Origin of the sequence: Paenibacillus sp. YPG26 (assembly GCF_023704175.1) — a bacterium.
Classification (GTDB): domain Bacteria; phylum Bacillota; class Bacilli; order Paenibacillales; family Paenibacillaceae; genus Fontibacillus.
Map to the genome: position 1 here is coordinate 3,870,676 of NZ_CP084530.1, position 57,424 is coordinate 3,928,099.

At 48.8% G+C, this 57,424-nt stretch carries 54 protein-coding genes (1 of these 54 cut by a window edge); 17 read left to right on the plus strand and 37 right to left on the minus strand.

Going from position 1 to position 57,424, the window contains the following annotated elements; genetic code table 11:
• The 5 genes from LDO05_RS18365 to LDO05_RS18385 all read right to left on the minus strand — a co-directional run.
• Positions 1-527, minus strand: partial view of a DUF4386 domain-containing protein gene (locus LDO05_RS18365; protein WP_251376747.1) — the 5' portion only. Its footprint begins 160 nt before the window's first position; 527 of the gene's 687 nt are visible here — the first part of the coding sequence; it begins with the start codon at positions 525-527; its stop codon lies off the left edge, out of view.
• A gap of 2 nt (positions 528-529) precedes the next feature.
• Positions 530-760, minus strand: coding sequence for a helix-turn-helix transcriptional regulator (locus LDO05_RS18370; RefSeq protein ID WP_251376748.1), 231 nt, complete (start codon positions 758-760; stop codon positions 530-532).
• Between the two features lies 1 nt (position 761).
• Positions 762-1,208, minus strand: a complete 447-nt coding sequence (locus LDO05_RS18375; RefSeq protein WP_251376749.1) for a hypothetical protein — start codon at positions 1,206-1,208, stop codon at positions 762-764.
• Positions 1,209-1,378: 170 nt separating this feature from the next.
• On the minus strand, positions 1,379-1,774 hold the full coding sequence (locus LDO05_RS18380) for a VOC family protein (protein ID WP_251376750.1): 396 nt from the start codon (positions 1,772-1,774) through the stop codon (positions 1,379-1,381).
• A 124-nt stretch (positions 1,775-1,898) separates the two neighbouring features.
• Positions 1,899-3,119 (minus strand): hypothetical protein, encoded by a 1,221-nt coding sequence (locus LDO05_RS18385; RefSeq protein ID WP_481857068.1) that lies wholly within the window; start codon positions 3,117-3,119, stop codon positions 1,899-1,901.
• A gap of 173 nt (positions 3,120-3,292) precedes the next feature.
• On the opposite strand from LDO05_RS18385, the gene LDO05_RS18390 reads away from it, so the two are divergent.
• Together LDO05_RS18390 and LDO05_RS18395 are read left to right on the plus strand one after the other, a co-directional pair.
• Positions 3,293-3,832, plus strand: a complete 540-nt coding sequence (locus tag LDO05_RS18390) for a PadR family transcriptional regulator (protein WP_251376752.1) — start codon at positions 3,293-3,295, stop codon at positions 3,830-3,832.
• 81 nt (positions 3,833-3,913) lie between these two features.
• Positions 3,914-4,738: an SDR family oxidoreductase gene (locus LDO05_RS18395; RefSeq protein ID WP_251376753.1), complete on the plus strand. Its 825-nt coding sequence runs from the start codon at positions 3,914-3,916 to the stop codon at positions 4,736-4,738.
• A 153-nt stretch (positions 4,739-4,891) separates the two neighbouring features.
• Here LDO05_RS18395 and LDO05_RS18400 read toward each other — a convergent pair whose 3' ends face one another.
• From LDO05_RS18400 to LDO05_RS18410, 3 genes are all read right to left on the minus strand, one after another.
• Complete coding sequence (locus LDO05_RS18400; protein ID WP_251376754.1) at positions 4,892-5,335, minus strand: cell wall hydrolase; 444 nt, start codon at positions 5,333-5,335, stop codon at positions 4,892-4,894.
• A gap of 75 nt (positions 5,336-5,410) precedes the next feature.
• Positions 5,411-6,412, minus strand: a complete 1,002-nt coding sequence (locus LDO05_RS18405) for an NADP-dependent oxidoreductase (protein WP_251376755.1) — start codon at positions 6,410-6,412, stop codon at positions 5,411-5,413.
• Positions 6,413-6,504: 92 nt separating this feature from the next.
• Positions 6,505-6,828, minus strand: a complete 324-nt coding sequence (locus LDO05_RS18410) for an ArsR/SmtB family transcription factor (protein ID WP_251376756.1) — start codon at positions 6,826-6,828, stop codon at positions 6,505-6,507.
• Positions 6,829-7,230: 402 nt separating this feature from the next.
• Here LDO05_RS18410 and LDO05_RS18415 point away from each other — a divergent pair, with 402 nt between their 5' ends.
• Genes LDO05_RS18415 through LDO05_RS18425 form a run of 3 tightly spaced genes read left to right on the plus strand, consistent with a single transcriptional unit; the run spans position 7,231 to position 11,493 of the window.
• Positions 7,231-9,471 (plus strand): EAL domain-containing protein, encoded by a 2,241-nt coding sequence (locus LDO05_RS18415; RefSeq protein ID WP_251376757.1) that lies wholly within the window; start codon positions 7,231-7,233, stop codon positions 9,469-9,471.
• Positions 9,455-11,098 carry a thiamine pyrophosphate-binding protein gene (locus tag LDO05_RS18420; protein WP_251376758.1) on the plus strand — a complete coding sequence of 548 codons (1,644 nt, stop codon included), beginning with the start codon at positions 9,455-9,457 and terminating at the stop codon, positions 11,096-11,098. The genes LDO05_RS18415 and LDO05_RS18420 overlap by 17 nt, the downstream gene beginning before the upstream one ends.
• 2 nt (positions 11,099-11,100) lie before the next feature.
• Positions 11,101-11,493 carry a carboxymuconolactone decarboxylase family protein gene (locus LDO05_RS18425; RefSeq protein WP_251376759.1) on the plus strand — a complete coding sequence of 131 codons (393 nt, stop codon included), beginning with the start codon at positions 11,101-11,103 and terminating at the stop codon, positions 11,491-11,493.
• Between the two features lie 91 nt (positions 11,494-11,584).
• On the opposite strand, the gene LDO05_RS18430 is transcribed toward LDO05_RS18425, so the two are convergent.
• Positions 11,585-12,538, minus strand: a complete 954-nt coding sequence (locus LDO05_RS18430) for a helix-turn-helix transcriptional regulator (RefSeq protein ID WP_251376760.1) — start codon at positions 12,536-12,538, stop codon at positions 11,585-11,587.
• Between the two features lie 115 nt (positions 12,539-12,653).
• On the opposite strand from LDO05_RS18430, the gene LDO05_RS18435 reads away from it, so the two are divergent.
• Positions 12,654-13,076: a VOC family protein gene (locus LDO05_RS18435; protein WP_251376761.1), complete on the plus strand. Its 423-nt coding sequence runs from the start codon at positions 12,654-12,656 to the stop codon at positions 13,074-13,076.
• Positions 13,077-13,183: 107 nt separating this feature from the next.
• Here LDO05_RS18435 and LDO05_RS18440 read toward each other — a convergent pair whose 3' ends face one another.
• The 7 genes from LDO05_RS18440 to LDO05_RS18470 form a co-directional block, all read right to left on the minus strand.
• Positions 13,184-14,068: an IS3 family transposase gene (locus LDO05_RS18440; RefSeq protein WP_251375967.1), complete on the minus strand. Its 885-nt coding sequence runs from the start codon at positions 14,066-14,068 to the stop codon at positions 13,184-13,186.
• Complete coding sequence (locus LDO05_RS18445) at positions 13,999-14,334, minus strand: transposase (RefSeq protein ID WP_251375966.1); 336 nt, start codon at positions 14,332-14,334, stop codon at positions 13,999-14,001. The genes LDO05_RS18440 and LDO05_RS18445 overlap by 70 nt, the downstream gene beginning before the upstream one ends.
• Before the next feature lie 128 nt (positions 14,335-14,462).
• Entirely contained in the window at positions 14,463-15,302 is an 840-nt protein-coding gene (mle, locus tag LDO05_RS18450; protein ID WP_251376762.1) for an alpha/beta fold macrolide esterase, read from the minus strand.
• A gap of 435 nt (positions 15,303-15,737) precedes the next feature.
• Entirely contained in the window at positions 15,738-16,934 is a 1,197-nt protein-coding gene (locus tag LDO05_RS18455) for a winged helix-turn-helix domain-containing protein (protein WP_481857069.1), read from the minus strand.
• A gap of 264 nt (positions 16,935-17,198) precedes the next feature.
• Positions 17,199-20,966, minus strand: coding sequence for an AAA domain-containing protein (locus tag LDO05_RS18460; protein WP_251376764.1), 3,768 nt, complete (start codon positions 20,964-20,966; stop codon positions 17,199-17,201).
• 69 nt (positions 20,967-21,035) lie between these two features.
• Positions 21,036-21,308: an excalibur calcium-binding domain-containing protein gene (locus LDO05_RS18465; protein WP_251376765.1), complete on the minus strand. Its 273-nt coding sequence runs from the start codon at positions 21,306-21,308 to the stop codon at positions 21,036-21,038.
• A 154-nt stretch (positions 21,309-21,462) separates the two neighbouring features.
• Positions 21,463-22,062, minus strand: coding sequence for a TetR/AcrR family transcriptional regulator (locus LDO05_RS18470; RefSeq protein ID WP_251376766.1), 600 nt, complete (start codon positions 22,060-22,062; stop codon positions 21,463-21,465).
• Positions 22,063-22,182: 120 nt separating this feature from the next.
• Between LDO05_RS18470 and LDO05_RS18475 the strand changes: the two genes are divergently transcribed.
• From LDO05_RS18475 to LDO05_RS18500, 6 genes are all read left to right on the plus strand, one after another.
• Positions 22,183-22,782: an HD domain-containing protein gene (locus tag LDO05_RS18475; RefSeq protein ID WP_251376767.1), complete on the plus strand. Its 600-nt coding sequence runs from the start codon at positions 22,183-22,185 to the stop codon at positions 22,780-22,782.
• Positions 22,783-22,912: 130 nt separating this feature from the next.
• Positions 22,913-23,656, plus strand: a complete 744-nt coding sequence (locus tag LDO05_RS18480) for a hypothetical protein (RefSeq protein ID WP_251376768.1) — start codon at positions 22,913-22,915, stop codon at positions 23,654-23,656.
• A 170-nt stretch (positions 23,657-23,826) separates the two neighbouring features.
• Complete coding sequence (locus LDO05_RS18485) at positions 23,827-24,984, plus strand: sensor histidine kinase (RefSeq protein ID WP_251376769.1); 1,158 nt, start codon at positions 23,827-23,829, stop codon at positions 24,982-24,984.
• Complete coding sequence (locus tag LDO05_RS18490; protein ID WP_251376770.1) at positions 24,971-25,618, plus strand: response regulator; 648 nt, start codon at positions 24,971-24,973, stop codon at positions 25,616-25,618. Before LDO05_RS18485 ends, LDO05_RS18490 begins: the two co-directional genes overlap by 14 nt.
• Positions 25,619-25,769: 151 nt before the next feature.
• Positions 25,770-26,669, plus strand: a complete 900-nt coding sequence (locus LDO05_RS18495; RefSeq protein WP_251376771.1) for a CPBP family intramembrane glutamic endopeptidase — start codon at positions 25,770-25,772, stop codon at positions 26,667-26,669.
• A gap of 232 nt (positions 26,670-26,901) precedes the next feature.
• Positions 26,902-28,452 (plus strand): IS1182 family transposase, encoded by a 1,551-nt coding sequence (locus tag LDO05_RS18500; RefSeq protein ID WP_251378786.1) that lies wholly within the window; start codon positions 26,902-26,904, stop codon positions 28,450-28,452.
• Here LDO05_RS18500 and LDO05_RS18505 read toward each other — a convergent pair.
• On the minus strand, positions 28,412-30,178 hold the full coding sequence (locus LDO05_RS18505; RefSeq protein ID WP_251376772.1) for an ABC-F family ATP-binding cassette domain-containing protein: 1,767 nt from the start codon (positions 30,176-30,178) through the stop codon (positions 28,412-28,414). The genes LDO05_RS18500 and LDO05_RS18505 overlap by 41 nt on opposite strands.
• 323 nt (positions 30,179-30,501) lie before the next feature.
• On the minus strand, positions 30,502-30,972 hold the full coding sequence (locus tag LDO05_RS18510) for a VOC family protein (RefSeq protein WP_251376773.1): 471 nt from the start codon (positions 30,970-30,972) through the stop codon (positions 30,502-30,504).
• A 98-nt stretch (positions 30,973-31,070) separates the two neighbouring features.
• Between LDO05_RS18510 and LDO05_RS18515 the strand changes: the two genes are divergently transcribed.
• On the plus strand, positions 31,071-31,988 hold the full coding sequence (locus LDO05_RS18515) for a helix-turn-helix transcriptional regulator (protein ID WP_251376774.1): 918 nt from the start codon (positions 31,071-31,073) through the stop codon (positions 31,986-31,988).
• An 86-nt stretch (positions 31,989-32,074) separates the two neighbouring features.
• On the opposite strand, the gene LDO05_RS18520 is transcribed toward LDO05_RS18515, so the two are convergent.
• Positions 32,075-32,653: a Crp/Fnr family transcriptional regulator gene (locus tag LDO05_RS18520; protein ID WP_251376775.1), complete on the minus strand. Its 579-nt coding sequence runs from the start codon at positions 32,651-32,653 to the stop codon at positions 32,075-32,077.
• Positions 32,654-32,807: 154 nt separating this feature from the next.
• On the opposite strand from LDO05_RS18520, the gene LDO05_RS18525 reads away from it, so the two are divergent.
• Entirely contained in the window at positions 32,808-33,770 is a 963-nt protein-coding gene (locus LDO05_RS18525) for an NAD(P)-dependent alcohol dehydrogenase (protein WP_251376776.1), read from the plus strand.
• A 228-nt stretch (positions 33,771-33,998) separates the two neighbouring features.
• Here the strand turns inward: LDO05_RS18525 and LDO05_RS18530 are convergent, their stop codons facing one another.
• Positions 33,999-35,471, minus strand: a complete 1,473-nt coding sequence (locus LDO05_RS18530) for an MFS transporter (RefSeq protein WP_251376777.1) — start codon at positions 35,469-35,471, stop codon at positions 33,999-34,001.
• Positions 35,472-35,498: 27 nt separating this feature from the next.
• On the minus strand, positions 35,499-36,077 hold the full coding sequence (locus tag LDO05_RS18535) for a hydrolase (protein WP_251376778.1): 579 nt from the start codon (positions 36,075-36,077) through the stop codon (positions 35,499-35,501).
• A gap of 125 nt (positions 36,078-36,202) precedes the next feature.
• Between LDO05_RS18535 and LDO05_RS18540 the strand changes: the two genes are divergently transcribed.
• Positions 36,203-37,090 carry a TetR/AcrR family transcriptional regulator gene (locus LDO05_RS18540; protein WP_251376779.1) on the plus strand — a complete coding sequence of 296 codons (888 nt, stop codon included), beginning with the start codon at positions 36,203-36,205 and terminating at the stop codon, positions 37,088-37,090.
• 114 nt (positions 37,091-37,204) lie between these two features.
• On the opposite strand, the gene LDO05_RS18545 is transcribed toward LDO05_RS18540, so the two are convergent.
• From LDO05_RS18545 to LDO05_RS18555, 3 genes are all read right to left on the minus strand, one after another.
• Positions 37,205-37,558 carry a DUF4260 domain-containing protein gene (locus LDO05_RS18545; RefSeq protein WP_251376780.1) on the minus strand — a complete coding sequence of 118 codons (354 nt, stop codon included), beginning with the start codon at positions 37,556-37,558 and terminating at the stop codon, positions 37,205-37,207.
• Positions 37,559-37,569: 11 nt separating this feature from the next.
• Entirely contained in the window at positions 37,570-37,983 is a 414-nt protein-coding gene (locus LDO05_RS18550; protein WP_251376781.1) for a MerR family transcriptional regulator, read from the minus strand.
• A 350-nt stretch (positions 37,984-38,333) separates the two neighbouring features.
• Entirely contained in the window at positions 38,334-39,002 is a 669-nt protein-coding gene (locus tag LDO05_RS18555) for a TetR/AcrR family transcriptional regulator (protein ID WP_251376782.1), read from the minus strand.
• A gap of 115 nt (positions 39,003-39,117) precedes the next feature.
• Here LDO05_RS18555 and LDO05_RS18560 point away from each other — a divergent pair, with 115 nt between their 5' ends.
• Positions 39,118-39,945 carry an SDR family NAD(P)-dependent oxidoreductase gene (locus LDO05_RS18560; RefSeq protein ID WP_251376783.1) on the plus strand — a complete coding sequence of 276 codons (828 nt, stop codon included), beginning with the start codon at positions 39,118-39,120 and terminating at the stop codon, positions 39,943-39,945.
• 318 nt (positions 39,946-40,263) lie between these two features.
• On the opposite strand, the gene rlmH is transcribed toward LDO05_RS18560, so the two are convergent.
• The 7 genes from rlmH to LDO05_RS18595 all read right to left on the minus strand — a co-directional run bounded on the left by rlmH (position 40,264) and on the right by LDO05_RS18595 (position 49,470).
• On the minus strand, positions 40,264-40,743 hold the full coding sequence (gene rlmH / locus LDO05_RS18565) for a 23S rRNA (pseudouridine(1915)-N(3))-methyltransferase RlmH (protein WP_251376784.1): 480 nt from the start codon (positions 40,741-40,743) through the stop codon (positions 40,264-40,266).
• Positions 40,744-41,256: 513 nt separating this feature from the next.
• Positions 41,257-41,499, minus strand: coding sequence for a hypothetical protein (locus tag LDO05_RS18570; protein ID WP_251376785.1), 243 nt, complete (start codon positions 41,497-41,499; stop codon positions 41,257-41,259).
• A gap of 201 nt (positions 41,500-41,700) precedes the next feature.
• Entirely contained in the window at positions 41,701-43,584 is a 1,884-nt protein-coding gene (locus LDO05_RS18575) for a sensor domain-containing diguanylate cyclase (RefSeq protein ID WP_251376786.1), read from the minus strand.
• 285 nt (positions 43,585-43,869) lie between these two features.
• Positions 43,870-44,037, minus strand: coding sequence for a CxxH/CxxC protein (locus LDO05_RS18580; RefSeq protein ID WP_068621573.1), 168 nt, complete (start codon positions 44,035-44,037; stop codon positions 43,870-43,872).
• A 322-nt stretch (positions 44,038-44,359) separates the two neighbouring features.
• Positions 44,360-46,066: a glycerol-3-phosphate dehydrogenase/oxidase gene (locus tag LDO05_RS18585; protein WP_251376787.1), complete on the minus strand. Its 1,707-nt coding sequence runs from the start codon at positions 46,064-46,066 to the stop codon at positions 44,360-44,362.
• A gap of 197 nt (positions 46,067-46,263) precedes the next feature.
• Positions 46,264-47,754 (minus strand): glycerol kinase GlpK, encoded by a 1,491-nt coding sequence (gene glpK / locus LDO05_RS18590; protein ID WP_251376788.1) that lies wholly within the window; start codon positions 47,752-47,754, stop codon positions 46,264-46,266.
• A gap of 459 nt (positions 47,755-48,213) precedes the next feature.
• Positions 48,214-49,470: a S1C family serine protease gene (locus LDO05_RS18595; protein ID WP_251376789.1), complete on the minus strand. Its 1,257-nt coding sequence runs from the start codon at positions 49,468-49,470 to the stop codon at positions 48,214-48,216.
• A 578-nt stretch (positions 49,471-50,048) separates the two neighbouring features.
• On the opposite strand from LDO05_RS18595, the gene LDO05_RS18600 reads away from it, so the two are divergent.
• On the plus strand, positions 50,049-50,255 hold the full coding sequence (locus tag LDO05_RS18600; protein WP_251376790.1) for a hypothetical protein: 207 nt from the start codon (positions 50,049-50,051) through the stop codon (positions 50,253-50,255).
• On the opposite strand, the gene LDO05_RS18605 is transcribed toward LDO05_RS18600, so the two are convergent.
• The 6 genes from LDO05_RS18605 to LDO05_RS18630 form a co-directional block, all read right to left on the minus strand.
• Positions 50,224-51,030, minus strand: coding sequence for an MBL fold metallo-hydrolase (locus tag LDO05_RS18605; RefSeq protein ID WP_251376791.1), 807 nt, complete (start codon positions 51,028-51,030; stop codon positions 50,224-50,226). The genes LDO05_RS18600 and LDO05_RS18605 overlap by 32 nt on opposite strands.
• 8 nt (positions 51,031-51,038) lie before the next feature.
• Complete coding sequence (gene yycI / locus LDO05_RS18610) at positions 51,039-51,779, minus strand: two-component system regulatory protein YycI (RefSeq protein ID WP_251376792.1); 741 nt, start codon at positions 51,777-51,779, stop codon at positions 51,039-51,041.
• A gap of 28 nt (positions 51,780-51,807) precedes the next feature.
• Positions 51,808-53,124: a YycH family regulatory protein gene (locus tag LDO05_RS18615; RefSeq protein WP_251376793.1), complete on the minus strand. Its 1,317-nt coding sequence runs from the start codon at positions 53,122-53,124 to the stop codon at positions 51,808-51,810.
• Positions 53,121-54,965: a cell wall metabolism sensor histidine kinase WalK gene (gene walK / locus LDO05_RS18620; RefSeq protein ID WP_481857004.1), complete on the minus strand. Its 1,845-nt coding sequence runs from the start codon at positions 54,963-54,965 to the stop codon at positions 53,121-53,123. The genes LDO05_RS18615 and walK overlap by 4 nt, the downstream gene beginning before the upstream one ends.
• A gap of 1 nt (position 54,966) precedes the next feature.
• A complete protein-coding gene (gene yycF / locus LDO05_RS18625; RefSeq protein WP_251376794.1) occupies positions 54,967-55,686 on the minus strand; it encodes a response regulator YycF in 720 nt (239 codons plus the stop codon).
• Between the two features lie 266 nt (positions 55,687-55,952).
• Entirely contained in the window at positions 55,953-57,392 is a 1,440-nt protein-coding gene (locus tag LDO05_RS18630) for a peptidoglycan DD-metalloendopeptidase family protein (RefSeq protein ID WP_251376795.1), read from the minus strand.
• Positions 57,393-57,424 lie beyond the last annotated feature (32 nt).

Genomic DNA, 57,424 nt, shown 5'->3' on the forward strand with positions numbered 1-57,424 from the left:
CCCGTTATACCCAGCAGAGGGATGAACTTAGGCACAAGTCCAGACTTATAAAAGATATAGCTGTACATCATCGTATTAATACCGAGGAAAAAGTTAGGCCCCAGCAGGAATGTCCACTCATGGATTGCATGCAGCAAGCTGCCCGATACGTGATAGAAGTCGGTATCCGGCGCGCCCGCGGCGACATACTCCTGGCTCAAGGTGAGCAGAGACAATACGCTGATGACACCGATCGTGATTACGACGGCCTCCATGAACCGGAAGCACACGTGCCATACCGCAATTGTGCGGTGATATCTTGCCAGGAAGGGGTACATCACCGTTGCGGTCCCCACCGCTGACACGACAAGAAGCAGCTCCATAATCGCCCCCAGGACCACCTGATTCGCATGCGCGGCGCCTTGAACCAGGTAATCCGAGCCGTTCAGAATCGGCCGATACAGAATAACACCGATGATAGCCGTGACGGCAGCAATTATAAACAGAACGCCTGCGATCCTTGATGCTGATTTGGCCTGAAAATCCATGGTTATCCACTCTCCTCTGAATTTTGTCCGTAAAAGAATACCTCTTCGAGCGGTAAGTTAAAGGCGTGAGCAATCCGAAAGGCCAGCTCCAGTGACGGCGAGTAGTTCCCCTTCTCGAGAGCCACGATCGTCTGTCTGGTTACCCCTACCTTGTCGGCCAGCTGCTGTTGAGTCATTTCATCATGATTGAATCGCAATCTGCGGATGTGATTGCCAACAAGAACTTTACCCATCTTATACTCCTCTTCTATAGTGATACATTCTTGACACTGAACCGGTTACGTCTGACAGAAACCCGGAGGCGATGAGGATGATGAACATAACCTCCAAGGGCCGGTCGATGACCAGGGCTCCCATAGCCAGAAGAAAACCGCCGACAAAGACAACAAATGAATTCCGGAAGGCCAGCAGATCAATCCGCTTATCCAGCTCATCCGCGAAGGCGGGCTCCTTCTCCCCTGTCGTCATCCGGAAGACGATGTTGAACATGATGCTGATCGCAATGTGCGCAGCGATGGAGATCAGCGTCAAGACCAGGACGAATGAGCCCCAATAGTGAAGCACTTCCTGTGAGCCCGGTGCCCCTTCCGGATACAGCGGGTATCTGTATAAGCAGTACACCACAAAGATAAGAACTGAACTGATTAACGACAAAATGCTTTTCTTTTCCTGATAGGTCATGAACAAAACCACCTTTGCAAAGTAAAGTATGCTAAACACAATGTATACTAAACTATACATTAAGTCAACTTTATTATACAAAAAAAGGCCGATCCCCGGTTATACCCTCTCAAGTGACAGGGGTATGACCAGCGGATCGGCTAAGGTAAAAACCGGGCGCATTATATTATTTAGACAAAATTTATTTGCCACGAGACTCCAAAGCGGTCATTGAGCCAACCGAACTTTTTGCTGAACCCATAATTACCCAACGGCATTAGAACTTGTCCACCTTCTGCAAGTTTCTCATACAGCTCATCGATTTCTTCCTCAGTATTACAAACAACATAGATGGAGAACGATGGTGTAAAGGAAAATGCATGTTTGACATTACTGTCAATACACATGAACTCCTGCCCTTTTAATGTGAACGTAGCCTGAAAAACGGTTCCTTCTTCCCCAGCTTCATTAGGACCATACCGAACAAGGCTTGTTATTTCAGAATCCTTAACGAGTGAGGTATACATGTTCATCGCTTCTTCTGCCTTGCCGTCTTGAAACATTAAGAAAGGTAATACCTTCTCCATTACACGCCCCTCCTTTAATCCTTCACTTTATAATATCCTCTGTCTTCAATTTAACTCCAGTACTTATACGAAAAGAGTAGGCTCGGCTGCTCCCTTTCATCAAATGTTCTAAGGAACATCTCAATCAGTACTCTCGCGTCGCATTGAACCAGCGTTCAGCCATCTCCTCCGGTATAGGCTGGCCAATCAGATTAGCAGACTGACTGAGCTGCCAGACTGCTTCACCCAGGTCTTCCCGTTCGGTAGTCTCGATGCCTTTGAGCACATTGAAACGTACAGTGAAAGCGGTAATCACCGCCTCTGCCTCGGCCATGCTGCGGGCCTGTGCCAAGCTTGCCAGTGCAGCATCATAAGCTTCATTAGCCAGCTTGGCCCGGCGTTTGGGCCAGGACGAGAACGGGCGTCCGAACTCGGTGGACCACCATTCGGGCTTACGCAGTTGGCTGACGGAAGCATGCCCGGTCCAAGGGCGGGCTTTGGCGCGTGCCTTCAGCTGCTGCTTCAGACGCTTGCCCGTAATCTCCTCCACATTGTATGCAATGAAGCTGTCCAGCAGCGGCCATGCGTCCAAGGACGGGAGGCTCTCCAGATCAGGCATGAACCGAAGCTCCAGATTCGTTAACCGGGTATGACGGCCTAACTGATCCAGGCCGCAGAAATTCCCCCACAGGCTCAGTGAGACCAGGTTCGGGAACCGGTCCAGGCCATCTAGCGAGATCGGCTGTCCGAGCGGCGCATTCCGCAGCGTCAGGCTTGTTACCTGGTGCAGCTCACCGAGGTCCGGCATGAAGTAAGGGGCATCTCCTCTGCGCCTCCCGGTTCGCGGCGCAAGCAGGAGTGAAGCTGGCATATCGCCAGCCGCCGAGAGACGGTTCAGGTCGCCGGATACACCCAGAAGGTAACATCCCTTCGGAAGCTTCACACCCAGCCGCCCGCCATCCGGGCCCAGTTGGATATGGAAGCTGTGCAGGTTAGCCCGGCTGGCATCCACCACTTTATCTTCGGATAGGATGGGTGTCCATATCATCTCTTCAATAGGGCGCTTCTGCGCCCAGTCCAGGAAGCCCGCGTCACTTCCTGTGTAATGCAGAAATCGCGGCCACGGCGAGCCCGCCGGTGTGGCAAAAGCATCAAATACAGTCCAGTCTATGCGCGCATCCGGCGCGACATGAAGGTCTGCCGTTGTCCCAGGCTCGGGCGGCCCGATCGAGAGACTGCCCACACCACTTCGCAGGACCAGTGTATGGCTGTCCGGACCCGTCAAGTCGATGGGATAACGGCCCTCCTCCGTATAAGAACCCTCAGAAGGACGAGTTCGGTGATCATCATTTGGCATAGCGGGCATCTCCTTTTCCACATCATATAAGACCCTAGACAATAGTACTCACCTAAATAGATTTGGTTTCGGTTGCCTTCGAATATAGAAGCCACATTATATATTGACACGTTATATATCAGTCTGATATATTAAATGCGAGGCGAGTGATACATATTTTCCCAAACCCTTTAGGAGGTCAGATGTTGAACAGTCAGGATGTTATTTTAGGCATGCTTATGAAAGAGGCCTTGACCGGCTACCAAATAAAACAGCTGCTGGAAACGGTGTTCTCTAACTTTTACAGCTCCAGCTATGGAACGATCTATCCTACCCTTGCCCGAATGGAGAAGGAAGGACTGATTACGAAGGAGAACGTGCCCCAGGACGGCAAGCCTAACAAGAATCTCATAAATATAACGCCTAAAGGGAGAGAGCGTTTTAACGCTTATTTACTAGGCCCGCTGGAAGAAGACAGCATCCGCAAGTCCGATTTCATGATGCGTCTATATTTTGGTGAATTTGTTGGCTATGACAAGGTAATTGCCTGGCTCAGGCAGGCCGAGGAGGAGTCACGCAGGAAGCTGGATCAATTGCTTGAACAGCATTCGCTCCACAAGAATGAGATGCACCCCGCACAGGTTATCTGCATCCAGATCGGGATTGAAGAGTATAAGGCTAAGCTTGCGACTATTGCCGAGGGGGTGGTGAGGCTGGAGAAGCTGATACAGGAGCAGGGCTGAACGCAGAACCGCTGAACGGCTGCGAATTACACTTTTACAGCACGATCTTACGGATAACGCATATAAAATCTGAGGAGGAAAATGATGATGAAAACGATCTTTATCACGGGGGCTTCAACGGGGATTGGCAGAGCTACAGTAAAGTATTTTGCCGAAAGAGGATGGAACGTAGCCGCGACGATGCGCTCTCCCGAGCAGGAGACGGAGTTCACTGCCATGGATAATGTGTTAGTGCTAAGGCTTGATGTGGAGCAAAAAGATACCATTGAATCCGCGGTCACGGAAGCGGTTCAGCGGTTCGGGAGAATTGATGTGCTTCTCAACAATGCCGGATATGGAACTATGGGCCTCATTGAAGCTGCTTCGGAAGAGCAGATTAGACGGCAGTTTGAAGTGAATGTGTTTGGTCTGATTAGAATGACGAAAGCTATGCTGCCGCATTTCCGGTCCAATCAAGAAGGGCTGTTGATCAACATCTCTTCTATGGGCGGGATAGTGACTTTTCCTACGATGTCCTTGTACCATGCATCCAAGTTCGCCGTGGAAGGGTTCTCCGAGTCGGTCTCCTATGAATTAGCGTCCCAGAACATCAAGGTGAAATTGATCGAACCTGGTGCGATCCAGACCGACTTTGGCAAGAGGTCAATGGAGTTCTTTTTTGACGATGGATTAATAGATTATAAGTCATTCACCACCGCATTCCGGAGCAAGTTAGGAGAAATGGAGCAGCTGTCGTCCTACGCCTCCCCTGCAGAACTGGTTGCCGAGACCATATACCAGGCGGCTACAGACGGTACCCCTAAGTTCCGGTATGTAGTTGGTGAAGATGCCAAGATGCTCATTCAGATGAAGGAAATTACCCCTGATGAGGAGTACTTGGCTAATATAAGACAGCACTTCGCTTGATCCGAAGGATACAAGGAGCCACTCCTTAGAGGATGGCTCCTTGTTATTGTTAAAATATCCCACCTGGCTGTATGATGGTGCTGTAGTTAGCATCACAAGCCTCACGCCTATGCCAGCAGCCCCCATATGTCGCCAATCCGCCTCTTCAAATAGCTAAAACGTATTGTATACATTCTCACATTCTTCCGCCGTAGGCTCATAAAAGCAATGCTTCTTCCATCGTCCCGCGAACGGCTGATTGTACCACGTTGGCGGGCAGGGTCCGGGATTCTCGAACGATCCTGGCCGGAAATACCATAGCGAGAATTTGGCTGGCCAGTTCCGTTCCCCGTTCACAGCCCGCCGTGCCAGACGGCGCTCCCTATCTCTCGCTTTTTGATAGTACAGACCATGCTGCAGTGCCTCGAACGCATGCGCCTGGTTGATCATTTGAGGAATGGTCCGTATTCCCTTGAAATCGGAGCAATTCGCTCTAATTCGGTTAATACCCACATTACCAACATGGAGCATGCCCATTTCACCCTCGGCTTCAGCCTCAGCTCTGAGCAACCTTGCCAACATATCAATATCCTGCTTCCTGGATTTCACGACTGCCATGTGCTCACCTCTTTAGGTTTCTAGACTCATCATATTGTAGGCGAAGTGGTTATGTTACATTGGCAGGATAGAAAATCACTTTATTCGAATGATTACTTTTCCCTTAGCCCTTCCGCTTTCCAGGTAATTAAATGCTTGTCCGGTATCTTCCAAACGATACACCTTATCAATAATAGGCTTAATAAGTCCTCCTTCAATGAATTCCTTTACCACCTTCAATTGTGCCCCGCTCGGTCTCATAAAGAGGAAGTGGTAGCTTGCCCGGCTCTTCTTCTCTTGAGCTTTGATCTTACGACTCGCCGCCGACAAAATGGTTGTCTTTAACCAACCCAGTTTGGCTTCTTTTCCAAATCTGGCGTTAGGCATACCGGAGATCGATACGATTTGTCCGCCTGGTTTTAGTATGCGAAATGATTTTTCCAAAGCTTCTCCACCTAAAGTATCAAAAACAGCGTCATATCCAGTAAGCATTTCTTCAAAATTTTCTTTTTTATAATTAATAATCAAATCCGCCCCTAACGATTTGACCAGCTCATAGCCCTGTTCGCTTGCTGTAGTGGCAACAAAAGCCCCCATCAGCTTAGCCAATTGAATGGCGAAGGTTCCTACACCTCCCGAACCTGCGTGAATCAATATTTTTTGACCTTTTTGAAGGTCTAATATATCCACAAAAGCTTGGTAAGTCGTAAGTCCAATCAGCGGTATCGATGCCGCCTCTTCAAAGGTCAGATTCTTCGGTTTCAGGCAAATGTCATCCGCATGAACAGCAATAAATTCGGCTATTGTTCCGATTCGATTTTTGCGGGGTCTTCCATAGACTTCATCTCCAGGTTTAAATGTTTTCACCCGGTCACCGACCCTGACTACAACGCCAGAGAAGTCATTTCCCAAAATAAGAGGAAATCTGTAATTCAACAGGTATTTCATTTTCCCTTCCTTAATTTTGTAGTCAATAGGATTTAAGCTGGCTGCATGAATTTCCACTAGCACATCATATTCTCCGATACTGGGCATTGGTTGTTCTGACATAACCAAAGGGATGTTTTTTCCGTATTTTTGGATGGCTATCACTTTCATATAGAATCACTCCATTGAGATTATTAGTTTAAACGGATGAACCAATTTGTTAAATAAAATTCCGCTTCAGCATTCGTCCAGTCTTATGGTTATCACTGGGATTCCCTGCATTCGTTCTCTACAGCAGTAATTAATGATTTAAGTTGTTCAAGTGGCTTACGAACAGTCAATACATAATAGTTTTCTACGCCTTTTTTCTCGGATTTAATATAACCAGACTGCTTCAACACCTTCAAATGATGGGAGACAGCCGGTCTGGATAAATCAATATGGCTAGAAATAGCATTTACATTAAGCCCCGCTTTATTATGTGCCAAAAGCATAATGATCGCTTGACGATTTTCATCGGTCAACACGTCCAATAGAGGGATACAATCTTTAAATTGTTGAAGGACATCCTCGGTTTGCCGGTTCATATGATCTACCCCTTAGGTTCATTCGTTTAATCATTTAAACGTAATTATAACTCTTTTCTCATCAAAATCAAGCTCCATTCCTGCTAACTCTCCACCAAAAAACTTACCGTTACTTAGGGTATGATTCATTAGACCTGTAGAATTATCCTTTAAGCTAATAAAACAGATGGGTACTGATTTTCAGAAAGTTTCTTAAAATCTCTATTAAGTGGTTGCAGGGCGTCTAAAATTGTCGAATAATAATGGAATATGATGACTTTAAGGCTTATAATTAACCAAAGTGCTTACAATTCTCCAAAATGGTTATGCAACTATTAAAGAGCGGGGGTGATTAAGATCATACAATTTACCGATGAACAGGAATATATTGTTGAATCAAAGCGAAAATGTGTCGAAGCAGGAATGGATCCCAATGAAATCAGAAGACCTAAACGCTCGATGTCAGACCAGGAATTACGGGACAAAAGAAGCACGTACAGTGAAATTTTATCCGTTGTTGATTTCTTCTCAAAGAAAATTCTGGACTCGCTTAGCGGAACCCCGGTGCTGATTGTCATATCAGATGAGAACGGGTATCTGCTGCACATGGTTGGCGATGCCACTATAAGAGCTACAGTTGAACAGTTAGGTATACAGGTAGGGGCACAATTTACTCAAGAGGACATGGGCACGAATGTCGTAAGTTTATCTCTTCAACAAAGCCATCCGATTCAGCTCGTAGGATCCGATCATTACCATACCGTTCTACATGGATCAGCATGCTACGGAGTGGCCTTTCATTATACAGATAACAACGATCTACTCGGAAGTATATGTATTATGACTGCAACTGAACTGCATAATCCCTTTTTCTTAACTATGTTGTCTACAGTAGTTGACTCTATTGAGAGAGAGCTTCTGCTTAGAAAACAGAATAGAAAATTAAATATGCTGAATCAGATTATGATTAATAAAAATAGAAATGGCATTATTATCACCAATGCTGAGGGAACCATCACTTCAGTGAATGATTTCGTCGTCGACTCGTTCCGTATCCTCAAGGATACCAACATCGTGGAGAGAAGTACCCAGCAATCAGGATGTCTGGTTAGCTGCCACATGAGTCAAGTCATTACTGATAAAGTCAGCTTTGATAATGTGCAAATGATATTAAGCACCGTAGATGACCGGGAAGTCGTGTGTTTGTTCGACGCCCAACCTCTCTATGATGAGACAAATAACTTCATCGGAGCCTATTCCCAGCTCAGGGATATCACGGAACGTTATTTGAGCGAAGAACGGAACAATTATCTGGCCTACCACGATGAATTAACATCTTTACTCAATAGACGCTCACTTCGCGAAACCCTGCATGGGTACATTTCCGAATCCCTAACTTCGGGTGAGCCTATTGATTTGGTGCTCATGTTCCTGGACCTGGACAATTTCAAGACCATTAATGATGCTTTTGGACATTCCAACGGGGATATTATACTCAAACAAGTTGCAGAGAGACTAACCCATTACCTGGGGGAGAGCAGCAACGTATTCAGAATGGGCGGGGATGAATTTATATTCTTGTTCCACGGTCTGAATGAACAGCAGCGGGTAACTCAGACAGGGAAGGAGATCATTGATCTATTCAGTACTCCCTTTACCATCAATGGTTCCAAATTTCATGTAACCGCAAGTATGGGCATAGCTATCTATCCTAATGACGGGACGGACGCTGAATCGTTCATGATCTACGCGGATAACGCTATGTATAGGTCGAAATCCAAGGGAAGAAACAATTATACCCTCTTCGATGCCAACATGAAGTCCAATTCCAGCGAAAAAGAAAGGCTGTCCCTGGAGCTTGCATTAAGGGAGGCTCTCGAAGCCGAGCAATTCATCGTGTACTATCAGCCGCAAGTGGACTTCACGACCAGAAAGATTATTGGGCTCGAGGCCCTTCTGAGATGGAATAGTCCGGAACATGGCATTGTAGCTCCTGATAAATTCATTCCTATTCTGGAGGAGACCGGGCTAATCTCTCAAGTTGGCGAATGGGTATTGCGAGAGGTCTGCTATCAGAGCAAGCGTTGGGTTGATAAGGGATTCCCCAAATTCAAGATGGCGGTCAATCTTTCTTCCAAGCAATTTATGAATGACAACCTGGTAGAAGTCATTTCCAATACCTTAAAGGAGACGGGAATGGACCCTAACTACCTGGAGCTGGAAATTACAGAGACGATGACCATGGATGTGGAACGCGCGATCACCGTATTAGGACAGTTGAACACCTTAGGAGTACGGATTAGCATTGATGACTTCGGAACAGGCTACAGCTCGCTGAACTATTTGAAGAAGTTCCCTATTCATACTTTGAAGATAGATAAATCTTTTGTCAGAGATATTATGTTAGATCAGAATGATCTGAATATTGTGAGCACCATTATATCAATGGCCCACAATTTAAATCTAGATGTGGTCGCAGAGGGCGTAGAAACAGAAGATCAACTCCATTTTTTACAAATGAAGAATTGCGATACTGTTCAAGGATATTACTTTAGTAAGCCTCTCTCTGTTGATGATTTTGAAAAATCGTTCTATCAACTAAATGACGATATAAAAATCAAATCCTCACACGGAACGGTGGCTAATAATGAAGAAGGTTTCTGAAATACTGGCAGTACATTTTAAGAAATGGGGCATCAACCACGTATTTGGCATCCCGGGTAAAGCGGTGACTCCGCTCATTCTGGATCTCAACCATCAGGGCATCGAATTCGTCCTGTCCAAGCATGAGTCGGGGGCCGGATTCGAAGCGGCTGGTTATGCATTGATGAATAATAAGCTGGCCGTTGCCATCGGAACATCGGGTCCGGGTGGTACGAATCTCTTAACCGCTGCTGGTCAAGCCAAGGCTTCTCATCTTCCCGTTCTATTTATTACCGGGCATCCTTCGATCCAGGATTCAGGCAAGGCCTTAGGTCAAGACTCCACGATGTTCGGAACAGACCTTGTCAAAATGTTCGAGCCTGTTACGAAGTTCAGTGCCAGAGTGGAAAGAGCGGATACGTTCAAGTCTTACTTTCAGCATGCCATAGAGAAAGCCTATTCAGGAGTGAAGGGTCCGGTTCATCTATCGATTGCTGCAGACGTATTAGCCGAGCCTATTGCTGAGTTCGAGATGGAGCTGCCGGAGGAGCTCCACCCTGTTGCTCCGAATTTGGATCTATGTATAGACTTAATCAACCGCCCTGGCAAGAAGGTAATTTGGGCAGGCAAAGGCGTGCATTCGAGCAGAGCCTATCGGGAATTGAAAAGATTCGCCGAGACATTCGGTATTCCCGTCATGACCACGCCAGGAGGTAAAGGTGTATTTGAGAGTCATCACAATCTGTCCTTAGGCGCTTACGGACTTGGAGGGACCGAGGAAGCTAGTGCCTACGTGGAAGGCGGCCTGGATCTGATGATCGTCATGGGAACCAAGCTGTCCGATATGTCCCTAGCGGGTCTCAACGCTTCCAATTATCCGCACAACGTCATTCAATTTGATTATGACCACACTTTCACAGGTAAATCCATTCAAGTAAATACATTACCCATTATTGGCGACATTAAAACAAACCTGAATGCGTTATTTGAGAAACTTCATACCAAAGAAGTGACTAGATCGCCATTTAATATAGAGGATTACAGAGTGACAGAGCCTGCCGGGGAGAGCCATGCCAATCGGAACACATCTCCGATGTCCGCAGTTGAAGCTGTCAAAGTCATGAACACCGCCTTCGATGAGGACACACTCCTTTTTGGTGATGATGGGAGTCATACGTTCTATGCTATCAAGCATTTTGACATTAAGATGCCCGGCACTTTTTACTTTGACGATGTATTCGGTACCATGGGCCATGCTATAGGGTATTCGATTGGGGCCAAGCTTGCAGCTCCCGAGGCTAAGGTCGTCTGCTTGACGGGGGACGGATGCACCTTTATGCATGGAACCGAGATATCCACGGCGGTTAACTACGGGGCTAATGTCATTTTTATCATATTCAATAATGGCAAGATCGATATGGTGGATACAGGAATGTCTATGAACTTAGGGAAAGCTGTGGGAACGGTGTACTCCACGATGCTGGATGCGCAGAAGTTCGGGGAATCCATGGGCGCTCTTGCATTCAAATGCTACACCGCACAGGAGCTGGCAGACTCGATAGAGAAGGCTAAACTTGCAAATACAACGGTTGTTATCGAAGCTATGATTGATCCATTCGAAATTCCGCCAACCACCAAGAGGGGATAACTATGAGTAGAAATCAAGACCATTATAACAAGGGAATAGAAGTTCTGAATGAAATGGTAGGCGCACAAGGGTTAAGTGCCATAGAAGCATTCCAGAAGTTTTATCCTGACTTTGCGGATTTTCTCGTCTCATTTGGCTTCGGGGAGATCTACTCCAGAGAAGCACTGAATTTCCAACAAAGAGAATTGATCACGCTGACCGCGTTAATTACACAGGGTGCTTTTGAGCAATTAGGCTTTCATCTTAATGCAGCCCTCAATGTGGGCATGAGCCCTAAACAAATTGTGGAGCTCGTTATCCACTGTGCGGCTTATGTTGGCTTTCCAAAAGCATGCAGTGCTATGGGACAAGTTATGCTTGTATTCGAGCAAAGAGGTATTACCGAGATTAAATGATCGGCCAGCTTACATGAATGTGAGAGAGAGAAGAACCCTTCTTCGTGAAGGGTTCTTTGTTGTTCATAGGCATAGCCGCTTGGTTACTCGCTTAAGATTGCTCTTCCGTGTATTGAGCCATCAGTTCAGAGAGCAGCTGCCTGATTCCTGCACGCAGCTCCGGCGGCTGCAGCACCGCTGCATGCTTGCCAAGGCCCACAAAATAAGAAGCGAAATACGAGAGGTCCTCTCTCGCCACGTATCCTTCGAGACATCCCGTTCCGTCATGGCGGACATGAAGCCCCGGAACCGGACATGGGTCCGCTTCACATGCTTCCACGCCTTCTTGGGACAGCTCCGCATACAGGTATACACTGTCACCTTCAAGGCGGGTCAGCTCCTCCTTATTTCCCAGGTGAACCTCGTGCAAGTCGAGGGGTGGGGAATCCGAGGGAACCGCGGATTCGAACCGATCACAGCGGAATACCCGAAAAGACTTGCGAAGATAGCAATAAGCCAAGCAGTACCACAGCCCCTCACGGGTGTAAATGCCAATCGGTTGAATCTCCCGCTGCCCCCTCTGCTGCCTGGTGGCATATTCCACGAGCAAGACAACTTGCCCGATGGCTGCATCCAGCAATACGGACAAATACGGTGACTGGGCTTGCCTGACCGGCGTAATGAAGTCAACCCTGTCCCTCATCTGATCGATCCGGCCGCGCACATCTTCCGGCATATAACTATAGAATTTATTCAGCACGGCCGAGGTCTCCATTTCGAACGGTAGAGATGAATAATGACGGAGCGCCTGCACAGCGAAAAATACCGCTGCTGCCTCCCGCTCCGTAAAAGCGATGGGAGGCAAGAGCCGTTCTTGCAAAATCCGGTATCCACCATGGGGCCCTACTTCAGAATACAGAGGTACGCCTAGTTCGCTCAGCTCCTGCAAGTCCCGCAGAATCGTTCGTGTAGATACATGGAACTCATCGGCAAGCTCCTTGACCGTGAATCGGCGCTTGCGATTGACCGTAATAATTAATTCCATCAGCCGTTTGGCCTTAGACATTATCAATCCACCCCGCAAATAAAATTCGCTCTTGATCATGACATGAATTGTCACTATCATCCGATACAATCGAAGATGAGTCCAGTACAAATTCGATATAAGGAGTTGAAGCAAGATGAGCTTGAAATTCACCCCATTTATCATGCTTGACGGTCATGCCAATGAAGCCATCGGATTCTATGAGAAAGCCCTAGGTGCGCAGGTGGTGTTCAAACAAACTTACGGAGAATCTCCGGAGGCAGGCGGCACACCTCTGTCCGAAGAAGCGAAGAACAGAATTGCCCATTCCGTACTGGTAGTCGGTGACTCCGAGCTGTATGTCAGCGACTTCGAGCCAGGTCAGCACTTCGAGCGTGGGGATCAGGTCAACATCTGCATTACTGTCAAGGAAGAAGCCGAAGCAGAGCGGATATATGAAGCGTTACGAGCAGATGGAAAGGTTCTCTTGCCCCTGCAGCCAATCTATTTCAGCCCGGCCTACGGCATGGTAACAGATCGGTTCGGGGTTACCTTCCAGGTCTTCACAGAAAGAAACTGAGTCGGGGAGATTCCATAGTTAACTGACCAGATAGCCTATTCAGCTTACAACAGAACCACCTGGAGCGTTGTGGTCAAGACCCCATTTAGTAGACATTAAAAAAACACCTAGGCTGCAAACTGGCGTCGGTAGTCTACCGGCGTCAGTTTATCTAATTTACGCTGTGGTCGTCTTCGGTTGTAAAATCGTATGTATTTCTCGATTCTTCTTTGTGCCTCAGCCATTTTTCGGATATCATAAGGATAGAGTCCTTCCGTTTTGAGATGCGAGAAGAAGCTCTCCATAGAGGCGTTGTCTAGACAATTGCCCCGGCGTGACATGCTGATTTGGGCGCCAACCTTTGGCAGCATGTCGTGGTAAGCATGAGACGTGTACTGGAATCCCTGGTCGCTGTGAACGACCAATCCGGTCACGTCTTTTTGCTTGGCAAATGCTTTGGCAAACGTCTGTAGAACCAACTCATTGTCGTTACGTTCGCTCAGCTGGTAGGCAACAATTTCGTTGTTGAACAGATCTTTTATTGCTGAAAGATACAGCCAGCGTTCACCTACACGGTATTGGGTCACATCCGTCACCCATTTCTGGTTTGGTTTTTCCGCTGTAAAGTCTCGCTTCAGTAAGTTCTCTGCTACTCGTTCCCCAGTTTGGTACGCAGGGCTTACCCGGCGTTTACGGCGAATACTGGCCTGAATGCCGAGTTTTTGCATAAGACGCAATACCTTCTTGTGGTTCATCCAAATGCCGTCATCCTTCCACAAGAACAATTGGAGCTGGCGGTACCCGTATTTTCCTTCGTAACGCTTGTAGACTTTACGGATTTGTTGTTTGGCTTCGGCGTCGCGGTCGTTTCCCTTTCGCTTCAAATAGGCATAGTAACCGCTTTTGGAGACGCCAAAGAGTTGGCATAAGTCTGCAATTTTCCCTAGAGTTGCCGCTTTCTCGATGAGCTTAAAGCGTTCTTCCTTGCCTCCTGCATCCAGATTTCCAAGCACTTTTTTAACATGTCATTCTCCCGCTTGAGCTTTTGGACATACCGGTCTTGATCGATATATTCTTTCCGCCTTCCCCGCTGATCTAACAGGCCATACTCACCTAGTTCCCGGTATTTTCGCATCCACCGCTTCATTCGATCTTTGTCCTGAATGCCCAGATGTTCGTTGATTTCCCGATATGTCCATTTCTCCTCAACGTGAAGCCGAATCGCCTCTAACTTTAATTCTTCCGAATACTGTTTGAGTTTCTGTCCTTTAATCGCCATAAAAATGCACCCCTTAGAATTCATCGGAATAACCAGGGGTTTTTCCAATGTCTATTCTAAGGGGTGCACTTCATTGTGAATTCAACGTCTCAGGTGGTTCTATTTATCAATTGCAGTTAAGTTAAGGGCTACTGAACAGAAGTATGCTTCGATATAGACTCGATAATGATGTCCCAGTCATCCTCATGAAGCTCATGTCCTGAGCCTTCCAATGTCAGTAATACCGCACCCGGAATTTCGTTGGCAAGATGCTGTCCATGTGCATAAGGGATAATGGGGTCTTCTGTACCGTGTATAATCAAGGCGGGAACCTTGATTTCACTCGTCCTGCCCAGATAGGACTCTCCCCCCGTCACCAAGGCGTGATTGTTCATGCTGGCCATATTGTTACTTCTTGCGAACTCTTCTCCAGCCAACATGCCTATCTTCTTCTCATTAAAAGGATGCTTGGAACCCACCAGCACTTTGGATCGCTCTATCGCAAATTTGACTACCGATTGATGATTCGTCCAATCGATATCCCCCAGAGTCGAGAAAAAATCCATAACCTTCCCTTCCATCGGAGGGAGATGTGGAGCAAAATTGGACGTTGCTAGCAGGGTAATGCTCAGAACTCTCTCCGGATGCCGCAGAGCTATCATTTGAGTCAGCATACCGCCCATGGACATGCCTAAGATATGCGATTGCTCAACTTGATAGGCATCCAATACACTAACGGCGTCATCTGCCATATCCTCGAAGGTATAGCCGGGCTGACCAGGTTCGTAGGTTGTTGAACGTCCCACGTCGCGGTTATCGTAACGTATGACATAACGCCCTGTATCCGCCAACCGTTGGCAAAACTCTTCTTCCCACCAAATCATTGAGGATTGAGCACCCATAATCAGCAAAATGGCCGGATGCACAGGATCGCCAAAACTGTCTGTACATAATTGAATTCCATCGACTTCTATTAATCGTTCCCTCATATTGATTACCTCCAATGTGGATATAGTAAATAAAAAAACACAGGCTATTGGCCTGTGCATACGGTAATCGAATTAAGAATTCGGGAATAAATGCAATGATATAATTAATCCCTATAAAGGGCCCCAATTCAGTCTCTGAATTGACACCCAAAAGGGTCCATTGCATTCTCTTCAAATTCAGTATATGGACATGAAGGCGGCAGAATTGCTTCTGTCCTCAGTCACATATAACTACAACAGGTTACCGTGAAGGCACCACTCTTCGATTACTATGCACACCAAATGCCTTAAACCACCGTTTAATTCACTGTGCAAGAAATATCGAAGATTAGTTCAACACACGTAACCCCTCCGTTCATATTGGTTAGGTTGATCCTAACATAGCAAAAAGGCGCCTGTCAACACTTGGTAATTGCTGTGTGAGTACTGGAAATATCAAATGGCAGTCTCTGCCGATATCGTCTCACACCCGTTGAACAGCGCAAATCTCTGGATACAACCGTTCAGGGCTGTTCGCAATTGCGTTGTTGGTTTCACCCCGGTCTCGTACCAAATGTTCTTCACAACGAGCGTTCCTGATTTTCGCTCCACAGTGATCTCGGCTCGTCCAATGATGCTCTCTCCATAGAGTAGAGGCAGCACATAATAGCCGAACTTCCGCTTGACTGCAGGCGTGTAGATCTCCCAGGTATATTCGAAGCCGAACAATTCGCTGATAAGCTTTCGGTCCCATAGGAGATTGTCCAGAGGGGCAATAAGCTCGCAACGCGGGCTGGGATCCTGATTATTTTGCAAGACGGCTTCAATTAGCGGTAGATCCTCAGCGAGGCAGTACAGCTTATCCTTCATTTGTTCCACGGTAACGGCAGCAATGCGGGCTTCATCCACTAACTGGCGGAACACTTCGTTGCGCTGTGCTGATTTCAACCCCCATATATTCAGCCAGGCATCTGACGCACGATTCCATAGAAGGCCCACCGAACCGATTCGGCGCAGTACCCGCCATTTATAATGCTCCAGCTCATCCTGCAGCGGCTCTGGCGCATTCAGCAGGTGTGGCTGTATGTACTTGTTGGCTGCATCGTAGTATTTACGCGTTCCTTTCTTATGGTGGATAATCAACTCCCCCGTCGAATACATCTGTTCAAGCACCGACCGGGCTGAATTGTTCCCACCACTCCAATGGATGGCCGATCGCCAAGAGAAATCCCCTTCCAATTTCAAATCATCCGAGCTTAGCGCACCGTGAGTTTGGATATGAGCCCGTACTTCTGCTGACAATGCTTCCATCTCGGGATAGCGTTCGGCATGCTGCCGGGCGGCTTGCCTGTACCGCTCAAAATACGGCCAGTCCTCGGCCAAAATAATGGCCAGGTTCTTGTCGGGATAATCGACAAGCCTTCGATCCTCATATAACAGCTGGGCGAGCATTCCCTTGGTAAATCCCTTGATTCGCGACTGCAGTACCAACTCGGCGTTCTTGCCGCATACATCAATGGGATCGTACTGAAGGCAGCCGACCTGCCGAACAAAGTCCAGCACGCCCTGCTTCCCACTAAATTTATATTCACCCACAAGCCCATGCTTCAACAACAGAAATTGCCGGGCCTGACGGTTGGTTAAATGGATCATGTTCGCACCTGCTTCTGGTTTAGTAGTGGAGATATAGATGGCAATATTTCTCATATCCAAGCATACAAAATGAAATGAAGGAATGCAAACATTTGTTCTTACACTGATGACCTGCTATGTACACCATCACTTGTAATACGGCCACTAAGCAGATTCTAAAATAGTTCATACAATTGCTAAAGCTTATTAAAAGGTGCTATATCGTTTTAATCATTAAAACGATATAGCACCTTTTTGGTTATCACATTTTTTATAACTGGAACATTACAGCACTTCCACCCTTTCTCTTACCTCTTCCTCACGAATTAATTCTTTGATGCGTTGATCTATACGCTCTATTTCATTCACAGGATTTCTCCACCAGTTTCGGCTCCAGATTCGCTCAATCGTCCATCCTCTAGATTCCAGATACCTTTGACGATAAACGTCCCTCTCTCGGGCACTTGGAGAACTATGATACATTGCCCCGTCACATTCTATGCCAAGGATAAATCTGGAGTGATCATTAGGATGAACAACCGCCATATCGATCCGATAACCAGACATACCTACTTGTGTAGTAATCTCATAGCCTAAATTACGCAGCTGTTGATATACCTGTTCTTCAAACGGTGAATCGAAATGAAGAGACTGAGGTACAGCGTGTGTATTCACGACTTCATTTAGATCAAGGATTACAGAACGAATAGCCTCCATTTTGCCACTCGATACCGCTCTGGCATACTTCAAGTAGGACTTTAGCAGTTTGGGCCCTCTTTCAGATGTATTCGACACATTAAGGTCCTCTGGCTCTATGCTGGAGACCACTAAGACTTTTTCCTTCGCCCGTGTAACTGCAACATTCAACCGATTTTCCCCACCCTTTTGGTTAAGCGAACCAAATCGGTTATACACTTTACCTTCCTCATTCTTGGCATATCCTATAGAGAATAGGATAATATCCCGCTCATCACCTTGCACATTCTCAATATTTTTGACAAACAACCGCTCATCCAAGTCTCTAGCCATTAGTTCTGTGTAAAGGAGTCTGAATTCCTCATCTTCTGCATTCATTTTATCAATAATATCCAAAATCTTGGACTGCTGTTTAGAGTTAAAAGTGATGATTCCTACCGACTTGCCAACACAGTTCTCCATGATACCCTTCAGCTCTGTAACAACTTCCAATGCTTCTACTTCGTTAGATTGGTTTAACCATCTGCCTTCCACGCGCTTCCAAATAATTGCCGGGGGCTCTTGGAAAGGGGTTACGTTTGGTGCAATCTGTACGTAGCCGTTGTAGAATGCATGGTTAGAGAAGTTAATAAGCTCCTCATATTTAGAGCGGTAATGCCATTGAAGGATTTTCTCCGGGAACCGCCTTTTCGCTAGGTTAAGCAAGCTAATGGACTCATCCGTATCATATCTAGCCTCTTCCTCATCTTCTTCGTCTGCGTATCCAGCCCTGAACAAGTTAGATGGTGGAAGCTGCTTCTCATCCCCCGCGATAACAATCTGTTTGCCGCGATACACAGCGGGTATCCCGCTTTCCACAGTTAATTGGGATGCCTCATCGAATATTACGATGTCAAAGAGACCCTCTTTTAATGGGAAAATGGAGGATACCATTTCTGGAGAGGCTAACCATACCGGCATAATATCTACCAGCCCTTTGTCGGCAAAGTCATTCACCAACTTGCGCAGCGGCCATATCATTCTCTTTTTGCCTGTTTGGTGTTTCAACTCTTTTGTGGATCTACCTTGCATTTGTTGAAGATGCCCTACCTGACTCCTGAGTTCATGAATTAAGTACTTTGCTGCCGCTTTTCGTTTTTCTTCTAACAGATTAGCAAATGACTCGCGGATCCTCCCGAACTCGTTTGTAGAAATCTTTTGTACCTCTGGATACTTTGCTTCGATTTGATCAATCCAGTAAATATATGCAGAGTTCTTTAAGATATCTACCCACAGTTGCGGTAATGGCTGTTCTGATTCCAGACCTTTCTCCTGTAAGGCTTGAATGACACTCTTCAGGTCACTGCTTGCTTGTTCCCAGAAGGAATCCATTAATTTAAGATCATCAAAATCACGATAGATATAGTCTAATATTGTTATCAATTCATTTAACGGAATGTCCCCATCAGCTATCCGGCTTTGCAGTTCTCTCACCTGTTTGTCTTGGAGAATTAAATTCAATGTCGTTATTTCACTGGATAATGCTTCAGTAACGACGGCCAAATTATGCATAATCTTTAAGGCCTCTTTTATTCCTATCCACTCTGCCGAGCTTGTTCCCTTGAACTTCTCTCCCCCAGTGATCTCTTCGATGATTGATTTCCCTGTAAAGGTAGTCCACCAGAATAACCGCAGCCCTTGGAGGGTTCGCTTTTGGTTGTCATCCAGATCCGGATATATCTTATTTAATTTGTGATGTACGAGCCATGTATACGCAGGGGTTATCTTATCGATATCCAACGTCTCTATATACGCTACCGCATCTTTCGCTTTGCGGATTAGTAACTCTATCTTTTCAATTACTTCTAATTTTGCTTTCATGTCGAGAGCAGCAAAGCTATTTCGATGCCTTAATGGATAGGTATCCTGACCAAACTGTTGATACCACTCCCCATAGGTATAAACCGCTTCTGACATTTCTCTTAGCGATTCCCTTGTCAATTGCTCAGCTGCGCTGTTTAAGGTGATAATTTGGTTTGAATCCGTTACTGGTTTGGATTCTCCGTAAAGTTCGTACAGTCTATATCCAAAAGGTTGCCTTTCATTAAGCGCTTGGGCTATCGTATTCAACAGCTGCTCTTGGTAATTCACACGAGAAGTTACATTGAACAGTTCTTCTACCGCTTCCACAAACTTCAGTTCGCTATGCTCCAAAACCCTAGTGATCTTCTGATAGAGTGTATTTCTATCCACTTTCTCATCGTGTACTAGAGCAACATGATCACTGAGACTAAGGCTATCCATACGTTGATATACAACATCCAAGGCTGCGCGCTTCTGACAGACGACAAGAACCTTTTTTTTCCGATGAAGTGCATCTGTAATCAAGTTGACAATAACCTGTGACTTCCCGGTACCGGGAGGTCCATGCACTACCAATCCTTTTAGATAGCGGGCCTCTTTAAGGATCTCTTCCTGTGAGCCGTCTGTCTGCAGTAAATTAAAGATTTCCTCTTTATTTCGGACTTGCTCATCAGACTCAGATGGATTAAGCCATGCTCCCGCCTCTATAGGTAAAGCATCTTCAGAGCTAATCATGTCGCCCACTAATGACAGAGCGTCCGTCTCAGATAACTGAATCAATTCTTCATAATCGCGAACAATAGCTGATCCCCCTTGCGGAAAATCACCAATTACAGCGTTCTCAAGCAATGTCATATTTGCCATTTCCGGCATGTCACCTGACTTGTACTCGCGCAACCGACTTAGCCCTGTTCTTGTATAGTGAACCTTTAACTGATGCTTTCCCAAAAAAGCTGCAATTTCCTCAAAATTAAGAGAGCCTGCTGCTGAAACAGCTTCCTCAAAGATATCCTCCGAGAATCCAAGTTTGTTTAATTTCTTTAAAGCCAAAAAAAGTGTGCGGTTAAGCTGCGGGCCACCTTCTTCGTTATGTACTATCCATTTCTGAAGACCTGTGTTCTCTCTCTCCAATCGTATCGGGAACAAAAAGAGCGGAGCTTGAATAAAGGTGCCATCAAGAAGAACACCGGATAAAAACGGATAGCCCAAGTATAAATCATGAACACCCGTCTCATCTTCCAGAGCTTTGATTTGACGATAAAGATCCGTTAGCCTTTTAGATAAACTCATAGATTTCTCATTATCTAGAGAAGGTTTTAGTAACGTAACTTTCCCTTTAGTGTTTGGATCTACGATCTTTCTTAAGACTGTTTGAGCACCCTCATGTTCTTCTAGAGTGTCCAGCATCGCTATATCGAAGCTCCACTTTTGGTAGACTTTTAACAAGCGGATAGATCGATTACGTTTATTTATATTATTTAACTTATCCCGCATGTGACTTAGCTGTTCTTTCATATGTGTCACTTCTTTCTTAGAACATTTTTCAGGCTCTTCTAGTGGTGTAACATTATATTCTCATTGGAATTACCTCTCGCAAGCAATAAGATCTTTATCACGATCACGCGACTGGTTGGCATCGTAAAGTTCCTTAGAGACAAAAGGCTTATACTTTGTCTTTCCGCCTTTATTTTTAACTGTTGCTGATCTAGCGACTCCCCCCTTGTAATCCTTATTCAATTCTTTGCAATTGCCATATGTTTTTACACCTTTAGCTTGTACTTCAATTGCTGTTGCTATATTAGTAACACTGAATATAAGTCCTATAGCTACTACCATAATTCCTGTGTGCCGCTTCATGTTCATATACCTCCTAAGGATTGTATGTCTAACCTATTTCTAATATCGGTATAGCTGGCCAATTATAAAAACTTACAACAATCGGCAGCCCTAGGTATCTAGCAAATAGGCTGCGAGATCACGAGGCCGCCCCCTTAACTCTCGCAGTCCCGCTCTAGCGGGACTGAATCTGGAAAGTCCTCAAGTAATGGGCCAAATTCTCCTTACCCGTAGCCACATGCCGGTTATCCCCTTCCAGCTTGCTGGCCATAATGCTTCCCTCCAGAATTGAGAATACAAAGGATGCCAAGGAGTTGAGGTCCAGATCTGGACGCAGCTCTTTTTTGTGGACTCCTTCTGATAGGACATTGTGAATGGTGGCAAGGAAGCCGTTCATGGCTGCAAGGGCCTTGTCCCGCAGCGCAGGATGGGTATCGTCACTCTCTATGGCCGTGTTCAACAGAGGACATCCGCCTTGTAGAGGTGGGTGATGCACAACATCCGCGTACACATCAAAGATAGCCAAGATCTTGTCTATGGCTGACTTATTCCCCTGGATAGCGCGCGTGAAGTGCTCGTTAATGATCTCTAGCGCATAGGTTAGAGACTCCAGAGCAATCTCATCTTTACTGGCAAAGAAACGATAGATGCCGCCCTTGGTTAATCCTGTTGCGTCCATAATTTCTTTAATCGAGCAGCCCGCAAACCCTTTTTGATTGAATAGTTCCGCGGATTTCATGATGATATGCTGTTTCGTTTGTTCTCCCTTTTTCATGACGTCCTCCGATCCGTATTGGTGTCTAAAATGTATCATATTTCTCTTGTTAAAATGAAGAACATCCATTATTATATTGGAGACCGGACGGTCTCTAAATATTTGTGACGGAGGGATAGTATGCATCAAATTACGATTCCAGATAGCGGACTGGCCAAAAGAGCAGCACAGCTTGTATTCGAAATATCTCCTGAATTTCTGTATAACCACTGCATGCGCACCTATGCATTTGGGGATGCCTTGGGTAAGAGGTACGGTCTGAAGTATGACCCCGAGCTGTTCTTTCTCGGTGCGGTGCTGCATGATGTTGGATTAACGGAACACGTGTGCCGTAAGCATTCATTCGAACATGAAGGGGCCGATCATGCCCAGAGATTCCTATCAAGTCACGGACTTCCCCAAGAGAAGATCGATGTGGTGCGGGAGGCTATTATTTTACATACGTCCGAGATTGCTGAAGAGAAGCAGCCGGAGATTGCTTTGGTACATTTTGGCGCGGGTATGGATATATTAGGCTTGCGTGTGGGGGATATTTCCGAGGAGATGATGAGATCCGTTCTGGAGTCTTATCCGCGGCTCGGGTTTAAGCAGACTATTATAGAATTAATCAAGCACGACGCTGATCTGAAAAGCAAGCATCAACTCCCCCATAATTTAAGCTCGGCACTGCTTCAAATGGGGCTTGTTCACGGCGTGCTGAATTCTCCATTTACTGAGTAGACCATCTTAAGAAGATTACGCTGATTCCTCACCGCTCAAGCCGCCTCTACACATGCAGCTGCAACATTATGGACATCTGCTTCGTCTAATATGGAATATATTAGAAAAATAACAGGAGATGATACTCACAATGAAGCTTAATGGATTAGTGGCGGTTCTTGCAGGGATGCTCGTGCTGGCCGCCTGCGGCACAGCGGAGCCATCGAAGCCATCGACACAGGAGAAGGCACCCACCGAACAGACTCCATCAACCCCAACCAGCACACCGTCACCGGAGGAGCCGACAAAGGAACCAGCAAAAGAACCAGTGAAGGAACCAGCTAAGGAACCTACGGATGAGGCTGAGCCACCGATAGACGAGGGCGCCCCACCAACGGCGCAAGAGGCGGCCACCACGGTAATTAGAGCTCTGAAGTCAGGCAATATGGAGACGGTTGCGGCCTGGGCACATCCCGAGAAGGGTGTTAGATTCTCGCCTTACGCCTATGTTGACAAGGAGAAGGATCAGGTCTTAACACGTGAAGAGCTGACGAATGCGATGGCTAGTAAGACCGTTCGAGTATGGCGGGAGTATGCCGGGAACGGGGATGTTATCAAGCTTACCTACGCCAAATACCATAAGAAATTTGTGTATGATGCGAACTTTATGGAAGATGCCAAGATCGGATTGAACAAATCTCTCGGCAAGGGAACGACGATTAACAATCTGAATGAGGTCTATCCAAAAGAAACGCATGATTTCATAGAGTTCCACATTGACGGCATTGATCCAAAATACGAGGGTATGGACTGGCGCAGCCTTCGGCTCGTATTTGAGAAGATCGGCGAAGACCGGGCGCTTGTGGGGATCATCCACGATCAGTGGACACCATAAGGGAGTTCGGATTATTAGAGACGGGGGACGGGGCCATTCTGATTGAATGGCTTCTTTCTTGTATCCACTCCAATTGTTGGGCGCGAATGATAATGTTACACTGGACTCACTAGGGCTGGTTTATTTTACTAGAAAAGTGGGACGACGATATTAAGAAAATATTATCTTTCATGGATTGGGGCATATTTGCTCTTCGCTCTTACCATTACATTTTGCTGGCATCCCGATTCTTCACAGATAGCGGGCTTTCGAACCCTGCTTTTTTATTGAACGCCCTCTGGCTAATGGCCGCACTGATTGTCCCTATACTGTGCTGGTTCCCGGGACGACGCATGAACAAAGTCTGGTTCTGCATACTGGAGCTCTTGTTGGGCGGTTCCTACTATGTGAATTCTGTCTTCCATCCGGACCTGACTTCTAAGGCGGACTACTTGCTGCCGAGTCTTGTAATGGGGTACTTATTGACCAAGCGAACGTTCTGGGTTATTCCCGCTGTTGCTTTAATCCCTCTTACCTTTCAGATCTATCCAGGTTTATCTTGGGAGCAGACCCTTAGTCTCGGAACAGACAATCTGTTATTCTGCTTCATCGGGATCTGGGCAAGCTCCGTAGCCCGTGCATACCATCAGAAGAATGAACTGGTTGCCGAAGTGGAACAGCAGAACAAATTGTTAACCCACTATGCCGCCGAGATTGAGAAGATGACTTTGATTGAAGAACGGGGCCGCATGTCCAAGGAGCTTCATGATACCCTAGGGCACTCCTTTATCTCACTCATTATGAGCCTTGACGCTTCCATCGCCCTAATGGATCACAAGCCTGCTGAGGTCAAAGACAGGTTAATACGGATAAGAGCATTGGCCGAGCGTAATTTGGACGAAATGAGAAGCTTGGTGCACGAGATGGGGGATGAAGAGGAATCCACTCTTTTACAGCAGGTTGAGGCGCTTATGGCCAGTCTCCAGGAGCACACGGGAACAGTCATGACCTTGACTCTGCTGGGGACGGAGCAGCCGATGCGTGTTGAAGTGCGCCAAGCGATTCTAAGGGTCATCCAGGAGTCCTTCACGAACGCACTCAAGCATGGAAAAGCGTCCCACCTGCATCTGGAGCTTCAATGTACCGAGTCCACACTGCACTTACTCATTCGCAATAACGGAATTCCCATTGACAAGCTGGAGTTTGGCTTCGGCCTCACCTCTATGAAGGACCGGATCGAGCGGTTGGGAGGCCGCCTGTTCGTGTCGTCCGGGGCAGGACCTGAAGCGACCACTGAAGTCAGATGTGAAATTCCGCTGAAAGGGGCGATGCTGCATGGGGAGAATTAAAGTGCTGCTAGCCGATGATCAGGAATTAATCCTTGAGAGTCTGCATATTGTTCTGTCCATGGAAGAGGACTTGGACATCGTCGGTCTAGCCAGGAACGGTGAAGAAGCAATCGATGGCTGTGAACAATTCCAGCCGGATATCGTACTGATGGATATCCATATGCCAGTCATGGGCGGCGTTGCCGCAGCGGCAGTGATCAAAGAACGGATGCCTGCAGTCAAAGTGATCATGCTGACCTCCTATAAGGAAGTCGAATACGTGTTGTCGGCGCTTAGCCATGGAGCGGAGGGCTATCTGCTCAAAGCCATTCATCCCAAGGATCTGGCCGCAGGCATCAGAGTGGTTCATGCGGGAGGGACGCTGATCACGCAGGAGATGGCAGGTAAAATGATCAAAAGTATGCACGGTGCCCCCGCCGCAATTAGTAATGAATACGGGCTGAGCACTCGTGAGCTGGAAGTGCTGCATAAGCTGGCTTCCGGCTTGCGCAATCAAGACATTGCCGAGGCGCTGTCCCTCAGTGAAGGCACGGTGAAGAATTACATCTCATCGATCTATTCGAAGCTTAATGTGAGCGGAAGGCGGGAAGCCATTCGCTTAGCCCGAGAATCGGGATACACGAATCACGAATAGCCGATACCGATGGAGCTGGTTGGCTGCTTCAGGCAGCAGCCAGCTTTTTTGGCATCTACATGTGACCAAATCATGACTAAAGCGTACTTACTCATGTGACTTTTTCAGCCTATACTTTGATCTATCAAGTAACAGAGGAGCTGAGACAAATATGAAGAAAACATCTGCAGATCAAGAAAGGCAGCATATTAGCGGGAGATTGAGTACAAGGCGTCCATGGTGGCGCTATCCAATCATCTGGATGCTTGTGGGGACCCTCGGCATTATTCTCGTGGGGACCCTTGGCGTTGCTCTCGAGGATACTCTGTTCCGGCCATTAGCCGGGCAAGCAGACGGAGTGGCTTCCCTTCTTGTGACCCTAACGGCTGGCATTGCAGCCATCCTAGTCTACAGGCTAACGATGAAATACCTGGCCCACCGCTCAAGTCCTGAGTTATCAAGAAAACGCGCAGGTATGGAAGCTGGCATGGGAATATTAACTGGAGCCATCTTCATCGCAGTATCCACGATGGTTATTGCTGCCGCGGGTGGTTACTCCTTTCAATGGGCAAGTTCTGCGGATATGGGTTCTGTTCTAATCACCTCTGTTACGTCAGCATTAAGCGCAGCTATGATTGAGGAGCTTGTCTTTCGCGGGCTTATGCTTCAAGCCATTCACAAAATGGCGGGGAGCTGGGCCGCACTCGCTGTCACCTCCATATTCTTTGGGGCTGCCCATCTTGGGAACGCAGGCGCCACACTCTGGAGCGCGTTCGCCATTACCGTAGAAGCAGGTATTCTGCTCGGGGCCGCATTCCTGTGGCGGCGGAATCTGTGGTATGTCATGGGGCTGCATTTTGCCTGGAATACACTTGAGAGCTTGCTTGGCATTCCTGTCTCCGGGCACCCGCCAGCAGGTCTGTTCACAGTGGAGGTGAACGGTGCAGCCATCCTCACAGGGGGAGACTTTGGACTCGAGGGCTCTGTTGTTCCGGTTGTGGTCAGCCTTCTGATCGCCATTCCCATGCTGATTGGAGCTGCAAGGAATCGGAAGGCTTTGGAAAAGGTTTAATGGCGAATCTCTGATGAACCTCACCCCGTCAAGTAGACCATACAAGTAAGGCAGCTCTATCCTACCTGCTATCCCTTCAGATAGCAGCCCACTTTCTTAGGCTAAGAGAAAGAGAGGAGCTTCGCTTAAGGCGGAGCTCCTCTTAGTCTGAAGACAAAGTTCCGAAAGGAGCAGGTCTACAGACTTTTTTTGTAGAATAAGTCAAGGAAAAGGTTGATTCGAGGTGTAAATGATGATTAGTAAAAATAATTATGAAGGTCGCTTTCAGATTTCTGTGAATGCGCTAGACGACCTTGTGCCTAAGGATCATTTGGTTCGCAAGTTAGAAAATGCGATCGATTTTAGTTTTATATACGAGCTGGTTCAAGATAAATACAGTGCGGTTACAGGGCGTCCGAGTGTCGATCCCGTAGTTCTGATTAAAATCGTGCTTATCCAGTATCTATTTGGCATTCGCTCCATGCGCCAAACCATTCGGGAAATTGAAACGAACGTAGCTTACCGCTGGTTCATCGGCTATGACTTTACCCAGCCCATTCCCCACTTCACCACTTTTGGTAAAAACTATGTTCGCAGGTTTAAGGACACGGATATTTTTGAATCCATTTTTGCACGTATTCTGGAAGAAGCTTTAGGGCATGGCTTTGTAGAGCCTGACGTGCTTTTCATGGATGCAACGCATGTGAAGGCAAACGCCAACAAAAATAAATATGAAAAAACGATGGTACAGGAGCAAAGCAAAAAGTACCAAGAGCAGCTTGATAAAGAGATTAATGAAGACCGGATCCAGCATGGGAAGAAGCCTTTCGGAAAAAAGCCTAAGTCCGCTCTGAAAGAAACAAAAACAAGCATCTCCGACCCTGAGAGCGGACTATTTGTAAAGGGCGAAAAAGAACGTGTATTTGCCTACAGTTTTCATACGGCCTGCGACCGCAACGGCTTTGTTCTGGGTGCGAAAGTAACTCCAGGAAATGTACATGACAGCCAGGTGTTTGAGGATGTGCTTGAGCTCGTAAAGAAGTCTCTGGGCAAGCCCACAGCTGTAGCAGTTGACGCTGGATACAAGACTCCCTACATTAGTAAATTGCTGATCGATGACGGGATACGGCCTGTTATGCCATACACAAGACCTCGTACGAAGGATGGCTTTTTCAAGAAGTATGATTACGTATACGATGAGCACTACGATGCCTATATCTGTCCGAACCATGAGTTTCTAACCTATGAATTGACGAACCGGGAAGGGTACAAGATGTATCGTTCCGATCCCACAATATGCAAAGACTGCCCCTTCTTGAGTCAGTGTACCGAAAGCAAGGACTTCACTAAGCGAATTAGCCGCCATATTTGGGCTGACTATCTGGAAGAAGCAGACCACCTTCGGCATACCGATGAAAACAAACAAATTTACTCACAGCGCAAGGAAACGATTGAGCGCGTATTTGCAGATCTAAAGGAAAAGCATGGCATGCGATGGACGACTTTACGAGGACTTCGTAAAGTTTCCATGCAGGCGATGCTCGTTTTTGCTTGCATGAACCTCAAAAAGTTAGCCACCTGGCTCTGGAAGTCCGGTGGCTCAAAGCGATATTTCGCTTTATTTATGATCTCTTACAGAAAAAAAACAAAGACAAACTCCTGTGTTCCTAACGGGAACAAGGAGTTTGTCTGCAATCTGAGAGGAGCTTCGCTTAAGGCGGAGCTCCTCTCTTTCAAATATTCGGCGGTTCTTCCCGAAATGTCTAAGCCTGTGGCGCCTGCGAGAGCGCAGACAACTGCTTGATCAATGCTTCCAGTTCATCAACCAAGCCTTTGGCAAGTTCGAAATTCGTATCTTTCAGAGCCGACTCGATTTGCATTTCGACCGACTTTTTCTTTTGCTCAATTTCTAAGTAGTCTTTATCGAAATGACTGGCGTAGATCATCTGTCTGAATTTTCGCATACTCATTTTTCGAATGGTCTTGTGATCAACGATCAGCACATAATCCATCCCGTTAACGACGGAATAGAAATCGTGCGATACCATAACGATCGCACCTTTATAGTCGATGATGGCTTTTTCCAGCGCGATCTGTGTATAGATGTCCAAATGGCTCGTCGGTTCGTCAAGCAGCAGCAGGTTGGCTTGACTGGCCGCGACTTTAGCCAATTGGAGCATGTTCTTCTCTCCGCCGGACAACGACTCGATCTTCTGCTCAAGAACTTCTCCTTCGAAGCCGTAGTCAGCTAGATATGCTCTGACCTCATCATAAGTCTTGAATCCGGCGTCGATGAATTCATTCAGGATCGTATTCGAATCTTGCAGCGTTTCGCCTTGAAGCTGAGATAAGTAAGCCACTTTCGCATCCGTATGAACTTCGATCGACTCATGATGGTTGCGGAAGATATCCCGCAGCAAAGTCGTTTTCCCGGTACCGTTCGGACCGATGATAGCGACTTTATCCGTGGATTTGATCTCAAAGTCTACGTGTTCCAACAGCAGCTCCTCGAAAGCCACGCTATAATTATCGACTTTCACGACAACAGCGTCTTCCAGTTCATGCTCGATCCCGAAGCGGATGTCCGGCTGCTTGATCTCGACGAACGGCGCTTTGATTCTGCGCGCTTCCAGTCTCTCCTGGAACTTCACTCTGGCTTTTAACGCTCGGCCTCTGGATGCTTCTGAATTATAAGTCGCGATCGCTCTGAGGTTGTCGATGATGTGATCGTATCGCGCGATCTCTTCTGCTTCAGCGACGGCGATCTCCTGCAGCTCGATTTTGGTCTGAAGCAGCGTGAAATGATATTCGATATAGCTTCCGTCAAACTCTTGAATTTCCGCATTCTCCAGGTGAATGACTTTATTGAAGCAGTGGTTAAGCAGATAGCGGTTGTGCGTAACGACCAGCAGCATGCCTTTGTGGGAATTGATTAACTTTCTAAGCGCGTTCAGATTCTCGAAGTCCAAGAATACATCCGGCTCGTCCATAATCATCAAGTCCGGATTCGTCAGCATTTCCTTCATGACTTGAATAAGCTTGAATTCCCCGCCGCTTATAGAGGTTACGCTAACATCCTTTAACTTCGCGAGATTGGCCAGGTTCAGCTTCTTATGGATGCGGCTCTCGAAATCGTCTCCGCCCATCGACTCCACCGTGTCCAGAATAAGCTGATACTCCTCCATCAGTGAATCCATATCTGATGTCGTCGCCATTTCGGCATAAATTACACCCAGCTTCTCTTGAATCTTGGTGAATTCTTCACTCATATATTCAAAAACAGTCATTTCCTTGGCCGGGTCCACTTGCGAGAACTGGCTGACGTACCCGATTCGGCAGTTCGGATCGATCTCCAGCTTGCCGTCGAACAAATGCTTTTCCGGGTCCATCAGCATCTCGATCAGGGTGCTCTTCCCGCTGCCGCTTGTTCCGATAAAGGCGCAGTGCTGCCCTTCCTCGAGTGTGAACGAGATGTCGGTATACAGTTCTTTTTGCGGGAACGAGAAGGATAAGTGTTCAACTTTGATCATCGTGTTACCTTTCTTGGTAAGGGGTTAGTTAGAGATACTGCAGAACCTAAATACAGAGTCTGCCGCACCTCAGATTAACACTGTTTCCCGCCAAATTCAATGCTTAGACCAAGCCCCGTCCACGAACATGTTCGCTCAGCGCCTGCCCTTTCAAAGCTCGGCATCCCCCAGAAGCACTTGTCCAGCTGGATCGTCGTCGCTCTCCTTAATGAATACCTGTTCAACAGCCAAGAAATTCCTGGCACAACCGACTTTCTAAGCTTGCCGTTTTCCTGCAACCAAATCCTAAGATCTTTTCCGTGATTTTCGCCTGCAGCAGCTGTTCAATTATCGTGGCTGCTCAACATCACTTGATCAAGAAACCTATCGGCGTCACGATTAAACTTCCAGCAGACCCCAAACCTATCCACCAGCATTCCGAAGCAGGAGGACCACGGAGTAGGAGATAATGGCATGATCACATGACCGCCAACCGATAGACGATTGAAGTATATTTCCAGTTCTTGCTGATCGTCATAGACTAAGCTAATCCATACGTTATTTCCTTTCAGCAGCTCACCCGTTACGCTCTTCATGGAAGGCAGCAAATCTGACATCATGATTCTTCCGCCTGCGAATGTGATCGAAGACTCCATAATCATATTCAACTCGTTGTCGGGCAGCGGGTAGCTTGGGTCCTGCGGGAAGTCCTTGTAATTAACCTTTTTCACTTCAGTTGCTTGTAGAGCCTCCGCATAAAATTCAATCGCTTGTTCGGCAACTCCATCAAAGTTCAAATATGCAATAGCAGACATCAAGCATAACCTCCTTCTTGTAATACATGTAGTATAATGGATGAAAGGTGACATCTTATTGTCACCATTCCAAAATCATGTAAAAAAAGAGGGTACTTATGGACAAAGTGGAGAGACTCATTTCGATTATTATGATATTGCTGAGAAAAGAGCTTGTCTCTACAAAGGAATTCTCACAACTATTCCATGTCTCCAAAAGAACGATCCTTCGCGATATGGAAACATTGAGCTTATCGAACATTCCCATCTACTCTGTCAATGGGGTCAAAGGCGGCTATGGCATTATGGAAGAATACAAAGTTGATAAACGCCTTTTAAGCAGCTCCGATCTAGAAAATATATTGACTGCGCTCGGCGGATTGGAACAACTTCTTCTTACTGAAGAAGTGGAAAGAACGATAAGAAAAATAGAGGCAATGGTCAGCCCATTGTCTCTGAATCGTTCCATTCAACTGTCGTTCTATGATTGGGAAGGCCGGCCCGAGATTCTTGAAACCTTGAAGACATGCCAAGAATCCATTTCTAAGAAGAGGCTGATTTCGTTTGGCTATACAGATAAAGACGGGGCGGTAACAAATAGAATGGTTGAACCCTATGAACTGCATTTTAGCGAATCCAGTTGGTACTTGAAAGGATTCTGTACGTCCCGGCAGGAATATCGCACATTCAAATTATCTCGGATCGATCATATTACCGTGGATGAACGTGCGTTTCATCCTAGAGATGATTGGTCAGAACAAGAACACCAAGCAACTTATGTGCCGGAGCTCACCACGATTAAGGCCCGAATCTCGCCCAGCATCAAAGATCAAATCATCGAAAGGTATGGCCGAAGAAGTATTGAAGACCCCAGTTCTAGCTCCGGATCTCTATTAGCAACCATAAATGTCCCTCAAAACCATACGGGATTCCAGTTCTTGGCAGGCTTCGGCACCCAACTTAAAGTTTTGGAGCCTGCAGCCTATGTTGAGGAATTTCGAAATTATCTATATCAAATGATGGAGAACTATTCTTGATCAGATCTCGTCTCTTGACTTAAGTCAATGCACGCCAACATCCCCCTAGTTACAATGTAATCATTACATAAACTTAAGGGGGTTTTTCATGTGGATTCGATTCTTTTCTTAATTCTACTTATAGACTCCGGGGTAACGCCGAGATAACTGGCCAACTGATGTTGGGGTACCCGGTCGATGAGAGATGGGCGTTTCATGAGCAGTGTCCTGAAGCGTTCTTCAGGCGAAGAAGCGATAAACAAGGCGAATTCCTCCTGAACTTGGCTAAAGCTCTCCTCTATCATTCTGCGGGTCATCGACTCTAATTGAGGGTGTTTATTGTACATGTCTTTTTCCGTATCTAAATCACCAACGACCATTACTGAATCTTCAGTGCACGTGAACGTGTAATCGGACGACTTATCAGGTTTGTGATGATTGAAAATGGCGATGGCTTGCTCTTCGGTGTAGAAGTTGGAGGTGATCTCTCTACCATCCTCCTGGATAGCATACTGCCTTACGCAGCCTTTTAAGATGAAATAACATTTTGTGGGAACATCTCCTTGTGCAATAAGATCTGTCCCCTTTTTAAATTCTTCTATACTGATCTCATCCACAATAGCTTGCTGATCTTCGTCATTAAGGGAAGTCCATCTTGACATGTACTTGTATAGAATGTCCTTCATTACGGCCTTCTTTCATCTCCTTTCCTTCTGTTCATCTCATGTTCATTATCTGACGTTAGGAATCCTTCTGTAAAGGACGTTGCAGTGGATCGTAAAAATTTGCTGTTACATGCGATATGTTCTACAAAGACACTAAAAATAGGAGGGGAAACCCATGAGAGCCATGATTCAAACCTCGTATGGTCCAACTGAAGTGATTGTCGCGCAAGAAATCGCTAAGCCGTTGCCAGGAAACAAGGAGATTCTCATTCGTATCCATGCTGCCAAAGTAGGTCTTTCAGACGTCGCTTTTCGCAAGGGCAATCCGTTTATGATTAAATTGATATACGGACTATCCAGACCAAGATTTGCAATAGGAGGATGCGAATTAGCCGGAGAGATCGAGGCGGTCGGCAGAGATGTAATTCATTTTAAACCGGGGGATCATGTACTAGGGATGAGCCCTAAAAACTTCGGTGCTTACGCCGAATATAAATGTCTTTGCGAAGTGAGCCCCCTTGCTGTTATACCGAGCAACATCGCCTTTGAAGAAGCCGTCGGCATCTGTGACGGGGGTGCCACCGCATTGACGTTTCTAAGAGATAAGGCGAAGTTGCGGAAGGGACAAAAAGTATTGATTAACGGTGCCTCGGGAGCTGTCGGCATCTATGCTGTGCAATTAGCCAAATACTACGGCGCTGAAGTAACCGGTGTTTGCTCTGGCGCCAACGAAGGCCTGGTAATAAAGGCAGGGGCAGATTTCGTTATTGATTATACCAAGGAGGATTTCACGAAGTCGAAAAGAGCTTATGATGTCGTATTTGATGCTGTAGGCAAAAGCTCCTTCTCGGCATGCAAGCGTGTGCTTACGAACAAGGGAATGTATCTGTCTACCGCGTTCAAGCTTTCTACCATTTTACAGATGATGTGGACTTCCCTGTTCAAAGGCAAGCGGGCTGTCTTTGCCACAGCCGGCCTTATGCAAAACAAAGAGAATTTGACGTTTCTTATGGAACTCGCAAGAAATGGAACACTGAACGCCGTGATCGATCGTCGATATCCTCTGGAGCTCCTGCCGGATGCTCACAAATATGTAGAGACCGAACGTAAAAAAGGTAACGTGATTATTACGCTCTAATATCAGCCGTCGCCTCTTCGCTCAAAAGTTTCGCCTATTTATGATAGGGTTCACCGTAACACTGTAACGGCGAATTTATATAACTAAAGAAATAGAGCAAAACATCAGTTTTGCTCTAAAACAGTTATTTTCATCCCAGCTATTTGTGGCGGTAAACTTGTGGCCAACCCTTTAGTGAGATGGCCTTTCTTTCCGTTCTTGTAAACCCATTCACGCTGAATTCCAGCATCAGCTGGCTACGGAAGAGCCCTCGTAGGCTCTGTTTCTCGGATGAGGACGCAACCATGAGGCTGCAAGGGCCAATAGGGAAGTCCATAGCAATGCGATGATGACCCAGCGGTAGCCGTGAATGATGAAAGCAAAATCAACGTTTGAAATTACAGCGTTTTTTCCGGAATACAGCACGTTCTTCATATGGGCTGGCAGCGCCGCACTGACAATGGTTAAAGAAAGCGCCGTACTCAGCACCTGGCCCAAGTTATAGAGCATGGACCGCAGCCCATTGGCCACCCCTCGGCTGTTCTCAGGAACGGACGACATGATTTCCATCGTATTGGGCGTAAGAAATAAGCCAGTCCCGATCCCGATGAACAACATCCCGCATGCGGTGGCCCCGTAAGGGAAATTCCCTCCGAGTACGAATAAGAGCAGCAGTAGTCCTGCTATGGATAGGAGTATTCCAAGCGAGGATAGGACTCGAAGGGCGATTCTCTTGGTTAACATGCCGGCAATGGGAGATATGATCAACATTCCTATCGTAATGGGAAGAATCCTTAGACCGGCCTCAAGTGCGTCATAGTGGAAGGCAAATTGATAGTACAGAGCGAAAAGCAGGGCAACAGCCGTGCGAGCAAAGGAATGAAAGAAGGTAGCGATATTCGCCATACCGAACATCCAATTTTTGAAAAGGCTTATATCCAGCAAAGGAGAAGCCGATCGATGCTCATGCCATAAAAATATAGGGGTTATGATCGCGAATACAGCAAAACCTCCAATCACCTGCTTGTCTCCCCAGCCGAGCTCTCCCCCCTTGGATAGAGCTATGATTAAACCAGCTAAAGCGATAAAGACTAAGATCCCCCCATATCGATCGACTTTGGTACGAGGCCCTGTCAGCGGCTTCTCTCGTAGAATCCGGAGGCCCCAAATGAGAGCCATGATCCCGAAAGGAACATTGAACCAGAACACCCACCTCCAGCCCCAAGCCGTCGTGACCAGGCCGCCGACGACAGGGCCAAGCACCTGCGCGATCGAAGCGGACAAGATATTCAGGCCTAGACCGGTGCCAAGCTGTGTTTTGGGAAAAGCGTCCGTGATCAGCGGCGTTGTGTTCGTCACCACGAGCGCCCCTCCGGCAGCCTGTACGATTCGGAGAAGAATGAGTACCTCTACGTTCGGGGAATAGCCAAGAAGCAGACTGGTTACGGTAAAGACGGCCAACCCTATTAAGTACATCCTTCTTTTTCCGAAAATATCCGAAATTTGACCGAAGACCAAAATCAGAATGGTATTAACCAGCATGTAGGAAAGCAAAATCCAGCTGGAGGTTGTTGCATCCGCATGAAAATACCGGCTTAGTTCCGGCAAGGCGACATTTAGCGTTCCAATATTGATTAGAACCAGAAACGCACCGAGACTAGTTACGGATAAGACATACCAAGGATACATCAGATCATTCTGGGGACGTTTCCTTTGGGTCATAGAGATCAACCTCCTGAAAAAATAACCTTACGATCTCTCTTTAGTAAAGGTTGAGATGATGTCTTGTGTGGTCCGAGTTCGCCCGATACGCGGGAAAATATAGCTCTTCACGTAATCATGTTCGGCTTGGGAAAATCCGGTCATCGCATCAATCGCAAAAATCTGCTGATAGCCACGCATAAACGCTTCCCGCGCAGTCGTATCCACACCAAGTCCGGTTGCGATGCCGCACAAGACGATGGTATCGATTCCCCTGCGGCGCAGCTGCAGGTCGAGCTCTGTTCCATAAAAGGCCCCCCACTGCTTCTTGGTAATGATGTGGTCTGTATCGGCGACCCGCATTTCCGGCACGATTTCATCCCAACCCTCCGGCAAATTCAGCGCAGGTGCAGTTGTATCCAGCTTCGGTTTAGGAATATCCTTCAGGTCCTTGCTGGATACCCTAACCAGGGCAACCATAGATCCTTGCTTACGGAATTCATCTGCCAAGGCGGCGGCGTTTGACACCACCTGCTCGGCGGAATAAGGGGCGTATTGGTTCCCTAACCACTTTTGCAGATCAATGACAACCAGCGCTGTTTTTTGCGGTTCAAATAACTTTTCCATACCTACATTCTCCTCGTCATTCTTATTTGACTTCGAGTTAACAATATTGAACTAATGGTCATTTGACTTGATGTTTTATATTTTGTACGATGGTTCACGGAAAGTCAAGCGGGGAGGCTTTATTTATGAGTGTAACAAGGGAAGAAGTAGTACAATCAGCAGCCAAGCTTTTTAAAGAACGTGGGTTTCTTTCGACGACGATCCAGGATATTGCCGATGATTGCGGTATTTCCAAAGGGTCGGTCTATAAGTATTTCCCTTCCAAGGAAGACATCTTTAGTGAGGTATTTGATCAATGCCATAACCACTATTTTGATCAAGTCGATGAGCTGACACATCGTACCGGACTATCACCGGAAGAACAGTTTGTTCAGCAGATCGTTCTGCGATTCCGCTATTTTATAGAGTACAAACATATTCTGGTCGAATTTACTGAGCTCCCTATTCAGCAGGATCCCAAGTTCCAGCCGCTCAGACACAAGGTTAGGGGGCGGCTCATAAGGTGGCATAGCGAGTGCTTGCTGCATGTGTTTGGCGAGGAAATCCAGCCGTTCCTGTGGGATTTGGTTGCCATCTATCGGGCGATTCTGAAGGAATATCTGTTTTGGATTGTATATGAGGAGAAGTCGTTATCACTCGAGGAAACGGCGAGGTTCATCTTGGACAAGCTCCATGTGCTCGTTAAGCATATGAGAACGTCCGATCCAAAGTCTTTGCTGAACCAAGCTTCATTCGAGAGGTATTTGAACTGGGGATTCGAGGACCGACAGGGTGAGAAGGAGCAGATTCTTACCGAACTGTTTCGGGAGATGGATACGGCCATTAACACGATCCCGGCCGGCGCCGTGCATCGTTCGGAAATAAGGGAGCTTTACCGGTTTATCCAGACGGAGGTTGGCAAGGAGGCAACGAATCTTCCATTGATACAGGCCTCGCTGCACTATTTGGAGAGGGAGAAGGAACTTAAAAGTCTGGTGGTGCAGTTGAGGAATATTATTTTCTCGGGTGTTTAGATTGATATAAATTCAGAGCGACGGCTAATTCACCTAATGGCATTGAGCGTCGCTCTACCGTTTAAGATCATGATGTCTAGTCAGATCCAAGAACCTTCTGTCTAATTTGTTACGTTAAAGCCTTTGTATATGTGTATTAGTAAATGAAGAATCTTGATATTTCAACCCAGCACCTATTGCTCTATCCATACATACATGAGCGATCCAGATGATCGATGCTAATAATAGATAAACGTTTGAAAAATATAAGTAGCCTAATGCAAAAAGCAGGGGAAAAATAAAGGTGTGTCCCAAATTATAAATAATCGCACCTATTTTCTTATTCATTGTGTACCCAAGCATTGTAAGATCAGGAACGAATAAAAGAACAACGAACAACCATATGGGAAAATGGAGCTGCATGTAAATCAAAAAGGAAAGTGCAAAGGCAAGTGCATATTCAACATGAACGATTTGTTTATTCGTCATTATCTCTCTCCTTATAAATCCTTTTGAAATAAACTAAGCACTAGTTTCTCAATATCTTCTATATTCTCTAAATACCTCACTTCACTCGCAAGTTCTTTAATGGTCTGTACGACCTTCAATGCCTGTTGATAAAACTGGATTCTTTCCTCAAGTCTCATTATTTTCTGATTCAATAATAATACGGTTGTATCCCTACATTCTGTTGATAGAGATTCATCTCGTAGTATAAGTAACTGTTGAATCTCCTTTATTGTAAAACCTAATTGCTTTAATACGATGATAAGTTGTATTTGTTTTTCACATTCTTCATCAAATTCCCGATACCCATTTTCTCGTCTTACTGGATTCAATAAGCTCTCTTTCTCATAATAACGAATGGTATCCGGTTGAATTTGATATTTGCTCGCAAAATCCTTGATTTTCATATCTGCCCCCTTCCATCAAAATCATAACATTGGAGTAAAGTCCAAGGTCAACTATTTATTCGGCGGCAGGAGTCTCCTTGGAGTCTGATGGTTTCCCTTTCCATCTCCGCAAAACCGCGCTTGACTTGGAGTGTACTCCAAGTACAGCCTGTGAATCCGCAGATTAGCAATGAACAAAAAGCTCCGAATCGACTTGATGGGAATCCACATTTGTCAATTGGGAGCTTTTCTTATTGAATTCTTTTCCCGTTATTAAGGACGGGGGCGCCGAGCTGCGCTGTAACGAACTAAACAAGACCGGAACTTATCGGCTTCTATCCAGTCTCCGCTCACCGCTAATGTCGCCTTCCTTATTCCATTTCATTTGGAGACGCTAACGGATTTTTGAGGGCAGGGAGTAGGACGCCGTCGATTAGTGAAGTGTAGAAGTGCTTGTCGAATGTTTTGCCCTGTACGAGTCCGCGATAAGAAGCCATGGAAGTAATAACCTGGCAGGCCATTTCAATGTCAGCGTGGGTGGAGATTTCACCGCGGCCGACGGCCCGGTGCATGAGCTCACGATTCACTACAGCCCACGGTTCGAAAATCTCTCCGTTAACCGTTTCCGGATTCTGCGATAAAAAGGAGCCCAGGCCTGCGAGTACTCGAAGTTTGCGTTCACCTTCTTCGATCGATTGCGGCTTCAATAGCGCGAGCAGATCATTGCGCAAGGTTCCCGTATCGGGCAAGAGGTCAAGCTCAAGATGATTTCGATTCATCCAGGTCAAGGCATCTCGGACTAACTCTGCCTTGGAAGACCAGCGGCGATACATGGTCGCCTTCCCGGCCTTTGCTCTAGCTGCGACCATGTCCATTGTCATTCCATCAAAACCGGCTTCGGCGAGGATGTCGATTGTCGCTTCCAGGATTTGAACATCCCGCGTGTGATCTCGTTTACGGCCTAATGTTTTCGCTGGCTTTTCCGCTACTTTGTCAGCTATTTTGGATCCGACTGACTCTTCATTATTAATCTTATTCATAAAATTCAACCCTCTTTTTCGATACCTTATAGTTTCGGAACTTGACAGTTCCGTATTTGGGTGCTTTAATTTAAGTATCCCACACAGAACAGGGAATATAAAGGAGGAGTATAACATGGATAAAAAAGTCTGGTTCATCACGGGAGCCTCTCGCGGTCTAGGACGCATCTGGGCAGAAGCCGCGCTCACACGTGGCGACAAAGTTGCAGCTACCGCCCGCAAATTGGAGGACGTTGCCGATTTGAAGGAACGTTTCGGAGATCTCGTCCTTCCCATGGCGCTCGACGTGACCGATGCTGAGCAGGTTCGCCAGGTCGTTCAGCAGGCTCATACCCATTTCGGCAAGCTGGACGTCGTCCTCAACAATGCCGGTTATACTTTGATGGGAATGATCGAAGAGGCAAGCGAAGACGATGTCCGGGCGCTGTTCGACGCGAACTACTTCGGTTATCTTCGCGTCATCCAAGCCGCCTTGCCACTCCTGAGGAAGCAGGGCAGCGGGCATTTGATCGGCGTATCAAGCGCCCTTGGGATCGAGGCACGGCCGCTCATCGGCTTCTATTGCTCCTCCAAATGGGCGGTCGAAGGACTCCACGAAAGTCTGGCGCAAGAGGTTAAGGACTTTGGGATTAAAGTGACGCTGCTCGAACCCAGCGCCTATGCGACCGAGTTTGGCGCTTCAGGTAAGCGAGTACCGGAAATGGACGTCTATGCCGATGTACGGAAGCAGTTGTTCGCGCGTCTATCAAACGAAAAACGCGGCAACCCTCAAGCAACTGCAGAAGCCGTTCTCAAGATCGTGGACGCAGCGCAGCCCCCACTACGATTTGCGCTCGGCTCGGAAGTCTTGCCTATGGCACGCGGCATCTATACTGACCGTCTAGCTACCTGGGAAGCCTGGGAGACTGTCTCGAATGCAGCGCAAGGCAAGCCTCTGCAATAAGCCGTATATATATATCAGATAACCAACCGGCTTTCAAGCTCTTCTCGATTCGGTCAAGTTGCTTCCTGCTTTCGTTCTGAACGTCGCGACGCTTCTTGCAATAGATGAAAAAACCCGGCCTTTGTCGGACGGGTTGATTCATTTCGTATATTTGGGGATGTTACGTTCCAAGCTAAAAGGGTTTATGGGTTGGTGGGGATAACGACTTTACTCTTCTTAAAGTCCGGGCAACCATCTGAGCCCCTATACCTTAAATTGGCCTAGAAGCATGCAAAGAATCCGGCTGTGAACGACCATTCCCAAGGCGAAATATCCGCCCTACTTATGATATGGTTCCCCCCGATTAATCTTCACCGCCCGGTAAATCTGCTCCACCAGCACCAGCCGCATCAGCTGATGCGGGAGGGTCATGCGCCCGAAGCTCAGCTTCGTCTGGGCGCGCTTCAGCACCTCGTCGGACAGGCCGTTCGAGCCGCCGATGACGAAGGCGACGTTGCTCGTCCCGTAGGTGCCGAGCTTGTCCAGATGGGCAGCAAGGTCCTCGCTGGACCACAGCTGCCCGCCAATCGCAAGAGCCACCACGTGGGTGTCTGGCTTAATGTGTGCAAGAATGCCAGCGCCCTCGCGTTCCTGCACCTGGCGCATCTCCGCTTCGCTCATGTTCTCCGGCGCTTTCTCATCCGGCACTTCGTGCACGGACAACTTCAAATAAGGCGCAAGACGCTTACTGTACTCCGCAATGCCCTGCACCAGGTATTTCTCCTTCAATTTCCCTACACACACGATCTGTATATTCATAGCGAAGCCGCTCCTTATTTACACTTAGTATGATGCTAATTCTAACACTGCCGCAACCGCAGTAAAAGGTGGGGCCTCAGTCAGGGATAACCTTCTCCTCTTGTCAGGTACCCATGTACCACCTTACCTCATTTCAACAGCTCTATGATGTTGGCACTTAAATAACAAGCTTTCGCCGATCCGCAGACTACAGCTTGCGGCCGTCAGTGTACGGACGGATTAGCCTGAACAATCCTGGCAGATAGGGTGGGTCGCAGGTGAAGACCAGGTATAATGGGTTCCGGTTATTGACCAGATAGTATGATGCTGCCCCAGAAAGAAAAAAACAACCGCACCGGAGCTTCCGGAAGCGGTCGTTCTATTGTAGAGATAACTGTAGTGGTGCAGCCGAGTGGCGTAACACGGCAGACGATAAGCCAGTTTCAGTTGGGGATTAATGCTTGCTTCTGGCATACCCAGCAAGTCCCCTTGCATTTCCCGCACTCCCTGCTCTTTCTGCTCTCCTTGCACTTCCTACACTTCCTGCATTCTCTGCATTCTCTGCATTCCCTGCACTACCGCTCTTCCTGCACTTCCTACAATTCCCGCACCTACCACACTTCCCACCCCACTCGCGCTCCCCACCTCCCGCATTTCCCCATTTTTGCCGAAGTCCCAACCCTCCCCCACAAGGTCTGCATACACTGCATTATCAAACAGCCGGAGGTGATCATCTTGTACGAATACGGACATTGCCACAAGAAATCCCGTCGCCATCACAAGAAAGTGAAAGTGGTTGTATTGAAACCAGGTCAGAAAGCAATTGTCATCAGCAAAAAACACAAAAACCACCACAGAAAATACTGGTAGTCATTTTCAGGCTGGTAAGCAGCGAAGGCCCTTATGAAGGGCCTTCGTCGTCTTACTTTTATCACTAGAATAGAGGACAAGCCCTCACCTGCTGCCGCACGCACCGGCTTACTCCCCCGAGAGCACGCATGTCCCCGCTGCCTGGTTGCGGCCGCTGCTCTTGGCCTTGTAGAGCTGCTTGTCCGCCGCTTCCACCAGGGTGCGGATGTCCATTCCCGCCGCAGGAACCGCGCAGGCCGCTCCCGTACTGATGGTTACATAGTCCGTCACTTCGGACTCCCGATGAGGAAGCCGGCGTTCTCTTACATCCTCGCACAACTCTTCTGCTGTCTCCATCACCAGAGATAGCTCATATCCCGGCAAAATAACAGCGAATTCCTCACCCCCATAACGGCTGAGTATCGCTGAACTCTCCTTGTGTTCGAGCGAAGCTCTTAGCGTCTGGGCCACTTCCCTCAGGCATTCATCACCTTGCAGATGCCCATAGGTATCATTGTATTTCTTGAAGTAGTCCACATCAATGAGCAAGATTGCGAGTGGCAGCCCTTCTGCCTTGCATTTCTCGAACTGCCTGGAGAGGTGCTCGTCGAAGTACCTCCGGTTATATACGCCAGTCAGACCGTCAATAACAGACCATTCTCTCAGCTGAAGATTGAGCTCTTCCAGCTTCCTGTTGCTCTCGGCAAGCTCCAGTGTCCGTTCCCGCACCTTGATATCCAGGCTGTCATTTACTAGAACCAATTCCTCCGCAAGCTGCTCCGTCTTGTTGAACGCCAGCGACAGCTTCTTGGATAGAACGAGGGAGAAGCAGAAAGTGAATACGGCAACCCCGATTGTATTGGAACTGGCTTCCGAAGTGTTGAGAATATTGCTGAATATATCAAACACTATAACTATAGCGAATATAATATAACCTACCAAGGCAAAGTGAGCGCCTTCCCGGTTACGCAGAACCGCCCATATTAAGACGAACAAGGCGTAGATTGTTGCGGACATCGCCAGAATCTGATAGTACAGCAAGAAATGATAATAGAAGCTTGCAGGAGTTAATAGGGTAACCACCGTGTATAAGGCTGCCACAACCGTAAGAAATTTCACGAATATTTTGGAGAATTCATACGGGAACAGCTTTCTGAAGAACATCGCAAGCACCGGAACTCCGGCATACAGACAGATATATTCGATCCTCAAGGTCAGCCGCCAAGGGAACTCCGGAAATATCTTCGTCAAGAATACCTCGTCTACAGTTAGACTTCGCACTGCTACAATTAAGCAGAACGCACCAAAATACAGCAGAGAGGCATCCTTTCTGCGAAATAATGCAAGCCCGATATGATAAACCCCAGCCATTGCGACAATCCCTAGAAGGATGGAGGTGAAGACTGTCTTTCTGTCATGACTTGCTCCAATCTCGGCAGCCGGCCCGTAACGAATCGGTTCCCACATGCCTCCGGTGAAATTGTCATAATTGGAAATCTGAATAATGACCTCCACCTGGTCGGAATTAGGCTGAAAATAAAACTCACGGGTTGTCTTTTGCGGCACACTAGTCTTCGAATCTGCTCCTACTCTGCCGCTAACCGCGGCCAAGCGGCCATCCACCCATACTTTATAGTTCGAATACATAATCGGAATCAGAAGGCCCTTCGTCTCTTCGGGCTCGTCCACCTTCAGAGTCAGCCGATAGGTGGCATAGCCCATTCCGGGAAGCTGCTTACCATCCAAGATGAAGTCGCTCCAGATGCTCGGCATCATCATATGCCCTGTCAACCGGGGTGCCTCTGTTCTGAAGTCAGCTGGCTCAAGCAGCTGATTCCAATATAATTCATACAGCCCCCGAAGCTCGGTGAGCTGGTTATTTGTATCTCCTGCACGGACATCAAGCACCGCGGGTCTGCTCTGAACGGGAGTTACTGATTCACCAATCCGCAGACTACAGCCGGTTGCCAACAGCGTGCTGATTAGCATAATCATACCTAGTCTTAATATCATAAGCTGATCTCCCTTAGGGACATTCTATGTTGAATTTTCAAAAACCTCTTCTATTATTATCGTCTGCTACTGCCGCCTAGTGTAGATGGTGACCACGATTAATGTGCAATAAGCAAAAACAGACCCGCATCCCCGAGGATACAGGCCTTATTTGGGTGTGGATGTACGGATCATTTGACTGATTCTGCGCTTGTACACCCGATCTCCCTGACGTATACAACAAAAGGACGCCTTCAGCGCCCTTCACAGCAAATATCTTATCCGTGTCCTCTACGGCCGGTTCATTTATACAACTAGAAATACAGCCGCCTGGTCACACTGCGAGCACTTCACTGGCGGATCCCAATCCGAGAATTCCGTCTCCTTCAAGTCAACGATATCAGGGGCATCCTCAAATTCGTCCACGAACATATCAATCGCCAGTTCAACATGATCTTTGCATACTACGTACATAAGCTAAAGCGCATCCTTTCTATGCTGCAATCTCCATTTGGTCTGTCAAGGGAACTTAGTCCCTCTACTTAAGTTCTACCACACTCCCGGGCAAAAGAAAACCGCATCCGCATAGAATGAGCTCTTGAGCGCTCGGATTATCTTGATTATACCCCTGTGCGTCACATAATCGGAGGCAAAACCGGCCTCATTAGCTCCTCCAACCCGCACCGCACAGTTCCCAGTGCGCGGTGTCTCGCTGCATGACGGCGGCCGGTCAACCACAGTTCTGAGCCTCACCTATGCCCCTACATCCTTTTACCCTGGATAATCCCCTATTCTCCTAACCCTCTGGCAGTCCCCCAGCATCCTCCGGCACTACGGCATCATGCAGCTCCGTCTCCAGCTCCTTCGCATACTGGCTCCTCTGTTCCGGTGTCCAGCCGAGGCTGTCAGCCATGTAATCCAGCACGGGAACCTTCCATCTCCGAACCATATCGATCTGGAACAAAAGAGCACCCGTACGGCGGACGAAGAAGTCCGCGGGTCTGACGGCCATCTCCTCTTCCAGCGCATAGCGGAGGGGAATGAGCACCTCAAGGGGCAGGTGGCCGGACGCCCGCTCCGCCGTCTCCTCCGATTCCGCCAATGCAAACAGACGATCCACGTTCGAGCCATACCGGGCTGCCCAGCTCGCCGCCAGCTCCCTCGGCACTCCCCGGCCTACGCCCTCTTCCGTCTTCTTCGTTATGAACGACTTGAATGGCTCAGAGCCCCCAACATGGCCGCCCGATATCGGCATATGCTTGGTGGAACAAGCCGGAAATTCCCGGTGCCCTTCTCCCTCTTCCTCTCCCTCCGCCTGAAGCTGGGCCGCCACCTTGTCCACGACCAACTCGGCCATCTTCCGGTAGCCGGTGAGCTTGCCTCCGGCAATCGTGATCAGGCCAGACTCCGACTGCCAAATTTCGTCTTTACGCGATATCTCCGACGGATTCTTGCCCTCCTCATAGATCAGGGGACGTACTCCGGCCCAGCTGGATTCAATATCCTCCGCCTTCATGTTCACCTCGGGGAACATATAGTTGATGGCATCTATCACATACTGCCGGTCTGCCACCGTCATCCGCGGACGGCTGATATCCGCCTGGTATACCGTATCGGTGGTTCCCACGTAAGTTTTGCCGTCACGCGGAATGGCGAACACCATTCTTTTATCCGGGGTATCGAAATAAATGGCTTGGCGCAGCGGGAACCGCTTCTGATCCATGACCAGGTGAATCCCCTTGGTCAGCTGCAGCATCTTGCCCTGCTTGGAATGATCCAGCTCGCGCAGCGTGTCCACCCACGGGCCTGCCGCGTTCACAACTGTGCGGGCCCGCACATCACAGACTTGGCCGCTCATCAGATCGGTGACTTGCACGCCCGCCACCGTTCCCCCGTCATAGATGAATCCCGTCACTTTCGTGTAATTCACCGCCTTGGCTCCCCGCGCCACCGCTTCCTTCAGCACCTCAATGGTTAACCGGGCATCGTCTGTCCGGTATTCCACATAATAACCGCCGCCCTGAAGGTTCGCCCGCTTCAGCAGAGGTTCCTTCTCCAGCGTCTCGGACACGGAGAGCATCTGGCGCCGTTCGCTGCGCTTCACCCCTGCCAGGAAGTCGTATACACGCAGTCCGATGGACGTGGTGAACTTCCCGAAGGTGCCGCCCTTATGAAAAGGAAGCAGCATCCACTCGGGCGTCGTCACATGCGGCCCATTCTCGTAGACGATGGCCCTCTCTCGTCCCACCTCGGCCACCACGCCAACCTCGAGCTGCTTGAGGTATCTAAGCCCGCCATGCACAAGCTTGGTTGAACGGCTGGAGGTGCCTGCAGCAAAGTCCTGCATCTCCACCAGCGCCGTCTTCATCCCGCGGGCAGCCGCATCAAGCGCTATTCCAGCTCCGGTAATCCCTCCGCCAATGACAAGCACGTCGAGTGCCTTATCCTTCACCATGGCCTGCAGCATCTGATCTCTTCCCCTGCCCGAAAATGCGGTCTTCATGCCCTCGCTCCTCCTCTGGATGGACAAAAAAGAGACCCAACTACGCCACAGCCGCTTTGGTTGGAACGACTGGGGTGCAGTGGAGTCTCTCCTGATCTCCTGATCTCCTGATCTCCTGATCTCCTGACAAATGATTAACTTGTAGTTAGATTACCATAATCATAATTACATTCCAAGCGAGATCTCCCTGCAATGATTTATTTGAACGCCATGGCGGCATGAACAGCCTTTTTCCATCCCTCATAGAGCTTATTCTTCCGCTCTTCATCCATCTTCGGCTCAAATACGCGCTCAACGCTCCACTTCTCGCAGATCTCGCCCTGGTCCTTCCAGTATCCGGTCGCAAGACCCGCCAGATATGCCGCGCCAAGTGCCGTGGTCTCATGAATGACAGGCCGCTCCACCGGCAGCCCCAGAATATCACTCTGGAATTCCATCAGGAAGTTGTTCGTCACCGCGCCGCCGTCTACCCGCAGGGTCTTGACCGGAATACCGGAATCCTGCTCCATCACGCTCAGGATGTCCTTCGTCTGATAAGCCAGCGACTCCAGCGTGGCCCGGACAAAATGCTCCTTCGTCGTGCCTCGGGTAATCCCGAACATCGCGCCTCTGACCTCGCTGTCCCAGTAGGGGCTCCCCAGCCCTACAAAAGCCGGCACCAGATACACCCCGTCGGTTGACTCGACCCGCGCCGCGTACTGCTCGCTGTCCTTGGCATGCCGGAACATGCGCAGCCCGTCGCGCAGCCACTGAATCGCGGAGCCTCCGACAAAAATACTGCCTTCCAGCGCATACTCCACCTTGCCATTGATACCCCACGCAATGGTCGTGATCAGCCCCTGCTTCGATACGACAGGCTCGGTGCCTGTGTTCATCAGCATGAAGCAGCCGGTTCCGTAGGTGGATTTGACCATGCCCTGTTCATAACACGCCTGACCGAACAAGGCCGCCTGCTGGTCCCCCGCGGCCCCAGCGATAGGCACCTGCTCACCGAAAAAGTGATAGTTCGCGGTATGTCCATATACCTCGGAAGAAGGACGGACTTCAGGCAGCATGGCCTTCGGGATATCCAGAATTTCGAGCAGCTCACCGTCCCATTTCAGTTCATGGATGTTGTACATCAGCGTCCGGGATGCATTGGAGTAGTCAGTTACATGGACGGCCCCGCCGGTCAGCTTCCAGATCAGCCAGGTGTCGATCGTGCCGAAGAGCAGCTCGCCGCGCTCCGCCCGCTCCCGGGAGCCCTCCACGTGATCTAGAATCCACTTCACCTTGGTGCCCGAGAAGTAAGCGTCGATCAGAAGACCTGTCTTCTCCCGGAACAGATCGTTAAGACCCGCCGCCTTCAATTCATCGCATATGCCCGCGGTCTGCCTGGACTGCCACACCACGGCATGATAGATCGGCACTCCGGTCTCCTTGTCCCATACCACCGTAGTCTCGCGTTGGTTCGTGATTCCGATGCCCTCAATCTGGCCCGGCTTCACCCCCGACTCGGCAAGGCAGGAGGCAATGACGGCCAGAATCGAGCTCCAGATCTCATTGGCGTTCTGCTCTACCCAGCCGGGGTGAGGGAAATACTGCGGGAATTCCTTTTGCGCCGTATAGACGATCCCGCCTTGTCTATTGAACAGAATAGCCCGGGAGCTGGTCGTACCTTGATCTAAAGACATGATATATTTCTCCATACGCGGATCCCTCCAGTAGGTTGAATTGGTTCACTGCATGTACTCCTTCAGCATTAGTTATCGATAGTCACCATCAGCTGGCATTATTCGTTACCGACCATCAGTTGGCATTATTCGGTTACCGAACATAAGCGGTCATTTAATCATTACTAGCCATCATCAGATCACCAGTCATCCATACTGACTGCCTTTATCTGCCCCCACTGCAGCTATTGTCAGGCAGCCGCCTTTCTGTTCCGGGCCGCTGAAGAGGCCTTGGTCCAGCTATATAAGCATCTAATAATATAATAAAGTGTGCGGCCATAACATACCAGAACGCCTGCAGCCATCTTCATGTCTATGTATGACCCTCTCAAGATAACAGTCCACCCCAATCCGCGCAAAAAAAGCACCCCCTCAGGAAACTTCTTAAGTTCCTGATGGAGCGCCTTGTTAGTTCACGCCTGCCTAATAGTGACCTTATTTCTGCGCCTCGGCTTCCTCAGCAGGCTTGTCGGTCAAGGTAACGGTCAGGTTCATTTCCTTACCCTCACGGTACAAGGTCACATCCATCTCTTCCCCGACCTTCTTCACCTCGTACAAATACTTGCGCAGTGACAGCGTGGATTCCACCGGCTTGTGGTCCAGCTCGGTAATCACATCGTTCAGCTTGATCCCGGCCTGCTCCGCAGGTCCGTGAGCTTCCAGAACAAGCACTCCCTCTGTGATATCGGCCGGCAGCTTCAGCTCCTTGCGCTGTTCATCGGTCAGCGGGGCATAAGGATTGTTCAGATCCAGTGAATATACCCCCAGATAAGGGCGGATTACCTTGCCATGCTCAATCAGATTATTGACGGTACGCATAACATCATCCACCGGAATCGCAAAACCAATCCCTTCAACACCCGTATCCGAAATCTTCATCGTGTTAATGCCGATCACCTGACCATTCAGGTTCACCAGGGCACCGCCGCTGTTCCCTTCGTTAATTGCCGCGTCGGTCTGAATGACTTCCTGCTCCCAATCGTACACGCCGTCCTGATTGAGAGACACCGGGATAATCCGGTTCGGATAGCTTACGATCCCGGAGGTAAGCGTATCGCCAAGTCCCAGTGGGTTCCCGATGGCAATCACGGTCTCGCCAAGACGAAGACCTTTGGAATCGCCCATCTCCGCCACCGTGCTGATGCCGTCCGCATCCATTTCCAGAACAGCCAGATCACTGACCTGATCCATACCCACAACGGTGGCCGTTCTCGACTCCCCGTCCACGGTCACGATCTCCAGATCCTTCGTATCGGTGATCACATGGGCATTCGTAATAATGTAGGCCTTGTTCTCCGCCTTCTTGAAGATCACTCCCGAGCCTAGCGCCGCATCTTCATCCAGCTGGGCCTTGGCAGACGGGTCAGCCTGGTGGTTAAGAATACTCACGACCGTAGGGCGGACCTTGGCCGCCGCCTGAACGATCCTTTCGTAGGGATCACTGTCGGTCTTATGCAGAAGACTTCCGTTCAGTGCTCCGCCTTGCATTTTGGAGGGAGGGCTTGCAATGAAGCTGTACAGCAGAACAGCAACAACCGCACTGAGTACGGAACAGATTAATGAAATCTGAAATGTGCTGAGGCTCCAGCGTTTCTTGGCTCCCGAGGACCATCTGCTGCTGTCCGTGTTCGTCCTGCGGGTCAACCGTCTTGATACTTTGGTGGAATAAAAGTCGTCGTCAAACAATCCCATGGGTGATTCTCTCCCTCCGTTGATACGCTCCCGGTACTTTCCCTATTCTTGTATTCATTCACAGTATGTGAACTGCATGATAGCTCCTTGCTCTATAACCTTGATCAGCCACGTTATCGCGGCCGCGTGGTAATTGACAATGGTGGAGGGGACTTGCTTGAATCAGGTATTCGCCTTCTCATGTTATGCCCTTTACTTAGCCATGTATGATGGCCGGACTCGCTGTGTCGCATCTTTTTTGCACCACTGAATTCGGGGCTGCTGTCCCTATGCTCTGCATTACCTGACGTAATAACCGTACATTAAGTTACTTCTCCCGCATGACTATTTTCACGAGGACAGGAATGATTTGGCTTCCAGGTGATTACACTAGTACAAGTCTCATAGATATATCCATTCTATCAAAATAAAGCACCTTATAGGAGAAATAAATTGCGGGTTTTATTGGGAGTACCAGGGCACCCGTTGTGAAGCTCTAGCTTACAGCTGGCTGTATACACCTTTTACCCGTTTTCCGGGTCATTTACCCTGTGAAAGTGCTTGTCAGGCAAAAAAATAACGCTCAAGGAGCTGATCTCATGAATCCATTGTCATCCCCTATGAACGAAGTAAATGTTATCGCCAAGCTGGCCGATCTAAAGGACGAGCACTACCAAACTGTACTTGCCCTTAGCGTCGCTATTGAATTATTGATTGAAAAGGGTATTCTCTCCCGGGAGGAGATCACGAGGAAGGCTGCGGAGCTGGATGCCTTTATGGTTCCCCCACCTTATCCCACGGTGTAGGCTGGTCATAATAGGTCCCGCAGAGCTTGAACTCGCTGTCCTTATAGAAGCACCCGCGGTCTTCCATCGCGCCCCGCACAGACAGCTTGGCCAGGTCGAGCATATTGTGCTCGCGGCTCAGGTGAGCCAGGTATGTCCGCTTCAGGCGGCCATTCATCAGCTCGCTGAGCGCCTCTCCCGAAGCCTCGTTCGACAGGTGCCCCATATCGCCCAAAATTCTGCGCTTTGTGTTCCAGGGATACCGTCCCATTCTAAGCATCTCGATATCATGGTTGGCCTCAAGCACCAGCACATCTGAATCCACAATCGTCTCTTTCACTTTATCACTGGCATAGCCAAGATCAGTTACAACACTCAGCTTGTGCCTCCCGTCCTGGAATACATAGCCCACCGGCTCCGCCGCATCGTGAGAGATTGCGAACGACTCTACCCGCAGGGATCCGAAATCACGGGCCTCCCCCGTCCCGAATATAACACGCTGGTCGTCCGCAAGCTTGCCGACACTCCGGCTCATCGCCTCCCAGGTCTTCGCATTGGCATAGACGGGAAGATTGTATTTACGGGCCACGGCACCCAGGCCCTTTATATGATCCGAATGCTCATGGGTAATGAGGATTCCGGTAAGCTGATCTCCTGTCAAATCGCGCATGCCCAGCAGCTCATCGATCCGGCGGGCGCTGAACCCCGCGTCAATCATAAGCGTAACCTGACCGTCCGTAATGACGGTGGCATTGCCGGTCGAACCGCTGGACAAGACTGTAAATTGTATTCCCATAATCCTGATTACTCCTTTATGTTCTCTGCATCCGGGCTAATCACGTCTCCGCTGCCCAGCACGTAATACTTCTCGCCGCTGCCGAGCGTGAACCGCCAGGCGGGCGCGGCAACCTGGGCATCTGAATTGAATACCTGCCCATAATAACCAAGCTCGATATCAGTAACAATCGCTTTGGGCGGCAGGAACTTGTCGATAAGGAAGCCCAGCGCCTTGGAAGCAGGCAGCACCTGCTGCATCTTCTCTTCATCCATCTCTACCACTTCAATGGCTTCCAGCCGGTAAGACAGCACCTTCTGATTGCTGTAATTCAGCTCCAGATTGATATTGAACAGCGGCCACTCCTCCAGGGCAAGCGGATGAAGAACAAATACACTGTCTCCGCTGCTCTCCTGATCATAACGATAATTGGCGATGGAAGGAATCTGGGCCTCAAGCGCACTTACAAGATCCTTGGAATTAAAGATCAGCCGGCTGTCCACAGGTTCTGCGAGCTGTACCGGCTCCTTGCTGCCCGGCTTAAGCAGCCTATAGTTAATCTTCGGCAGCGCGGGCGTCTCTGCCGGAATTTGGGCCCGCACCTGGATCTGCTTCTCTTCCATACTCCTCTGCGTACTCTCGGCCAGGGAAGTGAGATCCAGATTGGCACTCGCCTGATCCTGCTTGTCCATCCACAGCTGATAACCGAGAACCAGATTCAGCAGCAGGAACGCGTAGATCAGCACATTTTTGGCTCTGCCCCAATGCATCGTTCACCCTCCCTTTCCGGATATGGATCTACTGCAGTATTTCGCTCTCTCCATTCGCAAGCACCAGCATCCAGACGGGCGTAAGCCCAAGCCCCTCACTGGTAAGTGAAGGCCGATAGGCCGGATACAACCAGCTGACCGTCCGCTCCTGTGCAGCCGAAGCAATTAGCCCGGTCAGCTCTGCGCCGCCTGGAAGCTGCTTCTTGAATATCTTATCGGCAGCTGTTCCCTTGGTATAGATCAGGGACCGTTCATAACTGGTCACCATGCCTTGGTGCATATTCAGTCTCATCACGCCATAATGGAAGCCCTCAAGGTCCAGAATCGGCAGCGAGCGATAATACTGGTGGAACTCGGCAGTGTCCTCCCTGCGCTTGCTGTCACCGTTATATCCGGCCTCTCCCGACACTTCCATCCGGTACATCGCCCCGCTGTCCGCATCCCATCCTCCATGCTGATTCACGAAGTCGACAGCGGACAACGCGTTCTTGCCCAGGCTGTTATCCGTACCGCCTGAGGCGGCCGGATCGGTATAATTAATCCAGTTCTGATTCTGCTTGAACTGGAGGCTGCGCTTAATGTCCGTGTAGATCTCGGACCCGTCCTTCTCCCGGATATTCCGGGTAATGCTAGGGTCGGAGAACAGGCTTTTCTGCATCTGGTCTGTCGTGAACACCCCTATATCCAGAGTAACCTGGAACGCGTCCAGCTTACTGTCCGGAATATAATAACCGCTGTCCATCAAAGTATAAGAGGGTGTCCACTCCTTGCCGAAGCCGACCTGCTGGCGCACATCCTGCACCGTCAGGTCCGCATTCTTCGCCTCGTAGACCGTGCCTCCCTGCGAGCTGAAGAAGAACGCCCGCACCTTGTCCTCATTCTTCACATTATAGATGAGAATCCGGTTGATCGTCTCCTCTTGAAGCAGCGGGTCATTCGAGATCTGCATGACCTTCTGCAGCAGGGCCACCGGCACCCCGTTTCCATAGCGAAGCTCAATCCCCTCATTCTGCTGGCGGATCGTATTCCAATTGGTGCCTGCGGCATCATAACGCTGGAATCCATCGAATAACCGGCCCTGCAGACGGGTATGGATCAGCTTATAGAAGGTGGAGCCCGGATAGAAAAGGGTATGCTTCTCTTCACCCATATGAAGGATCATCTCGGAAGGGAAGACCAGCTCTTCCGCCTTAAGCTCAGTCCCCATATTCTCGGTCTTCACGTAATCGTTCTCTGACTTCACCACCGGATCATTCCCGGGCAGCCGGTAGATAAGGAAGTAACTCTGCACAAGACTGCAGACGATAAGCAGCATCAAGACGGTAGATTTAACGGTCTCCTTCACCGCTTAAGGCCCCCTTTCATCTCAACCGGCAGCGTAAAGGTTACTTTGGTTCCCTTGCCAAGCTCGGATTCGAGGGAGATCGTTCCTCCGTGCGCTTTTACAATTTCCCGGGCAATGGATAATCCAAGTCCTGTGCCTCCCATATTGCGGGAGCGTGCCTTGTCCACCCGGTAGAACCGCTCGAAGATCCGGTCCAGATCCTTCTTCGGAATTCCGATTCCCGTATCCTCGACCGAGATGGCAAGCATCCCTTCGTCTGTGAGATCCGCCCGAATTGTAATCGAGCCTCCCGAGGTGTACTTCATCGCGTTCGAGATCAGATTATCAAGCACCTGGTCGATCTGGTCACGGTCGAGCCATACCTCACGTACACCCTCTCCCGCCTGAACACGAATATCAATACCCTTCTCCTGCATTTGAAAAGAAAACCGGTCTGCAACCTCGTCCAGCATCTCGTTAATCTCTGTCTGCTGCATGCGCAGCGGCGATTCCTTGGAATCCAGCCGGGACAGGTGCAGCAGGTCGGTGACCAGGCGGATCATCCGCTCGGTCTCATTCTGGATCACGCCGACGAAGCGCGGCGCAAGCTCCTGATTCTGCAGCGCGCCGTCTTCGAGCGCTTCCGTATAGCTCTTGATCGTCGTCAGCGGTGTCCGAAGCTCATGCGACACATTCGCGACGAATTCGCGGCGGGACGCCTCGAGCTTCTCCTGCTCCGTGACGTCCTGCAGCACGGCAATCGTGCCGATAATGCCGAATTCCCGCCGGTGAATCGGCGTGAACGTCACCCGCACCAAGGAGGTGCCGCCCTCCGGCGTGGCGATCTCCAGCAGCTCTGTCGGCATGCTGCCTTGGGCGAAGGCCATGCGCCCATCCTGGGAGAGGCTCAGCAGACTCTGAATGCTGGTCCCGAGCTTGTCCTCGCCCTCCGTGAACAGCATCGCGCTGGCTCTGCGGTTCATCAGAATGACCGTGCCGACTTCATCGGTCGCGATCACCCCGTCACTCATATTCGTAAGGATGGAAGCCAGCTTCTCCTTCTCCTCTTCGTTCTGGGCCAGCGCATCCCGCAGCCGGCTGGTCATATAGTTGAACGCCTTGCTCAGCTGCCCGATCTCGTCATTGCCGAGCACCGGGACCTTCTGGTAGAGCTGGCCCTCGGCCACCGCAGTCGCCCGCCGGGTCAGCTCTTTGATCGGCGAAGTAATCGTATGGGCCAGAATAACGCCAAGAATGGCGGTCAGGCCGAGCGCGAGCAGAATCCCGGAGATGAAGATGCTGTTAATCCGGTCCATCGTGGCATACAGCTCGCTCATAGAGGCTGCAATATAGATGGCGCCGACAATCTTGCCGTCATTTACGACAGGCCTCGCCACTACCTTCTTGCGGACATTATCATCATCGATAATATATTCCTCGTTGTCCTCAATGCCCTGCAGAGCCATGCTGACAACGGTCTGGGTATTCTTGCGGCCTACATAATCCGTATGAGACCACTTGGAGGTCTTAAGCACCTTGCCGCTGGGGTCAAGCACCTGGATCTCCGCTCCGGTCTGGTTGAACAGGTTATCTACGAGCACACCCAGATTGTCCAGCTTGTCTTCCCGCGATTCCGCGGTCCCCGCCGCCCCCAGGTTCTGTGCCGCGAGTACTGACAGCAGCTCGGCCCTCGCCTTCAGCTCCTGAGTAAAGTTGCTGGTAAGGGAGTTTTTCATCGCACTGACGAAATAAACCCCGATCAACTGCATCGCGATCAGGATTAATAAGACGTAGATAATGATTAATTTGGCTTGAATCGTCCGGAAAAAGGCGGGCAGCTTCAGCTTCAACTCAAGCTTCATGCTAAAGCCCACCCGTCTTCGAGCTGCGCATCAGATAGCCGAGGCCCCGGCGGGTCAGAATATACTCCGGCTTGCTTGGATCGTCCTCAATCTTCTCCCGGAGACGCCGGATGGTGACATCCACCGTACGCACATCCCCGAAATATTCGAACCCCCATACCGCCTGCAGCAGATGTTCCCGGGTCATCACTTTACCGGCATTGCGCGCCATATAAAAGACAAGCTCGTACTCCCGGTGAGTCAGATCAAGCGGCTCCCCGCTCTTATATACCGTATACATATCTGTATCTATGAACAGATCGAACAACTGGAATCCCTGCTTGCCGGCATCACTCCCGGCTGTCTCCTCCGGCTTGCTCTGGCGGCGGCGCATCTGGGCCTTCACCCTGGCAAGCAGCTCGCGGGTGCTGAACGGCTTGGTCACGTAATCATCGGCACCCAGCTCCAGACCCAGCACCTTATCAATCTCGCCGTCTTTGGCGGTTAGCATAATGATCGGAGTCTCCAGCTTCGCGCGCACCTCCCGGCACACGTCCATGCCATCCTTGCCGGGAAGCATCAGATCGAGCAGAATCAGATCCGGAAGCTCTGACAGTGCAAGCTCTACCGCACTGATCCCATCGAAGGCAAGGATAACCTGATAACCCTCTTTTTCTAAATTGAACTTCAATATATCCGCAATGGGCTGTTCATCGTCAACCACTAGAATTTTCCCTTGCATTCTCTCTTGTCCCCCATATTATCAGGCCTGACATTCATACTCCTTCTATTTTAACATACCTGAACCGCTCCATCCCAACTGGTATTAAAAATAACCTGAAAGCACCATACCCCCTTCCATTCTCCCATTCAGCAACCCAAAAAGAGCACCCCGAACACGTCTGTCCATGTTCGGAGTGCCCTTGTACCAGTCCCTTGTATAAGACGCAGTTAGTAGATTGACATGGAGGGGAGGCGTAATGAAGGGGAAGCTAGCTGCGTCTTATATCAGCCTAAATATTTGATCGGATTCTGCACCGACCCGTTCTTATGAATCTCGAAATGAAGATGAATGCCAAAGGAATGGCCGGTATCTCCCATGATGCCAATGTGTTCACCGCGTCCCACCTTGTCGCCCCGGTTCACATCAATTTGGCTCAAGTGTCCGTACAGTGTCTCATATCCGTTGCCGTGGTTAATGACAACACAGTTCCCGTACCCGCTCTTCACCCCTGCAAAGCTGACTGTACCCCCATCTGCGGCCAAGATGCTGTAATTGGAGGAGATCAGGTCAATGCCCTTGTGCAGCTTGTTCCAGCGTTCACCGAATGTGCTGGTAATGGAATGGGCCGTGACCGGCCAGGCGAACCGGCCGGAACCCGAGGTGCTGACAGCCTTCGTCCCTTGAAGAACAACCTTGGGCCGGGAAGGCGTCATGACCTTTTGACTTAAGAACTGCTTCTGGACTACTTGCCCATTTTCCTTCACAACCCGGAATGACATTACCTTTCTGCCGCTCACCCCCGGCGAGACGACTTTGGTAACTCCTTTACGAAGCTGATTGGTCTTCCGAACCTCAACCTCGGGACTCGTCACCGCTTCCTTGGCGATGCTCTCCACCGTCTTCACGGTGAGGACAGGCTCAGTTGCTGGCAGCTTCAGACTCTCATCAATCTGCAGAGCCTTCTCCTTAATACCTGGATTTAGGCTCATGAGTTCCTTGCGGCTGATCCCCGACTGCCCTGCGATAGAGCTGAAGGTATCCCCAGGCTTGACCTTGTAGGTCACCGTCTTCTCTTGGCCCCGTGTCAGCAGCCTCAATGCTTCTTCGGTCGACAATACCTTCGCCGGATCAGTCTCTACTTGACTCTGATCAATCTTCTCTACGAATGCGGCAGATTCAAGACGTTCCTGAGGCTGAGACGAAGCCTTCTTAGCCCTTCCGGGTGAGTATGAAGCATGTACAATCTTGTTAGCAAAAGCGGGCTTTGATTCCGGTATGTACCTGTTCTTCACTTGGCTAAGTACGAATGCTGCAGCAGCCTTGTCCTTCACAATGCCAATGACCTTCCCGTCCACCTTCAGTTCTACACCCACAGCGGTAGGCTTCAGAAGCTGGCCGAGCCTCGCAATGGCCGTATCCTGGTCAACCTCGGCCTTATAGGCCTTCTCGTATACCGCCTGAATCTGATCTGTATCAAGCTCTATGTTAGCATCTGGATATTTAAGCTTGTATTCGGCCTGCTTGCGGTGATACAGCTTCGTAAGCTCTTCCTTATGACGAACGGTGCCTACTTCCTGTCCGTCCTTATATACGCGATAGTAAGGGATTGTATTCGCCTCGACATACTGCTGTCCGGCCCAGAACAGACTCCCTGCAGCCAGCAGGCCTCCCGCCGCGGTGATGATGCTTAAGCGCAATTTCGATTTTGGATTGGAACCTTTCATGATGTTCTCCTTTTTCATGGTTGTTTAAAAGG

Excerpts from the sequence above, each read along its gene's own strand:
- LDO05_RS18570 (WP_251376785.1), bottom strand. The coding sequence starts at position 41,499 with ATGGCGACGGGATTTCTTGTGGCAATGTCCGTATTCGTACAAGATGAT.
- LDO05_RS18425 (WP_251376759.1), top strand. The coding sequence starts at position 11,101 with ATGAGTAGAAATCAAGACCATTATAACAAGGGAATAGAAGTTCTGAAT.
- LDO05_RS18525 (WP_251376776.1), top strand. The coding sequence starts at position 32,808 with ATGAGAGCCATGATTCAAACCTCGTATGGTCCAACTGAAGTGATTGTC.
- LDO05_RS18430 (WP_251376760.1), bottom strand. The coding sequence starts at position 12,538 with ATGTCTAAGGCCAAACGGCTGATGGAATTAATTATTACGGTCAATCGC.
- LDO05_RS18545 (WP_251376780.1), bottom strand. The coding sequence starts at position 37,558 with ATGACGAATAAACAAATCGTTCATGTTGAATATGCACTTGCCTTTGCA.
- LDO05_RS18515 (WP_251376774.1), top strand. The coding sequence starts at position 31,071 with ATGGACAAAGTGGAGAGACTCATTTCGATTATTATGATATTGCTGAGA.
- LDO05_RS18380 (WP_251376750.1), bottom strand. The coding sequence starts at position 1,774 with ATGGAGAAGGTATTACCTTTCTTAATGTTTCAAGACGGCAAGGCAGAA.
- mle (WP_251376762.1), bottom strand. The coding sequence starts at position 15,302 with ATGAGGGAACGATTAATAGAAGTCGATGGAATTCAATTATGTACAGAC.
- LDO05_RS18375 (WP_251376749.1), bottom strand. The coding sequence starts at position 1,208 with ATGACCTATCAGGAAAAGAAAAGCATTTTGTCGTTAATCAGTTCAGTT.
- LDO05_RS18500 (WP_251378786.1), top strand. The coding sequence starts at position 26,902 with ATGATTAGTAAAAATAATTATGAAGGTCGCTTTCAGATTTCTGTGAAT.
- LDO05_RS18505 (WP_251376772.1), bottom strand. The coding sequence starts at position 30,178 with ATGATCAAAGTTGAACACTTATCCTTCTCGTTCCCGCAAAAAGAACTG.
- LDO05_RS18540 (WP_251376779.1), top strand. The coding sequence starts at position 36,203 with ATGAGTGTAACAAGGGAAGAAGTAGTACAATCAGCAGCCAAGCTTTTT.
- LDO05_RS18390 (WP_251376752.1), top strand. The coding sequence starts at position 3,293 with ATGTTGAACAGTCAGGATGTTATTTTAGGCATGCTTATGAAAGAGGCC.
- LDO05_RS18420 (WP_251376758.1), top strand. The coding sequence starts at position 9,455 with ATGAAGAAGGTTTCTGAAATACTGGCAGTACATTTTAAGAAATGGGGC.
- LDO05_RS18385 (WP_481857068.1), bottom strand. The coding sequence starts at position 3,119 with ATGCCCGCTATGCCAAATGATGATCACCGAACTCGTCCTTCTGAGGGT.
- LDO05_RS18495 (WP_251376771.1), top strand. The coding sequence starts at position 25,770 with ATGAAGAAAACATCTGCAGATCAAGAAAGGCAGCATATTAGCGGGAGA.
- LDO05_RS18405 (WP_251376755.1), bottom strand. The coding sequence starts at position 6,412 with ATGAAAGTGATAGCCATCCAAAAATACGGAAAAAACATCCCTTTGGTT.
- LDO05_RS18605 (WP_251376791.1), bottom strand. The coding sequence starts at position 51,030 with ATGGGAATACAATTTACAGTCTTGTCCAGCGGTTCGACCGGCAATGCC.
- LDO05_RS18455 (WP_481857069.1), bottom strand. The coding sequence starts at position 16,934 with ATGATCCATTTAACCAACCGTCAGGCCCGGCAATTTCTGTTGTTGAAG.
- walK (WP_481857004.1), bottom strand. The coding sequence starts at position 54,965 with ATGAAGCTTGAGTTGAAGCTGAAGCTGCCCGCCTTTTTCCGGACGATT.
- LDO05_RS18560 (WP_251376783.1), top strand. The coding sequence starts at position 39,118 with ATGGATAAAAAAGTCTGGTTCATCACGGGAGCCTCTCGCGGTCTAGGA.
- LDO05_RS18630 (WP_251376795.1), bottom strand. The coding sequence starts at position 57,392 with ATGAAAGGTTCCAATCCAAAATCGAAATTGCGCTTAAGCATCATCACC.
- LDO05_RS18595 (WP_251376789.1), bottom strand. The coding sequence starts at position 49,470 with ATGGGATTGTTTGACGACGACTTTTATTCCACCAAAGTATCAAGACGG.
- rlmH (WP_251376784.1), bottom strand. The coding sequence starts at position 40,743 with ATGAATATACAGATCGTGTGTGTAGGGAAATTGAAGGAGAAATACCTG.
- LDO05_RS18395 (WP_251376753.1), top strand. The coding sequence starts at position 3,914 with ATGATGATGAAAACGATCTTTATCACGGGGGCTTCAACGGGGATTGGC.
- yycI (WP_251376792.1), bottom strand. The coding sequence starts at position 51,779 with ATGCATTGGGGCAGAGCCAAAAATGTGCTGATCTACGCGTTCCTGCTG.
- LDO05_RS18445 (WP_251375966.1), bottom strand. The coding sequence starts at position 14,334 with ATGGCGATTAAAGGACAGAAACTCAAACAGTATTCGGAAGAATTAAAG.
- LDO05_RS18470 (WP_251376766.1), bottom strand. The coding sequence starts at position 22,062 with ATGAAAAAGGGAGAACAAACGAAACAGCATATCATCATGAAATCCGCG.
- LDO05_RS18600 (WP_251376790.1), top strand. The coding sequence starts at position 50,049 with ATGAATCCATTGTCATCCCCTATGAACGAAGTAAATGTTATCGCCAAG.
- LDO05_RS18490 (WP_251376770.1), top strand. The coding sequence starts at position 24,971 with ATGGGGAGAATTAAAGTGCTGCTAGCCGATGATCAGGAATTAATCCTT.
- LDO05_RS18475 (WP_251376767.1), top strand. The coding sequence starts at position 22,183 with ATGCATCAAATTACGATTCCAGATAGCGGACTGGCCAAAAGAGCAGCA.
- LDO05_RS18370 (WP_251376748.1), bottom strand. The coding sequence starts at position 760 with ATGGGTAAAGTTCTTGTTGGCAATCACATCCGCAGATTGCGATTCAAT.
- LDO05_RS18410 (WP_251376756.1), bottom strand. The coding sequence starts at position 6,828 with ATGAACCGGCAAACCGAGGATGTCCTTCAACAATTTAAAGATTGTATC.
- LDO05_RS18400 (WP_251376754.1), bottom strand. The coding sequence starts at position 5,335 with ATGGCAGTCGTGAAATCCAGGAAGCAGGATATTGATATGTTGGCAAGG.
- LDO05_RS18580 (WP_068621573.1), bottom strand. The coding sequence starts at position 44,037 with ATGTACGTAGTATGCAAAGATCATGTTGAACTGGCGATTGATATGTTC.
- yycF (WP_251376794.1), bottom strand. The coding sequence starts at position 55,686 with ATGCAAGGGAAAATTCTAGTGGTTGACGATGAACAGCCCATTGCGGAT.
- LDO05_RS18575 (WP_251376786.1), bottom strand. The coding sequence starts at position 43,584 with ATGATATTAAGACTAGGTATGATTATGCTAATCAGCACGCTGTTGGCA.
- LDO05_RS18520 (WP_251376775.1), bottom strand. The coding sequence starts at position 32,653 with ATGAAGGACATTCTATACAAGTACATGTCAAGATGGACTTCCCTTAAT.
- LDO05_RS18535 (WP_251376778.1), bottom strand. The coding sequence starts at position 36,077 with ATGGAAAAGTTATTTGAACCGCAAAAAACAGCGCTGGTTGTCATTGAT.
- LDO05_RS18510 (WP_251376773.1), bottom strand. The coding sequence starts at position 30,972 with ATGTCTGCTATTGCATATTTGAACTTTGATGGAGTTGCCGAACAAGCG.
- LDO05_RS18435 (WP_251376761.1), top strand. The coding sequence starts at position 12,654 with ATGAGCTTGAAATTCACCCCATTTATCATGCTTGACGGTCATGCCAAT.
- glpK (WP_251376788.1), bottom strand. The coding sequence starts at position 47,754 with ATGGAGAAATATATCATGTCTTTAGATCAAGGTACGACCAGCTCCCGG.
- LDO05_RS18585 (WP_251376787.1), bottom strand. The coding sequence starts at position 46,066 with ATGAAGACCGCATTTTCGGGCAGGGGAAGAGATCAGATGCTGCAGGCC.
- LDO05_RS18485 (WP_251376769.1), top strand. The coding sequence starts at position 23,827 with ATGGATTGGGGCATATTTGCTCTTCGCTCTTACCATTACATTTTGCTG.
- LDO05_RS18550 (WP_251376781.1), bottom strand. The coding sequence starts at position 37,983 with ATGAAAATCAAGGATTTTGCGAGCAAATATCAAATTCAACCGGATACC.
- LDO05_RS18465 (WP_251376765.1), bottom strand. The coding sequence starts at position 21,308 with ATGAAGCGGCACACAGGAATTATGGTAGTAGCTATAGGACTTATATTC.
- LDO05_RS18530 (WP_251376777.1), bottom strand. The coding sequence starts at position 35,471 with ATGACCCAAAGGAAACGTCCCCAGAATGATCTGATGTATCCTTGGTAT.
- LDO05_RS18480 (WP_251376768.1), top strand. The coding sequence starts at position 22,913 with ATGAAGCTTAATGGATTAGTGGCGGTTCTTGCAGGGATGCTCGTGCTG.
- LDO05_RS18460 (WP_251376764.1), bottom strand. The coding sequence starts at position 20,966 with ATGAAAGAACAGCTAAGTCACATGCGGGATAAGTTAAATAATATAAAT.
- LDO05_RS18555 (WP_251376782.1), bottom strand. The coding sequence starts at position 39,002 with ATGAATAAGATTAATAATGAAGAGTCAGTCGGATCCAAAATAGCTGAC.
- LDO05_RS18415 (WP_251376757.1), top strand. The coding sequence starts at position 7,231 with ATGGATCCCAATGAAATCAGAAGACCTAAACGCTCGATGTCAGACCAG.